The following is a 57,671-nucleotide window of genomic DNA, read 5'->3' on the forward strand; positions in this document are numbered from 1 at the left end:
TCATCGTCCAACCCGAGCGCATGCGCCTGCAGGGCGTGAGCCTGGACCAGATCCTGGAGGCCCTGGACGGCAGCCATCAGGACAGTGCCGCCGGTGTCATGGAGATCCAGGACAAGGGTTGGTTCATCACCGTGGGCAGCCTGGCCGCCGGACCCGAAACCGTGAAACAGCTGCGCCTGAAGACGCCCCAGGGCGCCATTCTTCTGGGCGATGTCGCCGATGTCCGCGAGGGTGCCGCCTTCCGGCGCGGCCTCGCACGGCATCAGGGCCACCAGGATGTGAGCCTGCGGGTGGTGCGCCAGCCCTCAGCGGAAACCCTGACCGTGGCCAAGGCCACGCGCCAAGCGCTGGACGAACTGCGCCAAAGCCTGCCCCAGGGCATGGAACTCACCCTGATGTACGACCAGGGCACCCTGGTGAATCACGCCCTGGATGGCGTCACCCTGGCCCTCCTGCTGGGAGGGGTCTTCGTGGCCCTCGTCCTGGTGCTGCTCCTCGGCAACCTGCGGGCGGCCCTCATCGTCATCGTGGTGCTGCCCCTGGCCACCCTCGGGGCGGCCATCCCCCTGAAAGCTGCGGGTCTGGGCCTCAACGCGATGACCCTGGGCGGCCTCGCCATCGCCGTGGGTCTGTTGGTGGATGCAGCCGTCATCATGGTGGAGAACCTGGCGCACCGCCTGAATGAGCAGCGAGATCCAGGAGCCTCCCGCCAGGCGGCCCTCACGCGAGCGGCCGCCGAAGTGGGCCTGCCCATCCTCACGGCGGTGCTGGTGATCCTCGCCGTCTTCATCCCGCTGCTGGCCCTGGGTGGCCTCGCGGGGCGCCTCTACGCGCCGCTGGCCCTGGCCATCGCCAGTGCCATGACCCTCAGCCTGCTGCTGAGCTTCACCCTGGTGCCCGCCCTGGTGGAGCGCTTCCTTCCTCCTGGCGCCAGCCTCGAGGAACCCCGATTGGTTCAGGCCCTCAAGCGGATCTACCGTCCCGCCCTGACTTGGGCCATGGCCCACGGCGCCCTCGTGCGGGTGTTCGCCCTGGGCCTGACGATTCCCAGCCTGTGGCTGGCCCTGAACCTGGGCAGCAACTTCCTGCCGACCCTCGATGAAGGGGCCCTGCTGCTCAACAGCATCCTGCCCGCGGAAACCAGCCTCGCCGCCGTGGACGAGGCCAATTTCCAGCTGGAGCAGAAGCTGGTGGACCTGCCCGGCGTGGCCTCTGTCTACCGCCGCACGGGCCGTTCCGAACTCACCGAAGACCCCATGCCCCACACCATCTCCGATGTGCTCGTGGTGCTGGACGGCACCCGGCGGACCGCGCTGGTGCAGAAGGATGTGGCTGAGCGCATCGAGGATCTGCCCTTTCCCGTGGAGCTGACCACCCCCATGCAGATGCGCATCGCCGAGGGCATCGGCGGCACGCCCGCCGACATCCAGGTGAAGCTCTTCCATCCCGACCTGGCGGCGCTCCAGGCGCGGCTGCCGACCCTCCAGGAAGCCCTGGCCAAGGTGCCGGGGGTGGCCTCCCTCACGCCGGAAGGGGCGGGCGCCCTGCCGAAATGGACCGTGGTGCCCGACGAGGACGCCCTGCGCCGCCTCGACGTGCCCCGCACCCTCATCGCGAAGACGCTGAAGGCGGCCCTGCAGGGCCAGGAAACGGCGCCCCGCTTCGTCGGCCCGCAGCGCATCGAGCGGGTGGTGCGCTTCCCCGACGATGGCCGCACCAGCCCCGAATCCCTCAAGCGCCTGCCCCTGGTGCTGGGAGATGGCCGCGTGGTGGACCTGGGCCAGGTGGCCCACTTCCAGGAGGCCAGCACCCCCAGCCTGATCCGCCGCGAGGCCGCTCAGCGGCGCCTGGCCCTGAACATCCGCACCGACGGAGATCTGGGCGGCACCGCGAAGCGCCTCGAGCAGGCTCTGAAAGGGTTCGATCTGCCCAAGGGCACGGTGGTGAAGCTGGGCGGCAAGATCGAAGAGGCCCGGGACACCCAGCAGCGGTTGCGGCTCGCCATCGGCGCAGCCCTGATCCTGGTGGTGGGGCTGCTCTACATGGCTCTGCGCCGCTGGCGCGAGGTCATGGTGGTGGTGCTCACCCTACCCGATGCGTTCGCGGGCGGCCTCTTCGCCCTCTGGCTGGCGGGGGAGACCTGGAACATCAGCTCCATCGTGGGAATGATCGGCCTCTTCGGCGTGGCCGTGCAGAACAGCCTCGTGCTCATTTCCCAGGCCAAGCAGCTCATGGTCGCGGGTCTGCCCTTTGAAGAGGCGCTGAAGGAGGCCAGCCTCGGCCGGGTGCGCCCCAAGCTCATGACCGCAGGCAGTGCCATCCTGGGCCTGATGCCCATGCTGCTGGGCCTGGGAGGCAGTGAGCTGGAGCGGCCCCTCGCCATCGTCATGGTGGGCGGCCTCATCACCAGCACCCTCTTCACCCTGCTGGCCCTGCCCAGTTTCTATGCGTGGGTGGGCCGCCCGCACACCGAGGAACCGGCTTCGTAAATGAGAGCTGGCTGGGGGGCGTCCCGCGGATGCCCCTCAGTCGGCGTAGCCCTCGGGATGCTGGCGCCGCCAGTCCCATGCGCTCTGCACAATGGCTTCCAGGCTGGGATGCCGTGGCACCCAGCCCAGCTCCCGGCGGATCTTGTCGCTGGAGGCCACCAGCACCGCCGGGTCGCCCGCCCGGCGGGGCTCGGCTTCCACGGGAATGGGGTGGCCCGTGACCTTCCGCGCCACTTCGACGACCTCGCGCACCGAGTAGCCCTGGCCATTGCCCAGGTTGTAGATGAGCGGGGATGCCTGGCCTTCGCCCTGCTCCAGGGCGCGAAGGGCCAGCAGGTGGGCGCTGGCCAGATCTTCCACGTGGATGTAGTCGCGGATGCAGGTGCCATCGGGCGTCGGGTAGTCTTCGCCGAAGAGCTTGATGGAGGCTCTGCGCCCTGCCGCCACATCGAGGATGAGGGGGATGAGGTGGGTCTCCGGGTGGTGATCCTCCCCCAGGCGCTCCGAGCACCCGGCGGCGTTGAAGTAGCGCAGGGCCGCGTAGCTCAGTCCCCGCAGCCGGTGCATCCAGTCGAGGGCGCCCTCCACCAGCAGCTTGGCGTAGCCGTAGGCGTTGGTCGGCTGCTGCGGATGAGCCTCGTCGATGGGCGTGTACTGGGGCTCACCGTAGGTCGCTGCGGTGGAGCTGAACACAAACCGCTTCACGCCCGCCCGGAGCATCGCATCCAGCAGCACCAGCGGGCGGGCCGTGTTGTTCACGAAGAAGCGCTCTGGCTGCTGCATGGATTCGCCCGCCTCGATGTAGGCGGCGAAGTGGAGTACCGCATCCACGGCCCGCTCGGCGAAGACCTCATCCAGCAGAGCTGCGTCGCCACAATCGCCTTGGACGAAGGTCGCCTGCGGGTGCACCACCGAGCGGTGCCCCTTTTCCAGGCTGTCCAGCACGGTCACGGCGTAGCCTTCGCGAATAAGCAGGTCCACCGTATGGCTGCCAATGAAACCGGCGCCGCCGGTGATGAGGACATGTCTGGTCATGGGTGCTCCCGATTCAATCTCGTCGTACTCGTCCTGCTTTCGGCATCAGGGCCGAAAGGTTCAGACTCCATCAATCCACCCGCACCAGCTCGAACACGGCGGAGTCGTACTCGTGGTCCAGCGTCAGGGGAAGCCCCAGCTGCATGAGGGTCTGGCCCGTGAAGGACTTCCCATCCCAGGAACTGTGTGATCGCTTAGGCAGGGAATTGAGTTCGCCGATCCGGTAGTGCGCCGCCGGATCCAGGCCCTGGAGCCGCAACTCCGTCAAGTCTTGGCCCTGGAGGTTGCGGAGGCAATAGCCAAACACCACGGCGCGGGATCGGTTCTCCGTCACGTGCATCAGTGCCGCGTAGGGTCCCTCGAAGGGAGAGAGCAGCCGGAAGAGATCCCCCTGTTGAACGACGGGTCGGATGCCCTTGTAGGCTGCCACCGCAGCTTTGCTGAAAGCCACATCTTCCGCGCTCATCTTGGCGGGATCCAGCTCAAAGCCCAGGCGGCCGCCCATGGCCACATCAAAGCGGAACTTCAGGGGCACCGTCCGGCCTGTCTGGTGATTCGGCACCACGGTCACATGGGAAGCCATGGCGTTGGCGGGATAAATGTGGCTGGCACTCCATTGGATGAACAGGCGTTCGAGCGCGTCGGTGTTGTCACTGGTCCAGAATTCATGCGCATAGGCCAGGTTCCCGTAGTCCATGCGGCCGCCTCCCGAGGCGCAGTCCTTGAACTGAACCCCCGGATGCTTGGCCTGGATGCGGCTCAGCACAGCGTACAAACCGCGGGTGTACTCCACCCAGAGATGACTCTGGTCCTTGGCCCCGAGGTAGGTCGATCCCAGGTTCAGGAAGTCGGCATTGGCATCCCACTTGATGTAGGCGATGCCAGGCGTGTCGCTCAGCAGCCTGTCCAGGAAGCCCACGATGAAATCCTGCACCTTGGGATTGCAGAGATCCAGCACCACCTGGGAGCCGCCCCGGCCCTTGTTGAGGGGCCGCCCATGGGTCTGTAGCACCCAATCCGGATGATCTTTCACCAACTGGCTTTCTGTGTTGGCCATCTCAGGCTCCACCCAAAGCCCGAACTTCAGGCCCCGCGCCTCGGCCTCCTTGGCCAGGAAGGCCAGCCCCCGTGGAAGCTTCTTGGCATTCACCTGCCAGTCACCCAGGCCCCGCTTGTCGTCATCGCGCGCAAAGGGCCCGTTGCCGAACCAGCCATCATCCAGCACGAACATCTCGCCGCCCATGGCCTTCACGCCATCCATCATCTTGAGCAGGCGTTCCTCGTTGAAGTTGAAGTAGGCTCCCTCCCAGCTGTTGAGAAGGATGGGCCGCAGGGCATGACCATCGCGCAGGCCAGAGGTCCGGGCCCACCGGTGCAGGTTGCGGCTGGCCTGACCCTTGCCGCAGGCGCTGTAGGTAAACAGGAAGTGTGGTGTCTCAAAGGGGATGCCCGGTTTCAGGTGGTATTGAAGGTTCGCGGCGTTGAGGCCCGCTTCCAGAGAGAGGCGGCCAGAGACCTCGCGGCGAAGGGTGATGTGCCAGGCACCGCTCCAGGCCAGGGCTCCCGCGATCACGCGGCCGCTGGTTTCCGAGGGGCGCCCGTCGAGCGACAGCATGAAGGAAGGGTTCGCCCCGAAGGCACCCCGCACGCCACCCCGATTCTCCAGGGTCACGCCGCGCTCAGTCCCTAGGGCCGTTTCAGAGCACTGGCCTTCGGAGGCCCAAGCCGAGGGGAAGGATGTGAGCCAGGCGGTGTCCGGCATGTGCTCGAAGAGCATCGCGGCCGAGTCGGCGCGATGCAGGGTGAGGGCGCCCTTCTCCTCATGGCGGATGCGAGTCCAGGTCTCAAAGGTGTCCGATTCCGCGTGTGTGCGAATGAACACGGTCAACTCAAAGGGATGAACCCGATCCTTGTAGGTCAGTGTTGTGAGGCTCTTGCCTGCGCCTTCTTGCGCCGAGGCCCTGCCCGTGCAGACGAGATCCAGCGTGGGGTCGCCGTCATCATGGGTGACCGCCAGTCCGCCGAAGGGATTCTTGTCCCCATAGGCCACATGGAAGGCGCCCTCACCCAGGGCCAGGGCGCTCAGATCCCCATCCGCGAGACGCGGGCCGAAGTAGCGGAGGCGGACTTGCTCATCCTGTTGCAGAAACAGCGTCGTGTGAGCGGTGTGGAGGGCCACGGGCTGCGGTTCACCGGCTCCGAGCAGGAGCGTGACCATCGCAATCGAGACGCAGCGCAGGGACATGGTGGATCCTTCCACAGGTGAGTTCAGCGGATCTGCTTGTAGTGGATCTCGGACATCTCGCGGAGCCGCGCTGCCGCCAGCTCCGGCGTGATGTCACGACCGGGCATGCCCAGCATTTCAAACCCGACCATGTACTTCCGCACCGTGGCGCTGCGCAGCAGGGGCGGGTAGAAGTGCATGTGCAGCAGCCACTCCTCGTGGGCCTCTCCATCGAAGGGCGCCTGGTGGAAGCCCATGCTGTAGGGGAAGCTGATCTCGAAGAGGTTGTCATAGCGGGTGGTGAGCCGCTTGATCAGGTCGGCCAGCAGGTGGCGATCCCGGGCGTCCAGATCGAGCAGGGTGCGCAGCGGCTTCCTCGGCAGCACCAGGGTCTCGAAGGGCCACTGGGCCCAGAAGGGCACCAGGGCCACAAAGCCCTCGTTCGCCACCACGATGCGCTCTCCCTGCCGCAGCTCCTCATCCAGAACATCCATCAGCAGCGGCCGTCCGTGCCTGGCGAAATGGGCGCGCTGCTGGAGCAGTTCCTTGGCCGATTCGTTGGGCAGGTGCTCCGTGGCCCAGATCTGGCTGTGCGGATGGGGGTTCGAGCAGCCCATGAGCTCGCCCTTGTTCTCGAAGACCTGCACGCACTGGATGTCGGGGCGAGCACCCAACTCGCGGCTTTCCGCCGTCCAGGCCTCCAGCACCGACTCCAACTCGGGCAGACTCATCTCGGGCAGGCTCAGGTCGTGACGCGGACTGAAGCAGAGCACCTTGCAGAGGCCGCTCACCGGTTCGGCCTGCAGCAGGCCCCCCGAGGACGAGGGCTGGGTGGCTTCCCCTTTGGGTGAAAGGGCCGCGAAATCATTATCAAAGACGAAGGTGCTTTCGTAGGGCGGGTTGCGATGGCCGCCAGCCCGGGCGTTGCCCGGACAGAGGTAGCAGCCCGGATCGTAAGGAGGGCGCAGGGCTTCTTCCACGCGCTCGACCTTGCCCTGCCAGGGCCGCTGGGTGCGATGCGGACTGACCAGGACATATTCCCCGGTCAGGAGGTTCAGACGCCGATGGGAACGATCAAACAAGGAGGGCTCCTGCTTCGACAATCTCAGTGCCACCCGTGAGGCGGCAGACATGAATGAGGGGTTCGCGCTTCAGGTCCTGCCGGTAGGCCTTGGCCATCTCGGCCTCGAAGCGCTCCAGCTCAGCCTCACGGACAAGGTTGATGGTGCAGCCGCCGAAACCGGCTCCCATCATGCGGCTGCCGAGCACGCCTGGAAGGGCCTGAGCCCGCTCAGCCAGCACATCCAGTTCCGGGCAGGACACTTCGTACCCATCGCGTAGGCCCGCATGGCTTTCGTTCATCCGCTGTCCGAAGGCTTCGTAATCCCCGCGGCTCAAGGAATCACAGGCGTCCAGCACCCGCTGGTTCTCTTTCACAATGTAGGCGCAGCGCTGGAAGACGCTGGGATCCATCTCATCCCGCTGAGTCTCCAGCAGATCGAGGCTGGCATCGCGCAGGCTCTGCACCTCGGGATGCCGGGCCTGAAGGTGGGCGACACCCGCCTCGCACTGGGCTCGCCGCGCGTTGTATTCGCCGCCTGCGGCCAGGGAACGGCGGACCCGCGTGTCGCAGAGAACCAGGACCAGTCCCGGATCCTCAAAGGGAATGAAGGCATGGCTGAGATCGCGGCAGTCCAGGCGGATCAGGCGCTGATCACGGCCCAAAACGGAAGCGAACTGATCCATGATGCCGCAGTTCACGCCCACGAAGCGGTTCTCCGCCCGCTGACCCAACTGCGCCAGTTCCAGACGGTCATAGCCCAGTTGGAAGAGCTCGTTGAGGCCGAAGGCGAAGCCGCATTCCAGGGCCGCCGAGGAGGACATGCCGCTGCCGATGGGCACATCCCCACCGAAGACGCAGTCCACGCCCCGGGGGAACCGTCCATCCGCCGCCATCTCCGAGTAAACCCCCAGCAGGTAGTTCGGCCAGCGCAGATCTGACGACGCCCGCTCGGAAGTGCGAACCTCGCACGAGGCGTTGAGATCCACCGCGTGGAAGCGGCAGAGGTCGTCAGTCCGGGGCCGCAGGGCCAGCCAGATGGCCTTGTCCACGGCGGCCGGCAGCACGAAGCCCAGGTTGAAGTCGGTGTGCTCCCCGATGAGGTTCACGCGACCCGGCCCCCGCACCACGAGCCCCGGCTCGCCGAAGGTGCCTTTGAACGCGCGACGGATGCGCTGGTACTGCTCTGCTCCGGTCACGGGCGACCTCCTGCGGAGGCGGCGCGCCGGGCCCGGAGCGCGAAGGTCAGCATGACGGCGCCGAAGGCCAGGATGACGAGGCCCCACCAGAGGTTCATGTTGAGGCCCAGGGAGGTGCGGTACAGCTCGGCGGGGGTCAGCAGCCCGAAGACGCTCAGCAGGAGGCCCAGCAGGCTGAAGAGCAGGCCGATGGGAAGACGCAGGTCGAAGGTCATGGCTGCCCCTCAGGCGAACAGGATGTTGAGAACGAGGGCCGCGGCGAGGATGAGGGCGCCCAGGTAGATGGGGCGCTGGTACCAGGGCAGGTGCCCCTCGTCATGACGCTCCGTGAGGCTGTAGACCAGGCCGCGCAGGTCGCCATCGCTCTTGGTGCGCGGGGTCAGCAGGCTGATCAGGATCGTCACCAGGAAGCAGGTACTCCAGGACCAGATGGCCGTCCAGAAGTTCTGGGCCATCTCGCTGGGGTAGACGTGCAGCACATGGCCCAGCCAGCCGCCCTTGAAGAGGCTCTCCGCCCCCACCGGGATACTGAGACCATGGTGCAGCGCCGCGGCTGCGGTGCCCGAGAGCAAACCGAAGAAGGCGCCATGGCCCGTGGTGCGCTTCCAGAACATGCCCAAGAGGAAGGTGGCGAACAACGGCGCGTTCACGAACGCGAAGATGAGCTGCAGCATGTCCATGATGTTGTTGAAGTGGACCGCCATGTAGGCCGTGAGGATCGAGAGCAGGATGCCGCCCACCGTGGCCATGCGGCCCATCCAGAGGTAGTGGCTGTCGCTCTTGTCCTTCGCAATGTGGCTCTGGTAGATGTCGTAGGTCCATACGGTGTTGAAGGCCGTGACATTGCCCGCCATGCCGCTCATGAAGGAGGCCATGAGCGCCGTGAGCCCCAGGCCCAGCAGGCCCGTGGGGAAGTAGTGCTTGAGCATGAGGGGGATGGTCATGTCGTAGTCGAAGGCGTTGCCCTTCACGGGCAGCGCGAAGCCGCTCTGGCCCGCCTTGTAGGTGAGGCCGATGGCGATCATGCCCGGCAGGATCACCAGGAAGGGGAAGAGCATCTTGGGCACGGCGGCGATGAGGGGCACCTTGCGGGCGGCCGTCTCGTTCTCGGCCACCATGGCGCGCTGCACCACGAGGAAGTCCGTGCACCAGTAGCCGAAGGAGAGCACGAAGCCCAGGCCCATGGCCATGCCGAACCACTCCACGCCCATGGGGTTGGCCCCCGGCGTGCCCATGTGCTTCCAGGCGCTCACCCAGGCACCGGGCGCGTAGGCCTGGCCCTGCAGGTTGTGGCTCTGACTGGCCACGAGGTGCAGGCGCTGCACCAGGCCCGACCAGCCGCCGCAGTCGCGCAGGCCCAGGAAGACCAGGGGCGCGAAGCCCAGCACGATGAGGAAGAACTGCATCACCTCGTTGTAGATGGCCGAGGTGAGCCCGCCCAGGAAGATGTAGGCCAGCACGATGGCGGCGCTGATCCAGAGGCTCATGTTGAAGTTCCAGCCCAGGAGCAGGTTCAGCAGCTTGGCCATGGCATACATCGAGATGCCGCTGGAGAAGACCGTCATGATGGCGAAGCTGAAGGCGTTGAAGGTGCGCGTCTTTTCATCGAAGCGCAGCTTCAGGTACTCCGGCACGCTGCGGGCCTTGGAGCCGTAGTAGAAGGGCATCATGAAGACGCCCACGAACACCATGGCCGGCACCGCCCCCACCCAGTAGAAGTGGGCGGTCATCATGCCGTATTTGGCGCCCGAGGCCGCCATGCCCATGACCTCCTGGGCACCCAGGTTGGCGCTGAGGAAGGCCAGGCCCGCGATCCAGGCCGGGATGGCGCGACCCGACAGGAAGAAATCCGTCGAGCTCTTCATGCCGCGCTTCAGCACCACGCCGATGCCCACCACGAAGGAAAAGTAGAGAACCAGGATCGTCCAGTCGACGGGGCCTAGATGGATGCTCGGGATGCTACTCATGGGGCCTCGCTAGGGTTAGGACCGTGAATGGAGGTGATGTGATCGGAGACGCAGGCTCCAGGCAGCTCGCCCTCCAGGCGGCAGCATGAGGCAGGTGCCCCCTTCCGCCGCCTCGTCCAGGCGGTCCGGCAGGCCCGTGCAGGGTTCCAAGGCCACCGTGAGGTGGCCGGGGCGGCCATCGTCGGGCCACCCCCCATAGCACAGCCAGAGGCCCAGATGGGGCAGCTCCGCCTGATTCCAGGTGAAGGTCAGCGCCTCTCCACTCTGAGGCTCGAGAATCCCGCAGGTGCCTTCCTGCACCCGCGGAAAGAAGACCTTCACGGCCCGGCCAAGGCTCCGGGGTTGAACCGTGGAGAAATCCACCCCGGGGAGCAACTCGGGCCATGGACGCGCCTCGCCGTGGCTTCCGAAGGCAGGGTCCGATGGCGCGTTCAGGAAGGCTGACCCTGGCGAGCCCGGCAGCCACAGCTTCATTCCCGGGCTCACCTTCAGCAGGGGATGAGCACTCCAGAGGTTCGGGAAGGGACGGTCCGCGCGGTTATCCAGGGTGTAGTCCAGGCAGAGGGTGTCGCCCTCCAGGGAAACCCGACGGCTGAAGGTGTAGGGCCAGGCTTGTCCGTCGATCCGCGCCAGCAGGCTTGCACCCTCTCGCGTCACCTCCCAGGGGCGGCTCCAGAGTTCCCCGTGATCGGGCCACTGGATGTCCATCCCCGGGGCCTTGCAGGCAGATACGGTGGGGAAGCAGTCATCAAAGCCCGAGGTGTCAAAGCGGCTGAAGTCATCGCCGCAGGTGGGCTGGAGGTAGACGCCACCTGGCAGCTGGCTGGGGATCAGCCAGTCCCGGCCCGTCCGGCGGTCGAGGAGGGAACACAGTTTCGCCCCCTGGCCCGGCCGCAACCGGACCGATAGCTGCTCGTTCTCGAGCGACAGGGTGTCAGTGAGCGCAGCAGGAGACATGTCCGGAACCTGGGGAAGGAACTGGACAGCAGCATAGGGTGCCTGGCGCCCCTGGCCCAGAAGGGCCCCGGTCAATTTTGTAAGAAATCAGGTCAATCACTTTGAAGCCGAAGGCCCCTGCAGATACTCATGCATGAGCAGCAGGTCAACAGCGGATGTCCACGCAAAGCCGCGACACCGAAGGCCCTGGCCCGAGAGCGAGTCGTAGTTTTCGTAGTGACCGCCCGCCCGGGCCACCATGTCGCAAAACCGCCTGGCAATGAGACGTGAGAGATCCGGTCGTCCACCCCGACGGAGGCCATCGGCCAGCAGGTAGGTGGTGGGCGCCCAGATCGGACCGCGCCAGTAGCCGTCGGAGCGGTAATGGGGACTCATGGGGTCTTCCGTGGCGAGGCCAAAGGGGGTGAGAAACCTGCCCTCCAGCTCCTTCGCCAGGGCATGGAACACGGCCTTGTCCAGGTGTTCCCCCAGCACCAGGGGCATGAGGTTGAGCAAAGAGGTCGGCTCGGGATCCACGGTCGCCTGTCCCACCCTTCGCACCACGAAATGCTGGCCATTCCAGAACTGGGTCATGAGCAGCTTCAGATGCCCCTCGGCCCGGCGATCCCAGTCCTCAGCCTCGGTGGGCCGTCCCAGCTCCCGGGCCACGCGGGCCAGAGCCTTCATCTGAAGCACGAGGTAGGCCTGAAGGTCCGGCGATTCATAGGCCGCCTTCTTGTCGCCGAGACCGCTGGCATTGTCCCAACCACTCTCCCAGCCGGAATGCTCCCCCGCGTACTCGGGGATGCCGTTGTGGTTGGCATCCCGGTGCTTGAACCAAAACTCCGTCCACTTCACCAACTTCGGGTACACCTGCTCCAGCTGCGCCCGGCTGAAGGGGTGCCAGTCCATGAGCTTCATGAGCGCCCAGCCGTGGATGGGCGGCTTGGTGACGCCCCGGTACATGACGTCCGGCGCGGTTTCATCGGGCAATTGCCCCCGCTCATCCGCGTTGAGGAAGGGCAGGAGGAACTGTTCCAACCCCGCGTCCAGATCCGTTCGCCCCAGCGCCAGGGCCGGGAAGCAGTGGTCCCAGGGCCATACCGCATTCATGTCGGCCTTGGCCACCAGCACCGCCCGGGTGGGGAAGTTCGTATCCGGCGGCGCATAGAGGCTCCACAGATTCCACCAGGCCCCTTCGGCCATGACCATCCGCTCTGCGGGAACGGCTGGCATCTTCGCCCGGAAGGCTTCCCAATCGCGCGTGATGGCGGCCATGTCCGCCGTGGGATCTGGTTCCAGTCGAGGCATGGAGGGGTTGGCCGCGCCCTGATGCATGCGCAGCGCCACCCGCAGCCGACCCTTCTCGGCCTTCAGCCGCCACGCCAGACCAGCCCGCTCGGCGTGGCCCTGAAGCACCTGGACATTCAGAGTCCAACCTTCGGCTGTGAGTGGAAACTGAGCCACTGATCCACTGGGCGGCCTCCCCAGATCCAGGCCGGCCTTCACACCGGTCAACGACACATCCATGCCCCAGGCCTCGATCACCGCATCGAAACGGCCCGTCAGGTAGACCTGGGCCCGAGGGGCGCCGCTCCCGCCGGCACTCACCTGCACATGGCTGGCGGTGGCTGTGATGGCCGCGGGGCGGAGGTTGCCCTCCACCAGGAAACCCAGATCCAGCCATGGCCCCTTTTCCTCCAGCATGCGGCTGAACACGTACCGCAAAGTGGCTGGTTGATCGGTGGGGTGCAGGGCGATCCAGGAATCGCGGCGACTGAAAAACGTGTGCCGCAGATCCACGGGAAATTCGGCCCCAACGCTGAGCGAACAAAGGCTGGCCAGGAGGACATTCCGCAAGGCTGTGACTGACCGCATGGTTCCCCCTGGCGATGCATGGGTGCTGACTTTTCGCGCGTTGCGGCCAGGCTGTTCAACGGGCATTCCGGGCCACTCCAGAACGATCATGCGCAGGGGCCCTTCAAAGCGGAATGGGTTGACCGAATCCCTTCCAAGATTGACCCGCAGCCTCCTGTCCCATGCGCACGGCGGACCTTATGCTCTCTCTGGAAATCCCCCAACCACCCAACCTGCTCATAGACCTGATCACCACCTCCCGTTTCTGACCGCTTCCTGAATCCGGACCGCTGCCGGTCCACACAACCCCTCCCATCCGCCCAGAGCAGCCCTCCGATGGGCTGGCCGCACGGCTGACACCCCGTGACGCCACGGGGTGGCCCCAGTTCTACCTCCTTGCCGATCGGAGCTCCGATGGCCTTCCCCCCCTCCCCCCAACCAACTTCTTGAAGGTGGCCCCCATGTTCCGACCCACCCTCCGGCTGGCCCTCGCCGCCAGCCTCTTCAGCCTTCCAGCCCTCGCGGCGGAATCGCCCATCCAGCTGGGCCTGGCCCTGCGCACCGGCTACAGCCTCACCAAGCAGGACAACCTCAACGCCAACCTCCTCGGCCTGGGCGTCTCCGGTGACTACGCCCTGGGGACCGATCTGGCCCTCCGGGGTGAGCTGGCCTATTTCTACACGCCAGGCCGCACCTATCGCGCCGACCTGCAGGCGCCCGCGACAGGCCAGACCGCGCCCGACCCCCTGCGCTCTGCGGATACGCGGAAGAACAAGCTGGAGGGTCTGGTGCTGCGGTTCAGCGCGATCCGTGCCATCCAATCCGGCTGGTCCCTGCAGGGGGGCCTGCAGGTCGGCAACAGCCGCTTCACCCAGGAATACGTGGGCAACACCATCAACAGCAGCCGCAGCTATCAGGACACCTACAACGGCGTGCCCACCAAATCGGCCCTGAGCCTGAGCCCCTTCGCCGGTCTCCAGTACGACGTGGACCGCGACGGGGCCCTGGAGCTGAACCTGATTGGCCAGTCTTACAAGGCCATTGATTTCCGCCACACCCCGGGAGCTCCCCTGGTGTCTGGCGATCCCGCCAAGTCGGGTTCTCACCTCGTCTACGCGGGCGACCACCTGGAGGAACAGTCCCGGATTCGCCTGGCCGTCGAGTTCAGCTACCGCTTCCGCTTCTGAGCCCAGGGAGAACCCATGTTGCGCAACCGTCTCTTCCCCATCTCCAGCAGCGTCCTCTTTCTGCTGGTGGGTTCCAGCCTCCAGGCCCAGGAAAGCGGCATCCTCCACGGCGTCGTCAAGGGCCCTGATGGCCAGGCCATCCCAGAGGCCAGGATCACCCTCGAATCCCCGGCCCTCTTCAGTCCTCGCGTACTCTTCACCAACCGGAATGGTGAGTGGCGGGCCCCGCTGCTGCCCATCGGCAGTTTCAAGGTAACGGTCACCAAGGAGGGTTTCGACTCCACCTACCGCAGCGACATCCGGGTGGGCATCGGCAGCAACGTCCGCATCGACCTGGCCCTGGCGCCCATCAAATCCGCCGTGGTCGAAGTGATCGGCACCCACAACGCCGTCATCGACAAGACCCAGGTCAACTCCGGGGCCAACTTCTCGGCCGAGGCCATGGGCGAGCTGCCCCTGGTGGACCGGAATTTCTACGGCGCCCTGGACATGACGGCCGGCACCTCATCCAGCATCGACGGCTCGTACATCATCCGCGGCGGCGCCGCCACCTACACCAACTTCCGCGTGAACGGCGCGGAGGTGAAGGACGACTACGCCAACGGCCTGGGCGCCACCTGGGCCATCGACGACAACATCGAGGATGCCCAGGTGGTTACCTCCCAGGTGAACGTGCGCTTCGGGCGCGCTTTGGGCGGCGCCGTGAACATTGTCACCAAGAGCGGCAGCAACACCTTCGAGGGCTCGCTGCGCGTCAAGCTCTCCCGCGACGACTGGAAAGCCCGCACCCCCGACACCACCGCCGATGCCAAGTGGTCCGACACCCTCAACCGCGAGTACGACGTCACCCTGCGCGGCCCCATCCTCAAGGACCGCCTCTGGTTCGCGGTGGGCACCATCCTCAAGCCCAACCAGGCCTGGAGCAACAGCCTCGGCCTCTTCCCAGCTGAAGCCAACGCCCCCATGCAGACCGGCGTTGCGGGCGTCGATGCCTTGTTGAATGCGGGCCCCGGCAATGGCTACCAGATCGCGGCCTTCGATAACGGAAAGTACTACACCGAAAAGTTCGATTCCCACTACTACGAGGGCAAACTCACGGGCGCCCTCACGAACGATCACATCGTGGAGTTGAGCTTCGTGGACCAGAAGCAGGTCTACTCCAACGATGACGCCTCGGGGCAGGCCCTGAGTCTGGCCTCCCTGGGCAGCCGCTACAACAAGTACCAAATGGCAGGCCTCAACTACAAGGGCATCCTCAGCTCCATGGCCTTCCTGGAAGCCCGGTACACCACCAGCAAGACCACCTGGGGCCAGGACACGGGCGATCCGGCCTATGGCGGCCAGGAAGGTGTTTACGTCCAAGTGGGCCAGGCGGGTTCCCCGGACAACGGCCTGCAGGGTTTCGGCCTGCCCTTCGGCTTCGCGCTCGGGGCCACCCCGGAAGTGCATGGCAATGTCAGCGCGGCCCTGAACCTCAACCTGGCCCCCCAGGCCGCCGGTTCCCACGACATCGACATGGGCTTCGAATATTTTGACAGCTACACCGACAACGGCGAGGACTGGGGCAAGCGCAGCCTTCGCTTCGATGTGGGCGGCGCCTACTACAACCCCCAAACCCGGGGCTACCTCTTCCCCACGGTCAACTACCCGAACAATCCCTCGGACTACTACGTCTACCATTCCCCCGATGACGGCCACAGCTACGGTGCCGCACCCTTCGTGCGTCAGGCGCTGGGTCCCAAGGGCCGGGCCCACTGCAGCCAGCTGGGCTGGTACCTCAACGAGACCTGGACCCTCAATCCCAACTTCATGATGGGGTCGGGCCTCCGCATCGACACCAACACCGCCAAGGATGTGGACGGCCGAACGATGGCGAAGTCCACGGATCCGACCTATTCCTTCATCTTCCGCTGGGATCCCAAGGGCGACAGCACCCACCTGGTGACCTTCACCGCCGCCAACAACGCGGGCAACTTCAACCAGGCCCTCTTCGGCCAGTTCACCGCCAAGAAGACCACCGTCGAGGTAGATCGCGGCTGGGGTTCCAATGCGGCGGATCTCGGAGCCGGAACGCCAGGCCAGGTGGTGCGGTTCGTGGACTACCAGACGCTGGTGGACCTGAAGAACTACAACCGGGTGGTGTCGTTCGTGGATCAGTCCACCCGCAACGTCCTGGCCTCGGATCTGCGTCCCCCTCGCACCCAGGAATTCACCCTGGGCTACAAGCGCGGCTACACCGACCAGTCCCGCGTCGGCATCACGTTCGTCTACCGCAAGTGGCTGGACATGTGGGCCCAGCGCTGGGATTTCGCCGATCCCTACGTCATCACCGTGCAGGACCCTTCGCATTCCGGCCTGCCCGCCATGCAGGACATCACGCGGCGCTACGACAACAGCAACGACCTCACCCGCGAATACAAGGCCGTCGAAGTGGAGTTCGTCAAGAATTTCGGGCCCCGCTGGAGCGTGCAGGGCAACTACACCTACAGCCGACTCACCGGCAACAACGATGATGGCGACATCGCCTGGGGCGGGTGGCGCAACAACGACCCCACCATGGGCACGATCATGTGGAATCCCATCGTGCTCAAGAACATGGGCCTGAGCCCCTCGGACTACGGCGCCTCCGGCCTGCTCGCCAACAACCAGAGCCAGAAGGCCCGCCTGGCCCTGCTCCACGTCCTGCCGCTCGGAAAGAACGGCCGCATGACCCTCGCCCTCATGGCCAGCTATGACAGCGGCAAGCCCTGGAGCGCCCGGAACTATGCCGCCATCGACCAGAGCAAGTGGGGCGTGGACCTGAACGCGAAGTACCCCAGCCTCGGCGTGTCCCCCGATGCGGTCTACCGCCAGTACTACTCGGCCCTGGGCGCCTACTCCTACAACGACACCTACAACGTGGATTTCAAGGCCACCTGGGATGTGCCCTTGAGCTTCACCAATGTCCACTTCATCGGCGACGCCAGCGTTTCCAATGTCTTCAACGTGACCATGCCCGCTTCCACCTACGGCAGCTTCACCAACGACTCGTCCAACGGGCGCACCCAGCTCTTCATGAAGAACCCGGCCTACTGGGGCACCTCCCACGTCACCGGCTCCTCCTACTACACCGCCGGCCGCTCGGCGAAGTTCAGCTGCGGCTTCCGCTTCTAGAGAGGACTTGACCATGTTCCGAACTTTCCGTCCCTCACTCCTCGCCCTCACGGCCGGATGCCTGCCCATCTTCGCCCAGGAAGCTGGCGCCTTTTCGGCCTCCCTGAACCTGGCCAATGGCACTGCTGCCCTGAAGGAGGTCACAGGTGCCAGCACCGGCTTCACCCTGGATGGGGCCTGGGATTCCCCGGCTCAGGCCCTGCCTTTCCGGGTGGGCCTCTCGGTATCGACGTTTTCGGACGGCACCCACACTCGCGGCCTGGGGTTGGATGCCAACGGAGATCCCCAGGCCGATCTCACGCTCAAGGGCCCGGCCCTCACCACATACCAAGCCTACGGGGCCATGCGGTTTGATCTGGCCAAGGACCTCCGCCTGTACTTCGGGCTTTCGGCCAACCGCCACCACCTCGCCTCGGACCTCCTGGACCAAGGGGGAGGTCAGTACGTGCGCGGCACCAAGATTGGCACCCGAGCCGATCTGGAATACCGAGCCACGCCCCACCTTTCCGTGGTGGGCGCCTTCCAGTGGGTGGAGCTGGGGCCCGGGCCCTCGGGCAGCCAGTTCCTGAACCCCAGCTGGTTCCAGGCCGGGATTCGGTACGCGTTCTAGATCACGCCAACCACGGACCGCGTGAAACTTTCGAGGAAGTCCAGCAGGGCGTCAGAGGCACGCCCTGCGGCTTCCTCGTCGCCGTCAGCCACGGCCTCCATGAGGCGGGCGTGCTTCTCCGCCGATTGGAGCAGGTCCGCCGGGCGGCTGTACGAGCACCAGATGCGCCGGCAATGGGAATAGAGTGGGGACAGGGCGTCCACGGCGAAGGGATTGTGGGCCGCGGCAGTGACGATCTGATCGCAGGCGTGATCGCACAGCAGGTAGGCGTGTTTGTCGCCCTTCTTCGCGGCGTCCAGCATGCCCTTGGCGGCCTTCCGTAAGGCGGTGCGCTGCGGCTCCGTGGCCCAGCGCGCCGCCTTGGTGGCCAGCAGGCGGTCGAGGGGCCGCATCACTTCCAACAGCGCGAAGTGTTCGGCCACATTCATCTCGCGCACCAATAATCCACGGCGGGGCACGCTGGTGACCAGCCGCTGGATCTCCAACCGCTTGAGGGCCTCGCGGATGGGCGTGCGCCCGATGCCCATGAGGGCGCTGAGGCTGGCCTCCGAGAGCACCGAGCCCGGCGCCAGCTCCAGGGTGACGATCATCTCTTCAAGTTGCTGGTAGGCCCGCTCCGCCAGACTCTGGGGGCCTTCAGCGGGCGGAGTGACGGCCAGGCGGGTGCGGCTGGGCGAGGGAGTCTTGGGCTTTGCAGGCATGGGGGCATCTCGGTGCAGGGCTCTTTGGCGAGCACTGGCATACAAGGGTATATCACGCAACTCCTCCATCATTTCCAATTGACGGAAGGCTTTTTAGTCAAGCCATAGACACCTCAAAAAATACTTTTGACCCGTTGAGAGATACTGGTATACCAGTGACACGACATTGATACTTCAGATATCCCCCGCCCCGTTTCCAACCTTTGAGGTTCCCATGGCGCTTTCTCCTGCCCTCTCCGACCTGCTCTCTCTGGAAGGCCAGGTGGCCCTGGTCACGGGCGCCGCCTCGGGCATCGGCCGCGGCACGGCCCTGCGCCTGGCCGAGGCCGGGGCGGCTGTGCTCGTGCTGGACATCAATGAAGCGGGCGGGCAGGAGACCGCGCGCCTCATCGAGGCCGCCGGGGGACGCGCCGCCTTCCAGCGCTGCGATGTGCGCCAGGAGGCCGACTGCAAGGCGGCGGCCGAGGCCGCCATGGCCCGCTTCGGCCGCATCGACATCCTGTTCAACAATGCGGGCATCGCCATCCGCAAGAACGCCCTCGACCTGCTTGAATCGGAATGGGATCTGGCCCTGGGCGTGATGCTCAAGGGCGTCTACCTGCTCACGCGCCAGGTGGTGCCCTTCATGATTCAGGGCGGGCGCGGCGGCAGCATCATCAACACCGGCTCGGGCTGGGCCCTCAAGGGTGGCCCCGATGCCCTCTCCTACTGCGCGGCCAAGGGCGGCGTGTGGAACATGACCCGCGCCATGGCCATCGACTTCGGCAGGCACCGCATCCGCGTGAACGCCGTCTGCCCCGGCGACATCGACACGCCCATGCTGCGCAGCGAGTGCGCCCAGCTGGGCGGGGATGAAGCGCGTTTCATGGAAGAGGCCGCCGCCCGTCCCCTGCACCGCGTGGGCACCCCGCAGGATGTGGCCAACACGGTGCTCTTCCTCGCCTCGGGCTTGTCCGCCTGGGTGACAGGCACGCATGTCGTCGTCGACGGCGGCGGCATCGCCTAGGCCCTCCCATCCGATCCTCTTCACGGAGTCATTCATGACCGTCCCGGCCCGGCGGGCCCATCCCTACATCCCCAATTCCGAACCCGGCGTGAAGGCCGCCATGCTCGCGGCCGTGGGCGCCGCAAGCATGGACGAGCTCTACGGCGACATCCCCGAGGCCCTGCGCTTCCGCGGCGCCCTGAACCTGCCCGAGGCCATCCCCGCCGAGGCCCAGCTCAAGCGCACCGTTGAGCGCCTCCTGGCGAAGAACACCTCCTGCGAGGAGGCCACCAGCTTCCTGGGGGCCGGCTGCTACAACCACTACGTGCCCGCCATCTGCGATGAGATCACCCGCCGCGCGGAATTCCTCACGGCCTACGCCGGCGAGCCCTACGAGGACTTCGGCCGCTTCCAGACCCTCTGGGAGTACGAAAGCCTCATGGCCGAACTGCTGGACATGGACATCTGCAACGTCCCCACCTTCGACTGGTTCCAGGCCGCGGCGACTTCTCTGCGCATGGCGGGCCGCTACACCAGCCGCCCGGTGGCCCTGGTGGCGGGCCACATCAGTCCCGATCGCCTCGCCGCCATCCGCAACTACTGCGAGCCCGTGATGCGGCTCGAACTGCTGGCCTGGGACCCGAAGACCGGCCAGCTGGATCTGGCGGACCTGAAGGCCAAGCTGGGCGATCAGGTCGCCGCCGTCTACTTCGAGAACCCGGGCTACCTGGGTTGTCTGGAGACTCAAGGCCAGGCCATCGCCGACCTGGCCCACGGGAACGGCAGCCTGCTGGTGGTGGGCACCGATCCCAACGCCCTGGGCCTCCTTGCCCCGCCCAGCCACTTCGGCGCCGACATCGTCTGCGGCGACATCCACACCCTGGGCAACCACATGCACTTCGGCGGCGGCATGGGCGGCTTCATCGCCACCCGCGACGAGGAGAAGCTGGTCATGGAATACCCCAGCCGCCTCTTCGGCATCAGCACCACCGATGTTCCCGGCGAGTACGGCTTCGGTGACGTGGCCTATGACCGCACCTCCTTCGCCCACCGCGAGCAGGGCAAGGAGTTCGTGGGCACGGCCTCAGCCCTGCACGGCATCGCCGCGGCGGTCTACCTCTCCCTCATGGGCCCCGTGGGCATGAAGGAGCTGGGTCTGCATATCCTGCAGAAGGCCCAGTACCTGGCCCAGGAACTGAGCAAGCTCCCCGGCGTGAAGGCGCCGGCCTTCGAGGCCCCCTTCTACAAAGAGCTAGTGGTCGATTTCACCGCCACGGGCCGCAGCGTCGCCGACATCAACGAGTCCTTGTTGAAGGCGAACATTTTTGGCGGCAAGGATCTCTCCGCCGAGTTCCCGGCCCTGGGCCAGAGCGCCCTCTGGGCCGTCACCGAGCTGGTGAGCCAGGAGGAGATCGACCTCACCATCGCCACGCTCCGCGCGTTCCTGGGAGGGAACTGACATGGCCAGCCAGCATCCCTTGAAGCGCCCTCTCAAAGTCCGCACGGCCTTCCACCAGGCCAAGTGGGATGAAGAACTGATCTTCGAGCTGCACAAGCCGGGCGAGGTCGGCGTGGCCGTGGCCCCCGTGGAGGGCGGCATCGCCAGCGCCGTCCCGGGCACCGCGGCCCTGCCCGCGCACCTGATCCGAACCAGCGCCCCGGCCCTGCCGGAGGTGGGCCAGATGCGCGTGCTCAAGCACTTCCTCCGCCTCTCCCAGCAGACCCTGGGCGCCGACTTCACCATCGACATCGGCCAGGGCACCTGCACCATGAAGTACAGCCCCAAGATCAACGACGTGCTGGCCGCCAGCCCCAAGATGGCGCGCCTGCATCCCCTGCAGGATGAGCGCACCGTGCAGGGCATCCTGCAGATCATGTACGAGCTGGATGTCTACCTGCGCGAGATCTCGGGCCTGGATGCGTTCAGCATGCAGCCCGCCTCGGGATCCGCCGCCATCCTGGGCATGGTCTCCGTCATCCAGGCCTACCACGCTTCCCGGGGTGAAACCCACCGCGACGAGATCATCACCACCATCTTCAGCCACCCCTCGGATGCCGCCGCCGCCGCCGTGAAAGGCTACAAGGTCATCACCCTCATGCAGGGCGAGGACGGCCTGCCCACGGTGGAGGACCTGCAGAAGGTGGTGGGCCCCCGCACCGCGGGCCTGCTCATCACCAATCCGGAGGACACCGGCATCTTCAACCCGCAGATCCGCGAGTTCACCCGACTCGTCCACGAGGCCGGGGGCCTCTGCGGCTACGATCAGGCCAACCTCAACGGCATCATGGGCATCACCCGGGCCAAGGAAGCCGGCTTCGACCTCTGCTTCTTCAACCTGCACAAGACCTTCAGCACGCCCCATGGCTGCGGTGGCCCCGCCGGTGGCGCCCTGGGCGTGGTGCAGAAGCTCCGCGCCTTCCTGCCCAAGCCTCTGGTTGTCAAGGACGGCGATCGCTACCGTCTGGACTTCGACCTCGCCCACTCCATCGGCAAGCTGCGCGCCTTCTGGGGCACGGCCCAGGTGCAGCTGCGCGCCTATGCCTGGATCCGCGCTCTGGGCGCCGAGGGCCTCAAAGAGGCCGCCGAGATCGCCGTGCTGAACAACAACTACCTGCTGAAGCAGATCACCCGCATCAGAGGCGCCTCGGCCCCCTACGCGGTGGGGCGCCGCCGCATCGAGCAGGTGCGCTACAGCTGGGAGCAGCTCCACCGGGAGACGGGCGTGAGCACCGAGGACATCGCCGTGCGCATGGCCGACTTCGGCATGCACCTCTGGAGCAGCCACCACCCCTTCATCGTGCCCCAGCCCTTCACCATCGAACCCACCGAGTCCTATTCCCGGGAGGAGCTGGACGAGTACGTGGGCGTACTGGAGCAGATCTCCAAAGAGGCCTACAGCGAACCGGCTACCGTGAAGACAGCGCCCCACCGGAGCGTCTGCCACCACATCCATCATGATGACTTCGACGACCCCAAGCGCTGGGCCATCACCTGGCGCCTCTACCAGCGGAAGCACCTCGCCAAGGCCTGACATGCGGAATCGAAATCGCGTTCTCACAGCCCTGCTTGCAGCCTTCCTGGGTTGGCCCAGCCCCGCCCAGGGGCCCGCGAGGCCGAAGGCCTTCTTCCCCAAGGCCGACCTCATGCCCGTGGGGGTCTACTACTACCCTGAGCAGTGGCCCCGTGAGCAGTGGGCGCGGGATCTGCGGAACATCCGCAAGCTGGGCTTTGATTTCACGCACTTCGCCGAATTTGCCTGGACCTACCTGGAACCCAGCGAGGGGCACTTCGACTTCACCTGGCTGGACACGGCCATCGCCGAAGCCCATGCCGCGGGCCTCAAGGTGATCCTCTGCACCCCGTCCCCGGCGCCCCCCGCCTGGCTGGGCGAGAAGCACCCGGACATCTACCTGGTGGGCCCGGATGGACGGCGCCGGGAGCACGGCACCCGGGCCAACTGTTCGCTTTCCAACCCCCGCTTCAATGCCTCGGTGGATCGCATCGTCACGGCCCTGGCCCGACGCTATGGACACGACCCGCGCATCTGGGGCTGGCAGGTGGACAACGAGCCCGGTGCCGAGCCGGACTTCAGCCCCTCGGCCCGGCTGGCCTTCCAGCGCTGGCTGAAGCAGCGGTACGGCACGGTGGCCAAGCTCAATGAGGCCTGGGGCGGCAGCTTCTGGAGCCTGCGGTACGCCTCCTTCGGCGAGGTGCGCCCGCCCTCCGGCGTGGCCGGAGAGGACAAGCCCAGCCCCCACGCCCTGCTGGATTTCCAGCGCTTCACCGCCGACACCCAGGCCGCCTTCCTGGACCGCCAGGCCGCCCTCCTGAAGCGCCACTGCCTGCCCACCCAGTGGGTGACCACCAACTACACCAATGTGACCCAGGGCAGCGATCCGCGCCGCACACGCACCATCGACTTCCCCACCTTTACCTTCTACCCCGTCTCCGGCAGCAACGCCCTGGGCGGTGAGACTTTCCGGCTCGGAAACCCCTACCGCATGGCCGAGGCCCTGGACTATTTCCGGCCCATCGCCGGCACCACGGGCGTCATGGAGCTGCAGCCCGGGCAGGTGAACTGGGCACCCACCAACCCCAAGCCCGCGCCCGGGGCCGTCCGCATGTGGATCTGGCACGCCTTCGGGGGCGGCGGTTCTTTCGTGTGCACCTACCGCTACCGCCAGCCCCGCTTCGGCAGCGAGATGTACCACGAGGGCATCGTGGGCCTGGATGGCCTCACTCCCAGTCAAGGTGGCGCGGAATTCATCCAGGCCATGCAGGAGCTGCAGGCACTGAAGCCTGAATTCGACACCTCGGCCGCACTGCCCCCGAAGCTCGCCGCTCGGCGCACGGCCCTGCTCTGGAGCCACGACAACTTCTGGGATCTCGAGCTGCAAAAGCAGAGCGAGGGCTGGTCCACCTGGCGGCACCGCAGCCTCTACGCCGTCGCCGTGAAATCCACCGGGGCGCCCATGGATTTCATCCGCGAGACCGACGACTTCAGCGCCTACCCCTTCCTCGTGGCCCCTGCTTACCAGCTGGCCAGCGCCTCGCTCATCGACAAGTGGCGGCACTACGTGGAAGGCGGCGGCCACCTCATCCTCAGCTGCCGCACTGCCCAGAAAAACGAGCTGGGCCAGTTCCCCGAAGCCCTCCTGGGCAGCCGCCTGGACAGCCTCATCGGGGCCCGCCTCCAGGGGTTCGACATGCTGCCCGGCAACGCCACCGGCAGCGTGCGCTCCGAGGGTCAGGCCCACACCTGGCGCGCCTGGGGCGACCTGCTCCGGCCCGCGGAGGGTACGACCTCCCTGGCCACCTATGCCGACGCGTTCTACGCCGGTGCTTCGGCTGCCACCACCCAACGCCTGGGCAAGGGCACAGTCACCTACATCGGCGTGGAATCCCTCGAAGGCGCCCTGGAGCGCAGCCTGGTGCGGGGTGTCTACCAACGTGCGGGCGTGGCCATCGACAACCTGCCCAAGGGAGTCTATGTGGAATGGCGGGATGGCTTCTTCGTCGGGGTGAACTATGCCGCCAGCGCGGCGGCGCTTCCCCTCCCTGCTGGCAGCCGTGTGCTTCTTGGCCAGAATCCCCTCGAACCCTCGCAGGTATTGGTGTGGAAAGAGGTCGCCCCTTCCCCGGCCGGGTCGCCATGACTGGCGGCCGACGACGACCCGCCATCCCGGACGCGGCGCCCCCCGCTCCGGAGCTGGTACCAGTGCGTACTCCCCGCATCGCCCTGCTGGTGGAGACCTCCCTGGCCTCGGGCCGGGACATCCTGTGCGGCATTGCCAAGTACGCCCGCCACCACGGCCCTTGGGCCCTCTACCACGAGCCCCGCAGCCTGGCCGAGGGGTTGCCCGCCTGGCTCCGCCATTGGCAGGGCGACGGCATCATCGTGCGCGTGCAGGACGCCACCATCGCCGAGGCCGTGCAGGCCACAGGCCTGCCCGTAGTGGACGTGCTGGGCCTGGTGCCTGACACCGGCCTGCCTCTGGTGCACGTGGATGACCGGCGCATCGCCGGACTGGCGGCCTCCCATCTCATCGAGCGGGGCTTCCATCATTTCGCCTTCCTGGGCATCCAGGCAGAGAACTGGTCTGAGCAGCGGCGGGAGGGCTTCCGCCTGTCCCTGCCCGGCGCCCCGGACCAGCTCCCCTGCTTTGAAGTGCCGCGCCAGCTCATGGATCGCACCCCCTGGGAAACCCAGCTCGAGGCCCTGGCGCGCTGGCTGACTCAGTTGCCCAAGCCCATCGGCATCATGGTGGCCAGCGATCAGCTGGGTCACCACCTGCTGGAGGCCTGCCGCAGGGCCCGCATCCTGGTGCCGGATGATGTGGCCGTGGTCAGCGTCGACAACGACGAGACCCTCTGCGAAGTCTGCAACCCGGCGCTGTCTTCGGTGGAGGCCGGTCACCGCCTGGTGGGCTACAAGGCCGCCGAGCTGCTGGACCGCCTGCTGCGGGGCGAGGCCGTCCCTTCCCAACCCGAGCGGGTGGAACCCCACGGCGTCATCGTCCGCGCCTCCTCGGATGTGCTGGCCACCCCGGACCGCCAGGTGGCCACCGCCCTGCGCATCATTCGGGACCAGGCCTGCACCGGCCTGTCGGCCGCCGCCCTCGTCGCGCGCATCCCCACCTCGCGCAGCGTGCTGCAGCGGCGCTTCCGCACCGAGACCGGGCGATCCATCCAGCAGGAGATCATCCAGGTGCGCCTGAACCACGCCCGGCGCCTGCTGGCGGAAACGGACCTGCCCCTGGTGGAGGTGGCCGAGCGCTCCGGCTTCAAGCACCGCGAGTACCTGGGCGCCATCTTCAAGGCCCACCTCGGGAAATCCCCCGCCGAGTACCGCCGCGAGGTGGCCCTCAAGGGGGCCGAGGGCCTGCGCCTCGCCGAAGGCGATTGAGCTTGGCCGAAAGCGATTCAACTCAGCCCCGCTGCCCCTGGAGCCAGGCCCGGGGGGACTGGCCTGTGAGCTCGCGGAAGGCGCGTGACAGCGCCGTGGAGCTGCCATAGCCCACATCGAAAGCCACCACCTTCAACGGAATGCCACGCGCCAGGCGCTCCTGGGCGGTGGCGATGCGGAAGCGGGCGAGGTGCTCGCCGGGCGTGAGGCCCAGGGTCTGTTTGAACAGGGCCGCGAAGGCGCTGCGCGACATGCCCGCCGTGGCCGCCAGATCCTCCAGGCTCCAATCCCGCGCGGGCTCGGCGTGCACCGCCATCAGGGCATTCCGCAACTGAGGGTGAACGAGGCCCGCCAGCAGGCCCGCGTGGGTGTGCCCGGCCAGGAGCGCCTGGCGGACAAAGTGCACCATCACCACCTCGCAGAGGCGGTCCACCACCGCCTGTCGGCCCTCCGCGCCCGCGAAGGCTTCCTGGAAGATCAGCTCGGCCAGCGGCCCCACGCGATCCACCCCCAGGTGCATCACCTCGGGCAGCGCCAGGGCCAGGGGGCAGCCCACGCCAGTGCCAAAGGTGATGGTGGCGCAGACGAGGTCGAGCCCCTCCGGGCCCTCTGGAACGAGGTGGTGCGGGAGGTTGCGAGGGTAGAAGAGCAGCCCCGGGCCCTCGATGCGCAGGGCCTTGCGGCCGCCCTGGTAGCGGATCTCGCCCCGGCCCGCCTTCACCAGATGCAGGTGCCCGTGGTCCTTGGGCTGGTCGAAGCTGGCCACGGCGCAGAGGTTGCCCGTGAAGAAGGTCTGGGCGTGGAGGCGGAAGCGCTCGAAGAGGGGCTGGAGGGCGTCGGACGACATGCCTGGACTCCGGGTCTGCTTTCTCGGACCCTCAGTCACCTTCGGGTGGAACCAGGGTGCCACTTTTGGAGGGTGCACGGTGCACCCCATTCCCCAGGAGCCGCCATGGCCACCATCTCCCCCCTCGATTCCACCCAGGCCACCCCCGAGGTCGCCGCCATCCTCCAGGCCGTGAAGGCCAAGCTGGGCCGCGTGCCCAACCTCTTCCTCACCCTCGCCAAGGCCCCCGCCGCGCTCAAAGCGTATCTCGGCGCTTCCGAAGCCATCGGCACCGGTCGCCTGGACGCCCCCCAGCGCGAGGTCATCGCCCTGGCCGTGGCCGAGGCCAACGGCTGCGACTACTGCCTGGCGGCCCACAGCGCCATCGGCAAGATGGTGGGCCTGGATGCCGACACCCTGCTGCAGGCGCGGTCCGGCGTGCCCGCCAACCCGCGCCACGCGGCCCTGGCAGCCTTCTCCCGCGCCGTGGTCCGCGAGCGCGGCCAGGTCTCCGCCCTGGATGTGCAGGCCGCCCGTGAAGCTGGCCTGGACGACCAGGACCTGCTGGAAGTCGTGGCCAACGTGGCGGTGAACATCCTCACCAACTACACCAACCATGTGGCGGGCACCGAGGTGGACTTCCCCAAGCCCGCCGCGCTGACCCACGCCTGAGGCTTGCCCCACCGGGCCCCTCCACCCCTGGAGGGGCCCGCTTTCCCAGGAGGACGGACCATGGCATCCCGCTTCATGGACCTCATGCTCACCCCGGACGTGAAGGCCGCCCAGGCTCGCTACTACGGGCGCAGCCAGTCCCGACCCACCACCACCGGGCCCGATCCCCTGGGCCCGGACGAGGCCGCCTTCATCGCCGAGCTCGACAGCTTCTACCTGGCTTCGGTCAACCCGGAGGGCTGGCCCTATGTGCAGCACCGGGGCGGCGCCAAGGGGTTCCTGAAGGTGCTGGGCCCACATGAACTGGGCTTCGCCGACCTGAAGGGCAACCGACAGCTGCTCACCACCGGCCACGTCTCGCGCGATGCGCGGGTCTGTCTCTTCCTCATGAGCTACCCCCTGCAGGCCCGACTGAAGATCCTAGGCCGGGCCGAGGTGCTCAGCGCCCAGGAGCACCCCGAGCTGGCCAAGACCCTCATCCCCGCGGGCCTGGAACGGGCCACCGAGCGACTGTTCCGGATCCGGGTGGAAGCCTTCGACTGGAACTGCCCCCAGCACATCACCCGCCGCTTCACCGAGGCCGAGATCCAGCAGGCCATCCGCCCCTTGCAGGCGCGCATCACGGAACTGGAGGCCCAACTGGCCCAACGGATGTGATGCCCGCCCACGGGCCCCTGTGGAAGAATCCTGAGATCCATCCTGACGGCGCCTCACCCAGCCCTTCCGTCTGGATGCCTGGATCCTTCCCTGCGAGGTCCCCATGTTGCGCCGCACCATCGACGTCGACGAGCGCCTGCCCCTGGCGCAGACCCTTCCCCTGAGCCTCCAGCACCTGTTCGCCATGTTCGGCGCCACGGTGCTGGTGCCCTTTCTGTTCAAGGTGAACCCCGCCACCTGCCTGCTCATGAACGGCATCGGTACGCTGATCTACCTCATCGTGGCCAAGGGCCGCATCCCGGCCTACCTGGGTTCGAGCTTCGCGTTCCTCTCCCCCGTATTCGCCGTGCTGGCGGCGGGGCTGAGCTATTCCGCCGCCCAAGGCGGCTTCATCGTCTTTGGCCTCATCTTCATCCTGCTGTCACAGGTCGTGCGCTTCGTGGGCACCCGCTGGATCGACATCATCTTCCCGCCCGCGGCCATGGGCGCCATCGTGGCCATCATCGGCCTGGAACTGGCCCCCGTAGCCACCAACATGGCCGGTCTCACGGCGGGTCCCGCCGTGCTGGGCATGCCGCTGCGTCTGGCCCTGGTGGTGTCGCTCTCCACCCTGGCGGTGACCATCCTGGCCTCCGTGCTGCTGCGGGGCTTCCTCGCCGTGATTCCGGTGCTGCTGGGCGTCATCGCGGGCTATGTCCTGTCTCTGGGCCTGGGTGTGGTGGACCTGCAGACGGTCCGAACGGCGCCCTGGTTCCAGGTGCCCACCCTGTATGCGCCCACCTACAACCTGCAGGCCATTCTGCTCATCCTGCCTGCAGCCCTGGTGGTGCTGGCCGAACACGTGGGCCACCTCGTGGTCACCGGCAACATCGTGGGCAAGGATCTGATGAAGGACCCAGGCCTGCACCGTTCCCTGCTCGGGGACGGCCTCTCCAACGTGTTGTCGGGGCTGGTGGGCGCCACACCCAACACCACCTACGGTGAGAACATCGGCGTCATGGCCATCACCAAGGTCTACAGCGTGTGGGTGATCGGCGGCACGGCCTGCATCGCCATCCTGGTGTCCTTCTCCGGCAAACTGGCGGCCCTCATCCGCAGCATCCCCGTGCCGGTCATGGGCGGCGTCTGCATCCTGCTCTTCGGCGTCATCGCGGCGGCGGGCATCCGCATGCTCATTGAGAAGAAGGTGGACTACACCCAGTCCCGCAACCTCATCCTCACCTCCGTGGTGCTCATCAGCGGCATCAGCGGGGCCGCCGTGAAGCTGGGGGCGGTCGAGCTCAAGGGCATGGCCCTGGGCACGGTGGTGGCCATCGCTTTGAGCCTGCTGTTCTGGGCCTTCGACCGCCTGGGCCTCAGCCAGGACCAGGTGGAACCCTCTGACACGCAGCACTGATTCCCTTTCCCATTTCCGGAGGACGACATGGAACGGTTGTTCGGACTGAAAGCCAAGGGCACCACGGTGGCCACGGAGGTGCTGGCCGGCACCACCACGTTCATCTCCATGGCCTACGTGATCTCGCTCATCCCCAACGCCTTCCTCAAGGTGGCGGGCATCGCACCGGCGCAGGGCTTCACGGCCTTCCTGGTCTGCGCCATCCTCTCGACCCTCATCGGCGCCTTCTACGCGAACCTGCCCATCGCCTTCGCCTCGGGCATCGGCCTCTCCGCCTTCTTCGCGTTCACGGTGTGCGCCCCGGCCAACCAGGGCGGCATGGGCTACACCATCCAGGTGGCGCTCACGGCCCTGCTGCTGGAGGGCATCGTCTTCATCTTCCTCAGCGCCATGAAAGTGCGCGAGGCCTTCATGGACGCCATCCCCTTCTCGCTGAAGAAGGGAATATCGGTGGGCATCGGGCTCTTCATCGCCATCATCGGTTTCGTGGATTCCGGCGTCACCCAGGTGGGTCTGAAGTTCGACGCGGACACCATCTTTCCCGTGCTGAAGAACGATCCGGCGGCCCTCTTCGGCTTGCACGACGTGAACAACCTGTTCATCGCGAAATTCTGGGATCACGGTCACCTGACCCCGGCCTTCTGGAGCGTGGTGGGCCTCTTCCTCATCGCCGTACTGGTGGCCCGGCGCGTGAAGGGCGCCATCCTGCTGGGCATCCTGGCCATCACCCTGGTGGGCCTGCTGCCCGTCTCCTTTGGCGGCGGCTTCACCCACCTCCCCACGGGCACCCTCTTCCAGCTGCCCGCCTGGCCCAAAATGTTCCAGTACGACTGGAGCTGGACGAAGTCCCTGGGCGGCATGGTGAACATCTTCATCATCCTGTTCACCCTGCTCTTCGTGGACATGTTCGACACCATCGGCACGCTCATGGGGATCGGGGCCCAGGGCAAGCTGCTCGACAAGGAGGGCCGCTTCCCCGGTGCTTCCAAGGCCTTCATGGCCGATGCCGTGGGCACCACCTTCGCCTCCATGTTCGGCACCACCGCCATCACCGCTTACATCGAGAGCGCCTCGGGCGTGGCCGAGGGCGGCAAGACCGGCCTCACGGCCCTGGTGGTCGCGGGCTGGCTGGCCCTGGCCCTCTTCCTATCCCCCCTCTTCCTCATGGTGCCCCTGCAGGCCACGGCCCCGGCCCTGATGATGATCGGGTTCTTCATGCTGTCGGAGATCAAGGAGATCGCCTTCGACGACATCACGGATGCCATCCCCGCCTACCTCGCCGTCATCGTGATGCCCTTCACCTTCTCCATCGTCAACGGCATCGCCCTGGGCATGATCGCCCACACCGTGCTGAAGGCTGCCACCGGGCGCTTCAAGGAGGTCAACGGCATCGTCCTCGCGCTGTCCCTGGTGTTCCTGCTCAAGCTCCTCTTCCTGTCGGCCTAGTCCCCTTCCGGAGTTCCCATGACCAAGCTCGCCCTCACCCTGCTCGTCCTTGCGGCACTGCCCCTGTCGGCCTCCGACTGGAGCGACACCCTCATCGGCTACCGCACCAGCAGCCAGTTCCGGGAACCCGGCATCGACGGCACCCTGAACAAGGACATCCTCCAGCTCAGCCACGCCAGCGGCTGGGCCTATGGATCGAACTTCTTCAATGTGGACATGCTCATGTCCGACAAGAACGATCCCGCCGCCAACGGCAAGACCGGCGCCAACGAAGTCTACGTGGCCTACCGCGGCGCCCTGAGCTTCGGCAAACTCAGCGGCAAGGACCTCTCCTTCGGTCCCGTGCGCGACATCTCCGTCACGGCGGGCTTCGACTTCAACTCGAAGGACAACGCCTTCGCCTCGAAGAAGCGCTTCCTGGTCTTCGGGCCCACCTTCAACCTGAAGGCCCCGAGCGGCTTCCTCGATCTGGGCCTCTGGGCCTGCCACGAGCAGAACCAGAACGGCATCGTGGGCAAGGCCGTGGACTACAAGACCACCTACTACATCTCGGCGGCCTGGGGCATGCCTTTCGAGCTGGGCGGCGTGGGTGCCGAGTTCAAGGGCTTCGCCAACTATGAAGGCGCCAAGGGCAAGGATGGCTTCGGCGTGGACACCAAACCGGAAACCCTGGCCAACCTCTTCCTCATGTTCGACGTGAGCCCCGTCTTCGGCGCCAAGAAGAAGGTCTACATCGGAGGCGGCCTCGAATACTGGAACAACAAGTTCGGCGTCCCCAACAGCGACGCCCCCGCCCCCGGCACCAACAAGCGCGTCACCGCCCCCATGCTGCAGGTGCAGGTCCACTTCTGACCGAACCCGCTAAACTATCCCCTGCGCGCCCATAGCTCAGGTGGATAGAGCAGCAGCCTTCTAAGCTGCAGGTCGCTGGTTCGAGTCCAGCTGGGCGCACCAAGTGCGCCCAGCTGGACTCGGGCCAGCGAGTGGGCTTGTGGAGACAGCGCAGGGCGCTGTCGGAGCAAGACCGGTGGCTGGCGCAGCCAGACACAGTTCGAGGCCAGCGCGACATGGGTCGGCGCCCATCACGCGCTCAGCGGAGCCTGGACCAACTGCTGGAATCGCGGAGACAGCGGGGGAGCGGCGTCATGCTGCACCCATCCGTGCATCAGGCCCTCCCCTTCTCCCCGAAGGCCTGCTCCAGCAGCTTGCGTGCGTCCACACAGATGGGGCAAAGGCAAATCGACCGCGAGGCCGACTTCGCATGCTCCATCATGAATCGCCGCAGCAGGGCCAGCAGCTTGGCATTCGGAATGGATTCCGGGGACACAGCAACTCCGTGGGCGGGCGCAACAAACCAGGACCCAGCCTTCATCCTGGCAGCAGGCAGGCCGTGCCTGACACATGTGTTCTGTTGCAGAAGGGATGCCAAGCCTCTGGCAGCGCCCTTTTCGGGCGGACTTCACCCAGCAACACGTAGACGATCCGGGCCTCTTTCATCAACCGGATGTGTTCGTTCCACCACCACCTCATGCATTCGTTTCCACACCGACATGCCTCCGCATATTCCAGGCAGGCTGTTGCCGCAGAATGGCCAGAAGCACAGTCAAGGCGCGATTCCCTGAACGCAGAGAAGCCCGGCATCCGCCGGGCCTCTCTGGTCATCCATCGATCCTGCTATTTGGCCTTCTGAATCTGCTCGGTGAGTTCGGGAAGCAGTTCCAGGAGGTCGGCCACGACACCCACCTGGGCCGCCTGGAAAATGGGGGCTTTGGGGTTCTTGTTCACGGCCACGATGAAGGGGCTGCCCTTGAGGCCGCCGAGATGCTGGAAGGCGCCGCTGATGCCCAGGGCCAGGTAGATCTTGGGCTTGACGGTCTGGCCCGAGGTGCCGACCTGGCGGCCCTTGTCCAGCCACTTGGCATCCACGATGGGACGGGAGCAGCAGACGGTGGCGCCCATGGCTTCGGCCAGTTCCTCCACCAGCGACAGGTTGTCCTGCTCGCCGATGCCGCGGCCCACGGACACGAGCACGTCCTCACGGGTGATGTCCACGTCGCCCGCTTCGGCCTGAACCACTTCCAGGAAGCGGCGGCGGGCGGTGAGCCCCGCGGCCTCGGCGGATTTGTCCACCACGGTGCCGGAGGCCGAAGCCGGGGCCGGCGCGAAAGAGCCGGGACGGAAGCTGATGACCAGGCCCTTGGAGGCGTCGGCCTGCACGTGGGCCGAAACCTGGCCAGCGAATTCCTGGCGCACGACCTTGACCAGAGAACCCTCGACGCCATCCGCGCCCACCACGTCAGGCAGGTAGGCGGCGCCCAGCTTCACGGAGAGGCCAGGGCCCAGGTCGATGCCCAGCGTGCTGTGGGACAGCATCACCACGGCACCTGCGGGCAAGACCTTCGTCAATAGAGGGCGGATCAGCTCGGCATTGGGGTAAGCCAGGGATTCCTGGTTGAAGCTCCAGACCTCAGGGAAAGCCGCGGCCACTTCGGTGGCAACGGCGCTGAGGGTGGGGCCCGAACCCAGGACGAGCGCCGTGGGAGTGCAGCCGGGGAAAAGGGTCTGGGCAGCGCTGAGCAGTTCCAGGGCAGCGTCATCGGCCTTGCCACCGGCGTGGGGAATGAGTGCGAAAACTTGGGTAGCCATCAGTTGATCCCTCCCTTGGCCTTGAGGAGCTCCACCAGCTGGGCGGCCACTTCCTTGGTGCTGCCCGTCAGCATCTCAGCGCCGGCACCGGCCACGGGGACGAAGTAGTCCACGCGCCGCACCTTGGCGGCAGCCTGACCCACGGCGGCGGCATCCACGCCCAAAGCGGCGGCGTCGAGCACCGGGATTTCCACAGAAGCCACCTTGCGGATGCCGCGGAGGCCCACGTAGCGGGGCTCGTTGATGCCGGTCTGGATGGAAAGGACGCAGGGGGTGTCGATCTCGTTCAGCTCCTGGCTGCCGCCTTCGATCTCGCGGCCGATGCGCAGGGTCTTGCCCGCCACTTCCACCTTGTTGACCAGGGAGGCGTAGGGGTAGTCCAGCAGGGCCGCCAGCATGCCGCCCACCTGGGCCGCACCGTCATCGGCCTGAGCGCCGGTGAGGACGAGGTCGTAGCTGCCCTTCTGCACGGCGGCCTTCAGGATGGTGGCCACGCCGAGACCATCGGAACCGGCGAAGGCGTCATCGACCAGCATGAGGCCCTGCTCGGCACCCATGGCCATTTCGCGGCGCACGGATTCCTCGATCTCCGAGTCGCCCAAGGCGACCACGGTCACGGAGCCGCCTTCGCGCTCCACGATCTGGATGGCCTCTTCCACCGCGTAGTTGTCCCACTCGTTGACGGCGTAGACCAGGTCCTCGCGGCTGATGTCAGCCCCGCCAGCGGCCACGCTGATCTCGTTCTCCGCCGAATCGGGAACGCGTTTCACACACACCAGAATGTCCATGCGGTGTCCTCCTTACGTTTGAGTCTGACGCAGCGGCTGGGCTTCGCCCAGTCGCTGCGTGGGGGGTTCCGGGGGGGACATCGCGAGCGACTGCGAGCAGGCGGTCCCGCCCCGGATCATGTCAATGCTGCAACTGCCCGTCGACCAACTCACACAGGTCGATGGCTTCCATCTGGCCTTCGAGACCCGCCACCTTGATGGCGTCCTCCATGTTAGTAAGGCAGAAGGGGCAGGCGGTGATGATCACATTGGCCCCGGCTTCCTTGGCCATGTTGACGCGAAGCACACCCATGCGCTGCTCTTCCTCGGGCTCATAGAAGAGGCCCAGGCCGCCACCGCCGCAGCAGAAGGAGCGGTCTTTGCACGCGCCGGTCATCTCCACCCGCTTGAGGCCAGGGATGGCGTCGATGGCCACGCGGGGCGCGTCATACATGTTGTTGTGGCGGCCCAGGTAGCAGGGGTCGTGGTAGGTGTAAGTCTTGGAGGGATCGGCCAGGGGGCTGAACTTGAGCTTGCCCTTCTCGACGCCCGCGGCGATGACTTCACTGACGTGCTCGACCGGCGGCAGGCCCGCGTAGTCGTTCTTCAGGGCGTTGTAGGCGTGGGGATCGCTGGTCACGATGCGCTTGGCGCCGGTCTCCAGGATGGCCTCGGTGTTCTGCTCCTTCAGGCTCTGGAAGAGCATCTCCTCTCCGTAGCGCCGTACTTCGTGGCCGCTGTCCTTCTCCTCCTTGCCCAGGGCCAGGAAGTCCACATCGGCCTTGGTGAGGATGCGGGCGGTGGCCTGCGCGATCTTCTGCATGCGGTCGTCATAGGACGTCATGCTGTCCACGAAGTAGAGGGTCTCGGCCTCGTCGCCCTTCTCGGCCAGCTTCACCTCGAAGCCTTCGCCCACACCGGCGGCCCAGTCGGCCCGCTTCTTCTCCAGCTTGCCCCAGGGGTTGCCCCGCTTTTCCAGGGCGCTGAGGGGCTTCTGCAGGGACTGGGGCACCATGCCCTCATCCACCATGCCGCGTCGCAGATCCACGATCTTGTCGATGTACTCGATGCCGATGGGGCATTCCTCTTCGCAGGCGCCGCAGGTGGTGCAGGACCAGATCTCGTCTTCGCTGTAGATGCCGCCGATCAGAGGCTCCGCTTCCGTCTTGTCCGCGCCGAAGATGGGGTAGCGCTGGTAGAGGTGGTCGCGGCCCTTGATGCTGATGAAGCGGGGCGACAGGGGGCGCTTCACCCGGTTGGCGGGGCAGTTGTCTGAGCAGCGACCGCAATCGGCGCAGCTGTAGAAGTCCAGCTGGTGCTTCCAGGTGAAGTCTTCGATGGTCTTCACGCCGAAGGACTTCAGCTCATCGAGGCCCTTGTCATCCACGCCGTACTTCACGGGCTTCACGTTCCCCGGCTTCAGGCGCATGAAGTAGACGTTGAAGAGCGAGGTGATCACATGGAAGTGCTTGCCCATGGGCAGCAGGCACAGGAAGTAGAAAAATGTCAGGTCATGGATGGCATAGCTGGCCACATTGATTCGCGCCAGCACCGGCGTGGACAGCCCGGTGAAGAGATGCTGGAAGCCCCAGGCCAAGGTGTAGGGTGTGGCGTTTCCGTGGGTGCCCACGGCCAGAAGGCTGCCCTCGAAGGCACTTTCGGACAGGAGCAGGGTGCCGATGAGGCCCAGCACCAGGATGGCTTCGCCGGTGTGATCCTTGCCGAGTTCCTTGGGCACCGCGTAGCGGGCCGGACGGACGATGCCGCGCCGGTAGGCCAGCACCACCACGGAGAGGAAGACGGCCGTGGCGGCGTAGTCCTTGGCCACGTTGTAGGCCGCCCCCAGGGACCCGCCGAAGCCCGGCAGGGTGAAGTGCTCCATGAAGCCCAGGAAGATCAGCTGGAAAGAGCGCAGGCCCAGCACCAGGAAACCGAGGAACAGCACGATGTGCAGCACGCCCGCCAGCATGTAGCGCGGGTGGCGCCACTGGGCCAGCCAGACCTTGAGCACGAGGATCGTACGCTCGCCGATGTTGTCGAAGCGGGAATCCGGCGCAGCCTTCAGAAGGGGCGCCATGCGGCGGACCATCATCCAGGCGAAACAGGCCACACCGACCAGGGGGATCAGCAGGAACAGCAGGCGGGCAGGAACCCCCGCCAGCGAGGCTGTGGCGGGGGAAAAGGGCAGGGCGTGCATGGCGAACTCCGTGGAACCGGGAACTTACTTGCCGCCGAAGGCGTCTTCGGAGATGTCATTGGCAACGCTGCTGGCTCCCAGCACTGTCTCCATGTGGCCCAGGGTCACGGGCAGCATGTTCCGGCTGAAGAAGTCGGCGCTCATGATCTGGCCTTCGTAGAAGGCGGCGTCCTTCTCCTTGGCACCGGCCTTGAGGGCGGCGGCGGCCACATTGGCGCGCCAGAGGAGCATCCAGCCCATGACCATGTCGCCCACCGCTTCCAGGAAGCTGAAGGCATGGGCCGAGCCCGTCATGGGATCGGACTGCATGGTGGCGGTCATGTGGGCGGCGGTGGCTTCCAGGCGGGCGATGGCCGGAGCCACCCGTGCCGCGATGGGGGCCACGCGCTCGAGGCCCTGGGCGGTGTTGAGGACATCCTTCATCTGGGCGAAGAGATCCTGGATGGCCTGGCCGTTGTTCTGGCTGAGCTTCCGGCCGATGAGATCCAGAGCCTGAATGCCGTTGGTGCCTTCGTAGATGGCGGTGATGCGCACGTCCCGGAGCAGCTGCTCGACAGGGAACTCGCGGCAGTAGCCGTAGCCTCCGTAGACCTGCACACCCAGGCTGCAGACCTGGAAGGCACGATCCGTCACGTAGCCCTTGGCGACGGGGATCAGCAGATCGACCATGGCCTGGGTGCGAGCCTTCTCATCGGCGTTGGTCGCGATGTGGATGCGGTCCATGCAGTGGGAGATGAAGTAGCCCAGGCTGCGCATGCCTTCCACGTAGCTCTTCATGACCATGAGCATGCGGCGCACATCGGGGTGCTGGATGATGGCCACCGAGGGGGCACTCTTGTCGGCACCCTTCAGCAGGTGGCGGCTCTGCACGCGGGTGCGGGCATAGTTCACGGCGTAGAGGTAGGAGGCGCTGGCGCAGGCCAGGCCCTCGGCGCCGACCATGAGGCGGGCCTCATTCATCATCATGAACATGCCGCGCATGCCCTTGTTGGGCTCGCCCAGCAGGGTGCCGATGCACTGGCCCTTGCTGCCCAGGGACAGGGAGCAGGTGGCGTTGCCGTGGATGCCCATCTTCTCTTCAATGCCGGTGCAGACGACATCGTTGAATTCGCCGAGGCTGCCGTCATCGTTCACCCGGTACTTGGGCACCAGGAACATGGAGATGCCAGCGGTGCCCGCGGGCGCGCCTTCGATGCGGGCCAGCACCGGGTGGATGATGTTCTCCACCAGGTCGTGCTCGCCTGCGGAAATGAAGATCTTGTTCCCCGTGATGGAATAGGTGCCATCGGGGTTCAGCGTGGCCGTGGCGGTGAGCGCGCCCACGTCGGAACCGGCGTCGGCCTCGGTGAGCAGCATGGTGCCGCCCCATTCGCCGCTGTAGATCTTCTTGAGGTAGAGGTCCTTCTGCTTCTGGGTGCCCAGCTTCTCCACCAGCTTGCCAGCGCCGTGGGTAAGGCCAGCGGTCAGCATGAAGGCGAAGTTGGCGGCCATGAGGTAATCCGTGGCGGCGCTGGCGACGGTGTGGGGCATGCCCTGGCCACCCCATTCCGGATCGTCGCTCATGGCCAGCCACTCGCCCTCGGTCAGCGCCTTCCAGGCCTTGTGGAAGGACTGGGGCATGGTGACGGCGCCATTGGCGAAGTGGGCCCCGATGCGATCCCCATCCACCTGGGTGGGCAGAATTTCCTTCACGGCCAGATTCCTGGCTTCATTGACGATGAGATCGACGGCCTTGCGGTTGAAATCGGCGAAGTGCTTGTTCTTCGCGAGTTCATCCACCTTGAACTGCTCGTAGAGGACAAAGTCGATGTCGCGGCGGTCAGCAAGAATCTGGGCCATGGGGGCCTCCAAGGGTTCAAAGGCGCAGGATGAGGCAGGCTCTGGCGTCCTGCGCCGGATGGGGATCGTGGGTTGGTCGCCTGCCGTCTAGGCGAAAGCGGGCTCTGCCATGGCCGCCGCCGCCTTCTTCTTGGTGGTGGAGGCGATGCGGGTGACGTTGAGCAGGTGCTTGTAGGTGAAGTTCTCGGAGATGGAGTTGCCGCCCCAGCTGCCGCAGCCCAGGGTGTTGGTGAAGGCCAGGCCGCCCTCGACGGAACCGCCGGCGGTGGTGGCGCATGGGGCGTTCACGATCACGCGCGAGACCGGGATCATGCTGCCGGCCATGGCGATGTGCTCCTGGTTGTTGGAGTGAATGCCAGCGGTGTGGCCGCTGCCTTCCAGCAGGAGGTTCGTGGTGGCGATGTGGATGGCCTCCTCGAAGGTCTTGTAGGAGAAGGCAGCCAGCACGGGGCACATCTTTTCTTTGCAGATGATGTCGGCGGTGCCGATGCCCTTGGCTTCCAGCACCAGCACCTTCGTGCCCTGGGGCACGGTGATGCCGGCCTTGGCGGCGATGAAGTTGACGGACTGGCCGACCGTCTCGCGGGCCAGGGCGCCGTTCTCGAAGATGGCGTCGACCACCTGCTGCCGCTCGGAATCAGGCACGAGGTAGGCGCCCTGCTCCACGAAGGCCTTCATCACTTCGGCGCGGTCGTCTTCGTGGTAGATGAAGGACTGCTCGCCCGAGCAGATGATGCCGTTGTCGAACTTCCGGCCCGTGATGACCTTGCCCGCGGCTTCCATGAAGTTGATGTTGCGGTCGAGGATCACCTGCACGTTGCCGGCGCCGACGCCGAAGGAGGGCTTGCCGGAGGAGTAGGCCGCCTTCACCATGGCCATGCCACCCGTGGCGACCACCACGTCGCAGGACTTCATGAGTTCCTGGGTCTTCTCGACGGAGGGATCCTTCACGACCTGGATGAGGCCCTCGGGAATCTTGAAGGGCTCCAGGGCCTTGCAGATCATCTCGACGGTGAGGCCGGAGCACTTCTCGGCCTTCGGGTGGGGCGCGATGATGATGGCGTTCTTGGTCTTGAGGGCGAACATGATCTTGGACATGGGGGTGACCACGGGGTTGGTCATGGGCGTGATGCCCGCCACCACGCCGATGGCCTTGCCGATCTCGATGAGGTCGGTCTTCTCGTCCACCCGCAGAATGCCCATGGACTTCTTGCCCTTCAGGTCGTGCCAGACGCCCTTGGACTTCCCGTGGCACTTGGCGATCTTGTCTTCCAGCACGCCCATGCCCGTCTCTTCCACGGCCAGCTTGGACAGCTCGTAGGCGTTGTCGTGCACCGTCTTGGCAACGGTCTTCACGATCTCATCCACCTCATCCTGGTTGAAGTTCTTCTCGAAGTAGCTCTGTGCCTTGCGAGCCTTGGCGACCATGCTCTTGATGTCCATGAACTCATCCTCTCTTTGGAATTGGGGGTGGGTTAGAAAAGGGATTGGTAGATGTCGCGGATCTCGTCCCGAGACAGTGCGACGTAGTTGTTGGCCAGCAACCGCGTCTGCTTCTGCATGACGGTGTCGGCGAAGGATTCGATCTCCGCAGGCTTCATGCCGTAGGAGCTGAGCTTGTTCTTGGAGAGCAGCTTGCCGAAGACCTCGTCCAGCTGCTCATACACGCGGGAGGCATCCACCTTGAGGATGGCAGCCAGCAGGGTGTTCAGTTCCTGGATGCGGCCCACGGGCTGCTTCTCCTGGTAGCGCTTGAACACGGCCGTAAAGAACTGGTAGTTGGCCTCGCCATGGGGCACATGGTAGGTGCCACCCAGCGGATAGGACAGCGCGTGGACCGCGCCCACACCCGTGTTGCCGAAGGCGATGCCCGCAAAGTTGCTGGCGATGAGCATGTCCTCCAGCCGCTCGTACCGATACTCGGGGCCCTGCTCGATGATCCGGCCAAACACATCCAGAATCAGTTCGATGGCCGCCTTGCAGTAGAGCTTCGTGTAGGGATTCGACTTCGGGGAGACGTAGGATTCCACCGCGTGGATGAAGGCATCGATGGCGCTGTAGACGTAGAACTTGAAGGGCAGGCCCTTGAGCAGCTCAGGGATGATCACGGCTTCGTCAGCCAGGATCGCGTCATCGGCCAGGCCCATCTTGGTGTGCTTGGAGGTGATCTCGGCGATGGAGAGGTTGGTGACTTCACTGCCCGTACCGCAGGTGGTGGGCACGATGACCAGCTGCTTGGCCTTCACGATGGGGATGCTGCGCTCAAACGCCTGCACCACATCCTCCAGGCCATCCAGCACGAAGAGCTTGGCGATGTCGATGACCGTGCCACCGCCAATGGCGATCACGCGGTCGTACACCTGGCCTTTCACGTCGCCCAGGATGCTGTTCATCATCACATCGGAGGGCTCGCCCGCGCCGTAGTGCTCCTGCATGACGAAGTGGCAGCGGAGGTCCAGCGCCTTCATGAAGGGGGCATGGAGGAACTCATGGGTGATGACGAGATCCCGCTCCGAGAGCTTGAATTCCTGGGCGAAGGCCGCGAAGGTATCGAAGCGGCTCAGGCGGGTTTTGAGAGAGAAAAGCTGCATGTCAAACTCCGGCGGGCGCGGCAGCGGGGGCGAAGCGGCGGTGGAACTCCTCCATCAGGCTTTCCCGGAAGTCGGGATGCGCGATGGCGATGAGGTTCAGCGCCCGCTGGCGCAGGGTGAGGCCCTTGAGGGGGGCGATGCCGTACTCAGTGACGATGTAATCCACATCGTTGCGGGAGGTCGATACCGCCGCGCCATGGGCCAGGAAGGGCACGATGCGCGAGACCTTGCCGCCCGCCGCGGTGGCGGGGGTGGCGATGATGGACTTGCCGCCTTCCGCCATGCTGACGCCGCGCACGAAATCCACCTGGCCGCCGACGCCGCTGAACTGCTTGAGGCCGATGGATTCCGAGGCCACCTGGCCCATGAGATCCACCTCGATGCAGGAGTTGATGGAGACCATCTTGTGGTTCTGCATCACCACGCAGGGGTGGTTCACGTGGTTGACGGGGTACATCTTCACGAGGGGGTTGTTGTTCACGAAATCGTAGAGGCGCTGGCTGCCCATGAGGAAGGTGGCGACCAGCTCGCCCTGGTGCAGGCTCTTCTGGCGGCCATTCACCACACCCAGTTCCACCAGGTCGATGAGGCCATCGGAGAACATCTCGGAATGGATGCCCAGATCCTTCTTGTCCTTGAGGAACATGAGCACGGCGTCGGGGATGGCGCCGATGCCCAGCTGCAGGGTGGAGCCATCCTCCACCAGGGACGCGACGTACTCGCCCAGCTTCTTTTCCGTCTCGCCGATCTTCGGCAGAGGCAGCTCGAGGATGGGAACGGAGGTTTCCACGATGTGGGTGAGCTTGGAGACGTGGATGAGGTTGTCGCCACCGATGTAGGGCATGCGGTCGTTGGCTTCGGCGATGACGACCTTGGCCAGCTCGGCGGCGGGTTTGGTGTAGTCGCAGGACACGCCGAAGCTGCAGAAGCCGTTCTCATCGGGGCGGCTCACCTGGATGAGGGCCACGTCCACGGGCAGCTGCTTCTGGAAGAGCTTGGGGAACTCGTGGAAGAAGCAGGGGGTGTAGTCGCCCCGGCCCTCTTCCACGGCCTTGCGGTTGTTGGCGCCCACGAAGATGCCGTTGAAGCGGAAGTGCTCCTCCATCCCTTCACCGAGGTAGCCGCCGTCCCCCAGGCAGAGCATGTGGACCATCTCCACGCCCTGGTAGCGCTCCTTCTGGGCCACCATGGCCTTGAGGAGTTGCTGGGGGGCGCCGGCGGCGTGGCCCACCACCACCCGCTGGCCGCTCTGGATGGCCCGCACGGCCTCTTCGGCGCTGGTGAGCTTGCTCTGGTAGATGCTCTGCCAATCCATGACTTCTCCTCCCGCCCCCGGATGGGGCAGCCTGCTTGCCGTGCTGTGGGGGTGCCCCCGCTTGTCTGGTGAACCGGGCGCCCCGGCCTACTTCTGCTCCTTCAACTTCGCAATCTTCTTGGCCAGCGCCTTCTTGAGCTCAAGGTTCGACTGGCGGGCGATCATGATGCGCTGGGCCTGCGGGGAACCCGCGCCGTGCATGGATTCGGTGCGGTAGCCCACGGCCGCGGTGCCCAACGTGATGTTCTCGATGAGCCGCAGCACGCGCAGGCGGTTCTCAGTGCTCACGCTGGCGACGCCCTTCAGATACTTCTTCACGTAGGGGCCCAGCTTGGCGTCGCGGCAATCGGCCTCGGAAGGCATGGTCACCATGAGGCCGCCGGCGATGTCTTCGGCCAGGCGGGCGATCTCATAGGGGAAGCGGGTGACGTTCTGCTTGCAGACGTTGGCCAGCAGGTTGTCGATCTGGTAGTTGCCGGCGGCGGTCTTGCAGCCCTCGGCGGAGCAGGCGATGCCGCAGGCGTAGAGGGTCTCATTGAGATGGGTCATCTCGATGAGCTTGTCCTTGATGTGGGTGGCCTTCGCCGCGCCGTTGTAGTCCGCGGCCAGGGCAGCGGCCCCGATGAGCACATCGCCCACGCCGGTCTTGCAGCCGCCGTAGGACTGGCGGTGGTAGCCCGCGAAGCGCTCCACCATCATCCCGGCGAACTCCCACTCCTTGCACATGAACACGCGCTCCCAGGGCACGAACACGTCCTCGAAGATCACGAGGGCTTCGTGGCCGCCGAATTCGGAATTGCCCAGGTCGATGTCGGCGCCTTCTTCCAGCTTGCGGGTATCGCAGGACTGGCGGCCATAGATCATGAACACGCCTTCAGCATCCGAGGGCACGGCGAAGGACACGGCGTAGTCCTTGTCCTCCTCCTTCATGGCCTGGGTGGGCATGATGAGGTGCTCATGGGAGTTCACGGCGCCGGTCTGGTGGGCCTTGGCGCCGCGCACCACGATGCCGTCCTTGCGCTCCTCCACGATGTGGAGATACATGTCCGGGTCTTCCTGCTTGCTGGGGGAAAGGGAACGGTCGCCCTTGGGGTCGGTCATGGCACCGTCCACCACCAGGTCATTCTCCTGCACGAACTTCATGTACTCCGTGAAGCGCTTGTGGTACTCGGTGCCGCACTTCGCGTCCATCTCGAAGGTGGTCGAGTAGATGGCGTTGAAGGCATCCATGCCCACGCAGCGCTGGAAGCAGGAGGCAGTCTTCTGGCCCAGCAGGCGCTGCATCTTCACCTTCTTCACCAGGTCTTCGGTGTTCTGGTGCAGGTGGCAGAAGCGGTTCACCTTCTTGCCCGTCAGGTTCGACGTGGCCGTCATCAGGTCCTTGTACTCCTCCTGCTCGGCCAGCTCATAGGTCATGGCGACGGAGTTCAGGGAGGGGCGGATCATCGGGTGGTCGACCGGATTCTCGACCAGCTTACCGAACAGGTAGACCTTCAGGTTCAGCTTGCGGAGGCTAGCGATGTATTGGTCTTTGTTCATGTCAGCACCGTTGAAAAGGGCCGGATTTTTCAATGAAGGGCAATGCAGACCTCTCCTCACCGGGGGTCTATCCCTCCCGGCTTGCTCTTCATGCTTCTTCAACCCGGCGTTGATGGATCGAGAAGGCAAATCGGTAAATCGTTACCGATCGGTCAAGTAAAGATCCATCCACCGGTGCCCGTCAATGGCCTTCCGCGCCCGGGATTGAACACCACGTCTTCCGAATAGCCGTATTTTTACCATTAAAACAAAGCACCACAGCCACTTTTAAGCATTCGTATCAATTCCGCAAGTTGATTTTGAGGCGAATGGGGTTGTGTCGTAGATCACCATAGATTACCGTTACATCATCATTTTTTGACCCCAGTGTTTCCGCGTCTCGAGCTGAGGAATCTCCGTTCCCGGTACAGACGCCGGGGTCGTCTGCGCTTTCCCTTTGGATGCGCCCCTCCCCCGCATACAGGCGTGGTGGCTGAATCTGCGAAGACCACCCTGGTTTCCATTTCAATGGGGAGGATCTGAAACCCTCCCCCTTGAACGTCTCCTCCGCGCGTGAACGGGCGGGGTTCTTCAAGGCCAGGAGCTGGTGGTGCCCAGCCCTGCGCCGATGCAGCCGAGACGCGACGCTCCGCCGAAGCCCAGCCAATGCCACCTCGCGCCTCCACACGGGAAGCGGGCCGAGCCTCTGCTCGGCCCGCTCGGACCCACCGGGAGGGCGATGCCGTTCAAGGCGTTGAACAGGAAGGAGGGATGAACCCGTGAAGCCCACCGCCTCAGGAAGGATCGCGGGGTACATGCGGAAGGCGCGGCCCGTTCAGGAGGCCCCAGGCCAGGATGGCCATCACCTGGGTGGCCTGTTCGAGATCCTCTCCGCTCACGCGGTCCACTTCATCGATCCGGGTGTGCTGCACATGGGTGTCGTATTCGCGGGATTCCTGCCGCGGCGCGAAGGCTGGAATGCCCGCCCGCCGGAAGGTGTCATGGTCGCTGCCCCTCGGGCGGGCATAGACCACATCCTGGGCCCCAAGCGCTTCCGCCGGCTTCAGCGCCGCCTGCAGTGCCTCGGCCCAGGCATCCACTTCGCCATCGGCCATCGCCGAGATGCGACCGCTCCCGGAATCCATCACAAGCACGGCCTGGATCTTCTCCGTCTCCTCTGCGTGGGCCGCGAGGTAGGCTCGACTGCCCAGCAGACCCTGTTCCTCACCTGAGAACAGCACCACCCGCAGCGTGCGGCGCAGGGGCAGACCGGAAGCCTTCATGGCCCGCAGCACCTCGAGAAAGGCCACCACACCGGCGCCGTTGTCGGCGGCACCCGTGGCCAGATCCCAACTGTCCAGGTGCGCACCCAGGATCACCACCTCTTCGGGATGTTCCGTGCCGCGCAGTTCTCCGACGACATTGTGGGCCTGCACCGGTTCCATCCCGAAGCCGCCGCCCAGAAAGGCCTCTATCTCCGGCTTGGCGCCGCGGGCCAGCAGGCGCTTGAGGAGCCGCGCCTGGCCTTCGGCGATGAAGGCCGCGGCAGACGAGTACGGCAGATCGGGGCCTCCCGCCATGTCCAGCAGGCCTGACTCCTTTTCCGAGGGCACCAGCACCAGGGCTGTCCGCGCGGCACGCCAGGCGCGGCGAAGCCTGGCCCGGTAGGCCTTCATATCCTTCCGCTCCGTCTCCGTGGCTCTGGGGCGGACATCGACCAGTACCACCTTGCCCGCCAATGCCGGCGCCTGCGCCTCCAGCGTCGCCACCGTGGGGGCTTCCATCCGCACCACTGTGCCCCGCACCACACCCCTGGTGCCCTCGGTCCATCCCCACTGGGCGATGTCCAGGGGCCGGTCCAACTTCTGTGCGCCCAAGCGGCTCAGCCGCGCCCAGGCCTTCCCCCGGTGCCACGGCCTGCCCAGCACGTAGGCTTCCGCGTGGACGTTCTCGGCGCCGGACGCACGCAGGGTGTCCATGGCCCAGGCCTCGGCCCTCTCCAGGTTGGCCGAACCGGTCAAACGGGGGCCGATCCCATCACAGAGGGCCTCGAGGTTTGGCATGAGGCGGGAATTCGTTTTGATTTCCCGCACCAGCAGATCCGGCGGGGCTCCCTGCGCTCCAAGTCCCAAGGCCAGGAGGCCCGCCAGCAAGAAACCCGCGGGGCGCCTCATCGGGACTTCGGATAGAGGCCCGCCACAAACGCGGGGAAGGTTCCGGCTTTCAGCTGCGCCAGGGCCTCGTCGAAAGCCGCCGAGCGGTTCTCGGGTTTCTTGTCCCGCAGGGCCTCGTAGGCGCGCACCACGCCCTCTAGGGCGGCCTGGTGCACGGCCACACCGCGGTCCGGCGCCTTGCGGGCATCCTGCAGCCCGTGGGCCAGCATGTGGGCCACGCCGCTCAGCATGTACTTCGGGATTGCGACTCGGCGCAGATCCCCCTTGGCCTCCTTCTCCATCCAGCGCGCGGGCGCCTCGGGGCCGAAGGTCACATCCGGCACGTCGTCCAGCCACTTGGTGAACCAGCGCCCCTCGGGTGTGAGCAGCTTGAGGGGATCCTGGTCGGTCTCGGCAGCGAGGCGCTGGACCCGCGCCCGCTCCTCGGGCGTGGAGGGGCCACGCTCGGCGCGGAGGGGAACGATGGCGAGGCAGACAAGTGCCGCGGGAACGATGCAGGTGGGCGAGGTCATGGTGACTCCTTGAGGCAGGGCAGAGCCGACCGCGTCGACAGCGGCGGGCAGTGAATGGGAAGAGGGCATCCCCGGATGGTGCGGGGTCCTTGGGGCCGCGTCCTGCACGTCAGGAACTCGGATCACCCATGGAAGAAAGGACGCAGGCGTCCTATGAAGGTTCGCTGATTCTTTGCCGAAACGGGCGGGGGGCTTCGAACAAGTCCGGCCTCGCCGTCCCCGGTTTCACTCCCGGCCGTGCCCCGCACGGCCTCCGCGATCCCACTCGGAGGTTCGAACACACCTTCGATGAGCGTCACAAAAAAACCCTCCGGAGAGGGTTCTTTCATCGTATTGGTCGGGGCGAGAGGATTCGAACAAGTCCGGCTTCGCCGTCCCCGGTTTCGCTCCCAGCCGTGCCCCGCACGGCCTCCGCGATCCCACTCGGAGGTTCGAACACACCTTCGATGAGCGCCACAAAAAAACCCTCAGGAGAGGGTTCTTTCATCGTATTGGTCGGGGCGAGAGGATTCGAACAAGTCCGGCTTCGCCGTCCCCGGTTTCGCTCCCGGCCGTGCCCCGCACGGCCTCCGCGATCCCACTCGGAGGTTCGAACACACCTTCGATGAGCGCCACAAAAAAACCCTCCGGAGAGGGTTCTTTCATCGTATTGGTCGGGGCGAGAGGATTCGAACCTCCGACCCTCTGCTCCCAAAGCAGATGCGCTACCAGGCTGCGCCACGCCCCGAAGGGGACAGTGTATCGCTACTTGGCGCCGATGGCGACGCTGCGGAGGTTGAGGCCGGCGCGCTGGAGGTCGAAGATCTTGGCGGCCAGGCCCACGAGGAGCTGGGTTTCCATCTCTTCACGGCCGCGCTTGGTGGCGCCCGCGGGGGGGATGGCGGTGATGTCGGCGGCGGTGCGGGTCTTGGACCAGTTCAGGTCCATGGCAAAGGAGACCTTCTTGTCCTGGCTGGCCAGTTCGCCGGCCACGTTCGACATGCGCCCCTCGCTGCCGTAGCCCACCCGCAGCCAGCCCGGGCCCTCGAAGCCGCGGCTGCTGTTGTTGATGTTCACGGACTGCAGGCGGTTGTTGGCGGCATAGCTGAAATCCATGCGGGTGTGGACACCCTGCTCGTCGTTGCGGAAATCCAGGCGGATGGGCTGCTTGCTGGTCTTGTCCACGGAGACCTCCAGCCTGCCACGCTTCCAGAAGCCCAGGCTCTGGGCCAGGCTCTGCTCGCGCTTCTTGGCGTCCCAGCCCTGGGTGGGTGCGGTGAACACGAGGCGCTGCACGGTGCGTCCATCGACATTCTCCTCCCCGGCCAGGGTGGCCTGGAAGGTGGGCCCATCCACATAGACGGCCTTGATGTCATTCAGCGTCTGGCGGAACCAGGTCATGTAGGTGAGGGGCGCATCCGAAGCGGCAGGGTCCACCCGCGTGGTGTAGGCGTTCTGCTCCTTGCTGTAGATGAAGCCTCGGTTGCCGCGCCGGGTGTAGAGGATGGTGCCGAAATCGCCGGCCAGATCGGTCTTGAAGTCGCCATTGGCAAAGTAGGTGCCCTTCACGCGCAGGTTGGCCGAACCACCCTGGCTGTTGCCCTTCACCTGGCCCTGGCTCAGGCTGTCCACCTTCTGGTTGATGGCGGCGCCGCTGAGGGCGATTCCAAGCGTGCCCTGCATGTCCACGGAGGAGATGCCCTGGTAGGGCTGGCCGAACCAGGCGGCGTCAATGGCATCCAGGGTTTCCCGCAGCCCCTTGCGGGCCGCTTCGGCCTCGGGGGCGGGCTTCGCGGTGGCTTTGGTCGCGGATTTGGAGGCAGCGGGCTTGGCCGGGTTTGCCTTGGCCGACTTGGCGGGCGTCTGGGCGGGAAGCAGGGCGGCGATGAGCAGAAAGGGCAGGGCGGTGGAGCGCATGGAAAACCTCGTCGGGTTATCGATGAGAGTGTTTGGGGGCTGGTTTTGGTTCCGGCCGCTCTTTGGCGAAGCAGGCTCGGCACAGAGCCTTGCTGGGGTCATCCGGGATGAAGGGCAGGTATTCCTGGGCACCGCAGGAGGCGCAGGTGATGTGGGTCAGGATACGGGCGGCTTCCTTCCCTCCTTTGCGCTTGTAGACGAAGGAACGGCGGTAGCAATCCGGGCAGAGGTAGAACTTCTGGCCGGTCTCGACCTTGAAGTGCATGCCGCAGTCGGAGCAGATCTTTTCCCGGGGGGCCTTGGGATCCGGCGGCGCCACAGGCGCCCGCTTGGTCAGCAGCACAGGCGTGGGCTTCGCGGCCTGCTCGGGAACGGCGTCCCCGGTGAGAGGACCGCTCGCTGAGGTGGATCCTTTTTTCATTGTCATGATTCCCTTGGGGCCAGAGCCGAAAGACCAGGGTACCCCATCCCGCCAGAGGCCGTGAAGTCTGGCATCCTGGGCCCATGCCTTTGACTGTCGACCTTCTGGAGCCTCTGCGTCGCGGCGAGCACCGCGCCCTGGGCCGCGCCATCTCCTGGATGGAGAATGGCCATGCCGGGGCCAGGAATCTCATGGCCCAGGTCTGGCCCCATCTGGGCCGGGCCATGGTGATCGGCATCACCGGTTCCCCGGGGGCGGGCAAAAGCACGCTCACCGACCAGCTGGCCCGGGCCCTGCGCGCCGAAGGCCAGAAGGTCGGCATCCTGGCCGTAGATCCCACGTCACCCTTCAGCGGTGGCGCCATTCTGGGCGACCGCATCCGCATGCAGCGCATCGCGGCGGACCCTGGCATCTTCATCCGCAGCATGGCCACCCGCGGTGCCCTGGGCGGCCTGGCCCGGGCCACGCAGGATGCCATCGATCTGTTGGACGCGGCGGGCTTCGATACGGTGATCGTGGAAACCGTGGGCGTGGGCCAGGATGAAGTCGACGTGGTCAGCTGCGTCCAGACCTGCTGCGTGGTGCTGGTGCCGGGCATGGGCGACGAAATCCAGGCCATCAAGGCCGGCATCATGGAAGTGGCCGACCTCTTCATCATCAACAAGGCGGACCGGGAAGGCGCGGATCAGGTGGAGCGCGAACTGGAGGCCATGAAATCCCTGGCCATGCCCGAGGGCTGGGACCCACCTGTGTTGCGCACCGTGGCCCAGGTAGGCACGGGCGTCGCCGAGCTGCTGGCTCAGATCCGTGAGCATGGCCGCTGGCTGCGAGCCCATGGCGGCCTGGCGCGTAAGGCCCGGGAGCGGGCGCGGTTGCGGTTTGAATCCCTGCTGGCCGAGGCGGCGGTGCGCCGAGCCAAGGCCCATGTGAGCCCCGAACGCCTGGACAGCCTCATCCAGGGCATTGCCGACCATGCCCTGGATCCCTATACCGCCGTGGGAGGCCTGCTGGGCGAAGTTTGAGTCTGCCAACACCCATCCGATAGGGCATTCATGGCCAATCGAAGTCTCAACAAGGAAGAGCCCGAAGCAGTCCGCATGGTCTTCCAGCGGCTTTGTGAAGGCGAGGAAAGCGTTCAGCTGACCTTTGGAACCCTGAAGGGTGAGTTCAAGGTGCTGGCCGAAGCCCCCGACCGCATCATCCTGGGCATTTCGGATGTGGAGCGAGGCCAGTGGCGCCTGAAGCCCGGTGCACGGCTGGCCCTGCGCCTGGTGGATCGCGGCCTGCCCTTCGAAGCCGTGGTGGATTTCGAGGGCCACGGGAAACTTCATGGCATGGAAGCAGGCCACATCAGCATGCCCCGGATGCTCCGGGCCCTGGATGCCCATCGGCTGGCGGAGTACATCCCCGACCGGGCCATACCCTGCCCCTTCGCCGATCAGCGAAATGACGTAAAGGATGGCCTGGCCACGGCCTTTGGCGAGGATGGCCTGGAACTGATGCCCCCGGAAGGCACCCATGCCCTGAGCGACCTGCTGCGCCTGAATGCCTCCACCACCGTGGAGGTGCGCATCGCCCCAGGGGAGAGCCTGGTCCTCACAGGGAAGGTCGCCTACTTCGGGGATAAAGTTTGGGGCCTGCGACTGAGCGATTCTGCGGACCGCGAAACCGTTGGCCGCTACCGCCAGTGGCTGCTGGAAGCCCGCCATCAGCAGGCCAACCGCGACCGGGCCCGGTTCAATCCCGGTGGCCTCGAGTCTCCCAAGCTGCCCGGTCGCAAGGAAGCGGTGCTCGTGCCCACAGCCCGGCCTCGGCTATTGGTGGACCGGGATCCCCTGATCCTGGTGGTGGCCGAGGGGGAGGCCTTTTCTGCCCGGTTCGCGGAGGCCGTCGGGCGCAAGTTCGGGGTGGCCGCCCTGGATCTGGGCCCGGGCCCCCTGAAACCAGCCTTGGGAGATCTGGGCGCCGGAGCCGACAGTTGGGGTCGCACTCGTCTCATCCTCATCCACCACCGGCTCCGCTCGGGCACGGCCCTGGAGCGCTGTCGAAGGGTGGTTCAGGAGGAGGCCTGCCCTTTGCCAATTCTCATTGGCGGTACCGAAGAAGAAAGCGATCTAAAAAGAAACCGCTCCGCGGCCGCAGGCGCCGTGGATTACCTGGTGATCGAGCCATTCAAGGTGCTTTCCGTGATTCGGGCCCTCGACGAGACCCTTAAACTGTTTGGCTGAATTTAATCAGCCTGTCCAGCGGTCCGATGCAGCCATGGGGCCTATTTTGCCCCTCTGCCGGAGCCCCGCATGTCCTTGTCCCATCGTTTGAGCGTGCGCGGGAAGCTTCTCCTGATGCTGGCGCCCCCCATGGCCGGCTACGCCTTTTTCAACATCCACGACACCCTGCTCGACTATCGGGCCCTGGCGGCCCAAGGCCTTCTGGATAAGGGCGTCGACCTCGGCCACCCCCTGTGGCGCACCTTCTTCTTTGACTTCTTTGCCTCCTTCGTGGTCTGGATGGTCGCGGCCCTGGTGGTCTATCGGGTGAGCCTGTGGATCACCCGGCCTTTGAATGCCCTGGCCCAGGGCCTGAAGCAGAGCGACCTCACCTTGCAGCTGCCTGTGGAGAGCGAGGATGAGACCGGCCAGGCCGCCGCTGCCTTCAACACCTACAACGCCCGCATGCGGGAGGTCTGCAGGCACCTGACGGAATCCTCCGATTCCGTGGCCAGCGGCGCCAACCAGCTTTCTTCCTCCAGCGAACAGATGGCCACCACCAGCTCCAGCCTGGCCGGGAACTCCCTGGCCCAGCGGGAGGCCTTCGAGCGGGTGGCGGCTGCTGTCACCGAGCTGTCCGCCTCCATCGACCAAGTATCCGCCAACATCAAGCGCTCCCAGAAAGAATCCGAAGCCGCCGTGGCCGCAGTGAACCAGGGCACCCACGCAGGTGGGGAAAGCGCCCAGGCCATGGATGACATCCGCGCGGCCACCACCCGCATGGTGGCAGCGGTGCGCCTCATTCAGGACATCGCCCGGCAGACCAACCTCCTCTCCCTCAATGCCGCCATCGAAGCCGCCAAGGCCGGGGCCATGGGCAAGGGCTTCGCCGTAGTGGCGGAAGAGGTGCGCAAACTGGCGGAACGCAGCGGTGCCGCCGCCCGCGAAATCGGCGAACTCATCGAACAAAGCAACGCCTCCGTGGATCGCGGCGCCGAAATGGTGGATGCCACCGTCGCCGCCCTGGGCGCCATCGACACCAACATTCAGGGCCTTGCCGCCATGATCCTGGAAGTGGGCTCCGCCGCGGAAGAACGGGCCCGCACCAGCGCCGAGGTGGCCCAGCAGGTCGACGAAAACCTGCAGCGTGTGGCCCACAACGCCACGGCCACCGAGCAGATGGCCCGCACCGTGAGCGAAGTGGCCCAAACCGCAGGCGAACTGGCCCGCGTGGCGGCCGACCAGAATCAGCTGGTGGGGCAGTTCAAGGTCTGAGTTTTGTTACCGTTTCGCCTTCAGTCGTAAAGGATTCACCACGAGGCACGGAGGCCTCCGTACCTACTCAGTGACTCGGTGCCTCGTGGTAAATCTCTATCGCTGATGCCCACTTGTTAAACCAACCCCAAGCCGAATGCCCCATCAGAACTATCGACTTGGGGGATTATTTATAAAGCCATACAGACGAAGTCATGTAAAAAAGACGGCAACACCATAAAATCAATAGATAACGGTTACTTCACCCCAGCAATTTCCAGTCTCCGTAAAGCTTGTGTTTACACAATTAATATTGGTATCACTACCATCATAAGTAGCACCTTTATGTTTAATACCACCACCGCCACCAACAACATGATTAAGGTCCTCGTTTCCGAGATGACAAAGGGTCTCTCGTGTTAAATTTAATTTCTTGGTAAATTCCATGACTGATCTCCTTTAATTGTGATAATAGAAGGTTTGTTCAAGATTACTGAGATTCCCATGACGGTAATCTGTCAATAGTCTGCCTCAGCCCCTACGGAGTTGGTGAATGGACCACCTTATCGACCGGGGAAGCAAGTATTTTAGATTGCTATATAACCGTTCATGACTATTTTTTGCATGCACGCATCCGATAAATAACAAGGTTGGCCACCTTGCCTGAAAGTCTGACCATCTACCGTAGATAAGAAAAGGTCCACTTTGTGAATTTCCCACTGGTCCACTTACTCTCGATTCAAGGCTGCGCTTGAGTTCAGGGCGATTTCTGGATTCGATTCCTCGAACATCGTCCAGGCCTTGTTCGCCAACTGCATGACGTGGAAGCCGTCGAAGGTGAGATGGGCGTTCGGGAATTGGGCCCTCAGCCCCAGGATGAAGGCCTGGGACATGTCACAGCAAGCCTCGCTGATCCGTTCGGCGGAACCTCCTTGGGTCTCCAGGCCCTTCCTGAATGCCTCGACCGTGCTCCGGTCATTGCCCTGGGTGCCGAACAGCAGGCGCCTCCGGTCCAGGTCCATGAACAGCGACACGTGGTCCTGTCCGCGCCGGGCGGCGGTCTCGTCCGCGGCAATCGCCTTCACCCGGCTCATATCCAACCGCTGTCGGGCCTCCTCCGCGTGGTGATCGACCAACCGCAAGAGCCTCATGTCGTGCTCGCCCGCGGTGAGAGCCACCGAATTCAATGGCATCTCCCGCATCAGCGCCATGAGCAGGGCCTCGAGTAACAGTGTGAACCCCTATCCTGGCCGGGCCCACCGCACCTCCACCTGCTTCACCCCGTGCTGACCGCAGCGGCAGCGAGTCACCCGCGCTGTCGGGTAAGCCGAATGCTGGAAGAAGTCCAGGTGCCGCCAGGATTTCTCCTCGGTGTCGTGGACCTACGAAGACTCCCCGCACTCCGGGCACGGGAAAGACGCCCCTCGCGGGAAGTCGATCTGGATGTCCAACCACCGTGTCTCAGTGGTGAACACCAACTCCTTCACCTCCCAAGAAGAGGAGAAACCCAGCGCCATGGTGAAAAGAGCGTTCGCGCCCATCCCACCATGATCCCAAACCTGCCGGTCCGGTGAGTCCCTGCCCACACGATTCAGCGAGGAACCCTTGTTATTTAGCCCGCACCGCCGCCACCTGGCCCGCGCGGCGGTGCCGCCCTGCGGCGATTTCGCGCACGCCCTCGATGGCCGCCTGGATGTGCTCTTCGTGGTTGAAGACGCCGATGCCGAAGCGCACCGCGCCGTGGAGGGCGGTGGTGCCCAGGTGGTCGTGCACCATGGGGGTGCAGTGGAGGCCCGTGCGGCAGGCGATGTTGTGGTCCACGTCCAGCATGGTGCCCACGTCCGCCGCCTCCAAACCTTCCATGTTGAAGGACAGCACGCTGATGCGCTGCTTGCCGGGAACATCCTCGGCACAGTAGAGCACCACGCCGTCGATCTCACGGAGGCCGTCGCGCAGCCGGGTCCAGAGGGCCATTTCGTGGTGGTGGATGGCGTCCAGGCCCATGGCATTGACCCAGGTTACGCCCGCGTTCAGGCCCGCGATGCCCGGCAGGTTCGGCGTGCCGTACTCCATGCGGTAGGGGTATTCATCCAGGTGCTGGCGCTGGGCGCTCTTCACGCCGGTACCGCCTGCGCGGGTGCGGCGGATCTCGACGCCTTCCCGCACGTACATGCCACCGATGCCCATGGGCCCCATGAGGCTCTTGTGGCCCGTGAAGCAGATGATGTCGGCGTTCAGTTCATCCATCTTCACGGGCACCATGCCCGCGCTCTGGCTCACATCGAGGATGAAGCGGATGCCCCGTTCGCGGCAGGCGGCGCCGATGGTGGCGGCGTCCTGCACGGTGCCGATGACATTGGAGGCGTGGTTCATGACACAGGCCTTCGTGTCCGGGCGGAAGCGGCGGATCACTTCCTGGGGGTCCACGTAGCCCGTGGCGTCGAAATCCACCCAATCCACGGAGCTGCCCTCCTGCTCCAGCTTCCACAGGGGACGCAGGGTGGCGTTGTGCTCCACATGCGTGGTCACCACGTGGTCGCCGGGCTGGAGGCTGCCCCAGATGGCCAGGTTGAGCGCATCGGTGGAGTTGTAGCCAAAGACCAGGCGATTGGGATCGGTGCCGCCGAAGAAGTCGCAGAGCAGCTTGCGGGTGTCATCCACCAGGGCGCCCGCCTCCAGGCAGAGGTCGAAGCCGCTGCGGCCCGGATTGACGCCCGCCGAACGGTAGAAGCGATCCATGCCCTCGTAGACTTCCTGGGGCTTGGGGAACGACGTGGCTCCATTGTCGAGGTAGATCATCTTCACTTCGGAAGGAATGGGCAGGTGGAACAGGCTCATGAGTGCACCTCTGCAGGAGTCGGGAGGACGATGGCTGCGGCCACCAGTTCCGCCACGGTCTTGATCTGGACCTTCAGCTGGTATTCCTTGTTCAGCTCGCCGAGCTGATCGATGCAGTTGTGGCAGGGCGCGGCCACCACCTTGGCTCCGGTGGCGCGAATCTGATCCGCCTTCTTCCTGCCCGCGGCCAAACGCCGGTTCCGATAACGGCTCATGGCCAGCTGACCTCCGCCGCCACCGCAGCAGTAGTTCTCCACGCCGTGGGGCGCCATCTCCACCAGGTTGGCCACGGCGCGCCGCAACACCCGGCGCTGGGGCTCCGAGATGCCGCCGTGCCGCACCAGGTTGCAGGGATCGTGCAGCGTGACGGGTTCCTGGTTCTTCGTGGGATCCACCTGGAAGCGCCCTTCGCTCAGGTAGCCATCCATGAGTTCCAGGATGCTCACCACGGGGAAGGGGAAGTGCTGCTTCAGCCACTCGGGCCCCATCCATCGGGCGCTCTGATAGCCGTGACCGCATTCGCCGATGACCAGCACCTCGCAGTTCAGGCGCGTCATGGCATCGGTCAGGTTCTTCACGATGGCGGCGGCCTGATCATCTTCGCAGGTGAAGAGGGCGTAGTTGGTGAGATCCCAGCCCCCATCGCTGGCCAGGGTCCAGTCCTCGCCCGCGGCCCAGAAGACCTTGGCGCTGGCCTGAAGCGAGAGCGGGAAGAACTTGGCTTCGCGGGGATTCACCGTGAAGAGGCAGCGGGCCCCCTGCTTGTCGAGGGGAATGCGGGCCTCGGGATCGCCCGTGTCGGCCTGGAGCTCCTCCTCCATCCACGCCACAGTCTCGACCCATTCCTCGCGCTCGATGGCCATGTTGTTGCCATGCTGCAGGCTGTTCTCCACGTTGGCCTGCAGGTCCTCGGGCACCAGGCCCATGGCGCCCAGGGCGCGGCGCGCCGCGCGGAAGAGGGCGGGCAGGGGAATGCCGATGGTGCAGTTCATGGAGCAGCGGCCGCAGAGGGTGCAGCGGCCGAACACCGCATCCACCCAGGCCCGGGCCATGTCACGATCGAAGCGCTTCGCTCCCACCAGCCCCGGCGCCAGGCGACCCATGGTGGTGAAGTGCGCTTTGAACACCGAAGCGATGTGATCGAGCTTGCGGCCCGGCACGTTCTCGAGCTCGGGCTCTGCGCGGTGATAGTGGCAGCCTCCTGCACAAAGCCCACAGCGCACGCAGGCATTCAGGTAGCTGGCCTCGGCCTCCTTCAGGCCGGCGCGGAACACCTCCAGGCCGCGCGCATAGTCCGCGTCCGTCAGGGCCTCCAGCTTCTGTTCCAGGTCAGTGGACATGGGAATCTCCCGGTGGAAACACGCCGCGCCGCCCGAAGAAGGCCCCGAAGTGCGATCGGGCCACGAAGAAGAAGAGACAGTGCCGGATCTTGCCGAGGGGCGTGTAGACCAGCAGCAGGATGGCGCTCACCAACCAGGCCGGGCCGGGTATCAGCGCCAGGGCCACGAAGCCCGTGGCCAGCAGGTTGGACACGACGTCGTCGGGCCGGGACAATCCCCGCAGTTCCGCCTTCAGAAGGCGCTTCAACAACAGGCCCAGACCGCCCACCACACCCAGCACCAACAAGGCCCGGGCGCCCAGCCAGAGCGACCGTGGCACCCCGAACTCCGCCAGGCGGAGCGCCAGCAGCGCGAAGGCCGTGAAGATCCCCCCATGAAAGGCCAAGCCCAATCCGTATGAAGGCAGGTGCTCCCGCACGCTCTCCTTGGCGCCGGGGCTCATGGCGCCCGTGAAGGCGTAGCGGATGCCCGCGGCCGGATCGCCCGCCGCGGCGGCGAAGGGCTGGCGCGACCCGAAGGCCCGCACGCGAGCCCGCAGCAGGAGCAGGCCCGCCGCGGCCCAGACTCCCGCCGCAATGACAGCAATGCAAAGCGGGGCGGAAAGCACGCTCGGCATGGTGCCTCCTACACGCAGCCGTCAGGCTTGGGCAGGCCCGCCAGCTTGCAGGCACCCTTGGCCGGCCCACTGGGGAAGAGTTCGTAGATGCGCTGGAGGCGCAGGCCCGTGGCCTTGCAGACGGCACGCACCATGGGCGCCCCCTGTTTCTCCTCGAAGTGGCCGCGGATGAAGCGGATGACGGACCAATGCTCCTCAGTCAGGGCCTCGAGCCCCTCCTCGGCCTGAGCCAGCGCCAGGGCCAGCTCCTCGTTCCAGATCCCCGGATCCACCAGGAAACCTTCTTCGTTCAGCGCCACCGCTTGTCCATGGAACATCAGGCCGCTCATGCATCCCTCCGGGGCCGCACACCGCGCGGCCAGCAACGGGTTTGGATTTTGTGTGAATGGAAACTAGAATTGTGTGCATGACAATCTGGGTGCCCGATCTCTCGCAAGCCTCCGGCCCCACCTACCTGGCCGTGGCCGATGCCATCGGAACCGCAGTACGACTGGGTCAGCTGCGGCCCGGTGACCAGCTCCCCACCCATCGATCCTTAGCCGATCTATTGGGTGTGAATGTGAGCACCATCACACGCTCGTACCGGGAGGCGGCCCGCCGCCTGCTGGTGGGCGGCGAGGTGGGGCGCGGCACCTACGTGTTGGGCCTGGCCTCCGAAGCGGCCCTGTTCGCATTGCAAAAGCGCCCGGAGGGAGGCGTCATCGACCTCTCCACCAACCGTCCGCCCGTGGGT

47 protein-coding genes and 2 tRNA genes (2 of these 49 only partly in view) are annotated in these 57,671 nt (G+C 65.6%); 19 read left to right on the plus strand and 30 right to left on the minus strand.

All coding sequences use genetic code 11. The features are described 5' to 3' along the window. Positions 1-2,489, plus strand: partial view of an efflux RND transporter permease subunit gene (locus Q9293_RS18015; protein ID WP_306248910.1) — the 3' portion only. 607 nt of this gene lie to the left of the window's left edge; the window shows 2,489 of its 3,096 coding nt (coding positions 608-3,096); the start codon falls outside the window, past its left edge; its stop codon occupies positions 2,487-2,489. A 36-nt stretch (positions 2,490-2,525) separates the two neighbouring features. Here the strand turns inward: Q9293_RS18015 and galE are convergent, their stop codons facing one another. The 8 genes from galE to Q9293_RS18055 all read right to left on the minus strand — a co-directional run bounded on the left by galE (position 2,526) and on the right by Q9293_RS18055 (position 12,788). Then, positions 2,526-3,524, minus strand: a complete 999-nt coding sequence (gene galE / locus Q9293_RS18020) for a UDP-glucose 4-epimerase GalE (RefSeq protein WP_306248912.1) — start codon at positions 3,522-3,524, stop codon at positions 2,526-2,528. Between the two features lie 70 nt (positions 3,525-3,594). Then, positions 3,595-5,769 (minus strand): alpha-galactosidase, encoded by a 2,175-nt coding sequence (locus Q9293_RS18025; protein WP_306248914.1) that lies wholly within the window; start codon positions 5,767-5,769, stop codon positions 3,595-3,597. A gap of 23 nt (positions 5,770-5,792) precedes the next feature. Next, positions 5,793-6,881: a UDP-glucose--hexose-1-phosphate uridylyltransferase gene (locus Q9293_RS18030; RefSeq protein ID WP_372342169.1), complete on the minus strand. Its 1,089-nt coding sequence runs from the start codon at positions 6,879-6,881 to the stop codon at positions 5,793-5,795. After that, positions 6,823-8,007, minus strand: a complete 1,185-nt coding sequence (gene galK, locus Q9293_RS18035; protein ID WP_306248917.1) for a galactokinase — start codon at positions 8,005-8,007, stop codon at positions 6,823-6,825. Before galK ends, Q9293_RS18030 begins: the two co-directional genes overlap by 59 nt. Beyond that, complete coding sequence (locus Q9293_RS18040) at positions 8,004-8,222, minus strand: hypothetical protein (protein WP_306248919.1); 219 nt, start codon at positions 8,220-8,222, stop codon at positions 8,004-8,006. Before Q9293_RS18040 ends, galK begins: the two co-directional genes overlap by 4 nt. Positions 8,223-8,231: 9 nt before the next feature. Continuing rightward, positions 8,232-9,974, minus strand: a complete 1,743-nt coding sequence (locus tag Q9293_RS18045) for a sodium:solute symporter family protein (RefSeq protein WP_306248920.1) — start codon at positions 9,972-9,974, stop codon at positions 8,232-8,234. A 15-nt stretch (positions 9,975-9,989) separates the two neighbouring features. Next, positions 9,990-10,931: a hypothetical protein gene (locus Q9293_RS18050; RefSeq protein ID WP_306248922.1), complete on the minus strand. Its 942-nt coding sequence runs from the start codon at positions 10,929-10,931 to the stop codon at positions 9,990-9,992. Positions 10,932-11,027: 96 nt separating this feature from the next. Beyond that, a complete protein-coding gene (locus Q9293_RS18055) occupies positions 11,028-12,788 on the minus strand; it encodes an amylo-alpha-1,6-glucosidase (RefSeq protein WP_306248924.1) in 1,761 nt (586 codons plus the stop codon). 440 nt (positions 12,789-13,228) lie between these two features. Here Q9293_RS18055 and Q9293_RS18060 point away from each other — a divergent pair, with 440 nt between their 5' ends. The 3 genes from Q9293_RS18060 to Q9293_RS18070 are packed head-to-tail and all read left to right on the plus strand — an operon-like array spanning position 13,229 to position 17,717. After that, positions 13,229-13,954 carry a hypothetical protein gene (locus tag Q9293_RS18060; RefSeq protein WP_306248926.1) on the plus strand — a complete coding sequence of 242 codons (726 nt, stop codon included), beginning with the start codon at positions 13,229-13,231 and terminating at the stop codon, positions 13,952-13,954. 15 nt (positions 13,955-13,969) lie between these two features. Further along, a complete protein-coding gene (locus Q9293_RS18065; RefSeq protein WP_306248927.1) occupies positions 13,970-17,107 on the plus strand; it encodes a carboxypeptidase regulatory-like domain-containing protein in 3,138 nt (1,045 codons plus the stop codon). Between the two features lie 13 nt (positions 17,108-17,120). Further along, the gene (locus Q9293_RS18070) at positions 17,121-17,717 is read left to right on the plus strand and encodes a hypothetical protein (RefSeq protein WP_306248929.1); all 597 of its coding nucleotides are present in this window, start codon (positions 17,121-17,123) and stop codon (positions 17,715-17,717) included. Here Q9293_RS18070 and Q9293_RS18075 read toward each other — a convergent pair. Then, complete coding sequence (locus Q9293_RS18075; protein WP_306248931.1) at positions 17,714-18,418, minus strand: GntR family transcriptional regulator; 705 nt, start codon at positions 18,416-18,418, stop codon at positions 17,714-17,716. The two genes, Q9293_RS18070 and Q9293_RS18075, sit on opposite strands and share 4 nt — an antisense overlap. A 214-nt stretch (positions 18,419-18,632) precedes the next feature. On the opposite strand from Q9293_RS18075, the gene Q9293_RS18080 reads away from it, so the two are divergent. From Q9293_RS18080 to Q9293_RS18100, 5 genes are all read left to right on the plus strand, one after another. Further along, the gene (locus tag Q9293_RS18080) at positions 18,633-19,424 is read left to right on the plus strand and encodes an SDR family NAD(P)-dependent oxidoreductase (protein ID WP_306248933.1); all 792 of its coding nucleotides are present in this window, start codon (positions 18,633-18,635) and stop codon (positions 19,422-19,424) included. 34 nt (positions 19,425-19,458) lie between these two features. Next, positions 19,459-20,862 carry an aminomethyl-transferring glycine dehydrogenase subunit GcvPA gene (gene gcvPA / locus Q9293_RS18085; RefSeq protein ID WP_306248935.1) on the plus strand — a complete coding sequence of 468 codons (1,404 nt, stop codon included), beginning with the start codon at positions 19,459-19,461 and terminating at the stop codon, positions 20,860-20,862. A 1-nt stretch (position 20,863) separates the two neighbouring features. After that, a complete protein-coding gene (gene gcvPB, locus Q9293_RS18090; RefSeq protein WP_306248936.1) occupies positions 20,864-22,435 on the plus strand; it encodes an aminomethyl-transferring glycine dehydrogenase subunit GcvPB in 1,572 nt (523 codons plus the stop codon). Position 22,436: 1 nt separating this feature from the next. Next, entirely contained in the window at positions 22,437-24,560 is a 2,124-nt protein-coding gene (locus Q9293_RS18095) for a beta-galactosidase (protein WP_306248937.1), read from the plus strand. Between the two features lie 62 nt (positions 24,561-24,622). Next, the gene (locus tag Q9293_RS18100; protein WP_306248938.1) at positions 24,623-25,810 is read left to right on the plus strand and encodes a DNA-binding transcriptional regulator; all 1,188 of its coding nucleotides are present in this window, start codon (positions 24,623-24,625) and stop codon (positions 25,808-25,810) included. 22 nt (positions 25,811-25,832) lie between these two features. On the opposite strand, the gene Q9293_RS18105 is transcribed toward Q9293_RS18100, so the two are convergent. Continuing rightward, positions 25,833-26,657: an AraC family transcriptional regulator gene (locus Q9293_RS18105; RefSeq protein WP_306248939.1), complete on the minus strand. Its 825-nt coding sequence runs from the start codon at positions 26,655-26,657 to the stop codon at positions 25,833-25,835. 105 nt (positions 26,658-26,762) lie between these two features. Between Q9293_RS18105 and Q9293_RS18110 the strand changes: the two genes are divergently transcribed. From Q9293_RS18110 to Q9293_RS18135, 6 genes are all read left to right on the plus strand, one after another. Continuing rightward, positions 26,763-27,308, plus strand: coding sequence for a carboxymuconolactone decarboxylase family protein (locus tag Q9293_RS18110; RefSeq protein WP_306248940.1), 546 nt, complete (start codon positions 26,763-26,765; stop codon positions 27,306-27,308). Positions 27,309-27,368: 60 nt separating this feature from the next. Then, complete coding sequence (locus Q9293_RS18115) at positions 27,369-27,965, plus strand: pyridoxamine 5'-phosphate oxidase family protein (protein WP_306248941.1); 597 nt, start codon at positions 27,369-27,371, stop codon at positions 27,963-27,965. Between the two features lie 103 nt (positions 27,966-28,068). Beyond that, on the plus strand, positions 28,069-29,361 hold the full coding sequence (gene uraA / locus Q9293_RS18120; protein WP_306248942.1) for a uracil permease: 1,293 nt from the start codon (positions 28,069-28,071) through the stop codon (positions 29,359-29,361). Between the two features lie 27 nt (positions 29,362-29,388). Beyond that, the gene (locus tag Q9293_RS18125; RefSeq protein WP_306248943.1) at positions 29,389-30,807 is read left to right on the plus strand and encodes an NCS2 family permease; all 1,419 of its coding nucleotides are present in this window, start codon (positions 29,389-29,391) and stop codon (positions 30,805-30,807) included. An 18-nt stretch (positions 30,808-30,825) separates the two neighbouring features. After that, positions 30,826-31,659, plus strand: a complete 834-nt coding sequence (locus Q9293_RS18130) for an outer membrane protein OmpK (RefSeq protein ID WP_306248944.1) — start codon at positions 30,826-30,828, stop codon at positions 31,657-31,659. Between the two features lie 25 nt (positions 31,660-31,684). Then, positions 31,685-31,761 (plus strand) — tRNA-Arg (locus Q9293_RS18135). A 211-nt stretch (positions 31,762-31,972) separates the two neighbouring features. Here Q9293_RS18135 and Q9293_RS18140 read toward each other — a convergent pair. The 14 genes from Q9293_RS18140 to Q9293_RS18205 form a co-directional block, all read right to left on the minus strand. Next, positions 31,973-32,134: a hypothetical protein gene (locus Q9293_RS18140; RefSeq protein ID WP_306248945.1), complete on the minus strand. Its 162-nt coding sequence runs from the start codon at positions 32,132-32,134 to the stop codon at positions 31,973-31,975. A gap of 347 nt (positions 32,135-32,481) precedes the next feature. Further along, on the minus strand, positions 32,482-33,453 hold the full coding sequence (locus Q9293_RS18145; RefSeq protein ID WP_306248947.1) for an electron transfer flavoprotein subunit alpha/FixB family protein: 972 nt from the start codon (positions 33,451-33,453) through the stop codon (positions 32,482-32,484). Next, positions 33,453-34,241 carry an electron transfer flavoprotein subunit beta/FixA family protein gene (locus Q9293_RS18150; protein WP_306248949.1) on the minus strand — a complete coding sequence of 263 codons (789 nt, stop codon included), beginning with the start codon at positions 34,239-34,241 and terminating at the stop codon, positions 33,453-33,455. The genes Q9293_RS18145 and Q9293_RS18150 overlap by 1 nt, the downstream gene beginning before the upstream one ends. Positions 34,242-34,362: 121 nt before the next feature. Then, entirely contained in the window at positions 34,363-36,417 is a 2,055-nt protein-coding gene (locus Q9293_RS18155) for a (Fe-S)-binding protein (protein WP_306248952.1), read from the minus strand. A 24-nt stretch (positions 36,418-36,441) separates the two neighbouring features. Continuing rightward, entirely contained in the window at positions 36,442-38,256 is a 1,815-nt protein-coding gene (locus Q9293_RS18160) for an acyl-CoA dehydrogenase (RefSeq protein WP_306248954.1), read from the minus strand. 87 nt (positions 38,257-38,343) lie between these two features. Further along, on the minus strand, positions 38,344-39,699 hold the full coding sequence (locus tag Q9293_RS18165; protein WP_306248955.1) for an aldehyde dehydrogenase family protein: 1,356 nt from the start codon (positions 39,697-39,699) through the stop codon (positions 38,344-38,346). A gap of 32 nt (positions 39,700-39,731) precedes the next feature. Then, positions 39,732-40,847, minus strand: a complete 1,116-nt coding sequence (locus Q9293_RS18170; protein ID WP_306248957.1) for a 4-hydroxybutyrate dehydrogenase — start codon at positions 40,845-40,847, stop codon at positions 39,732-39,734. Position 40,848: 1 nt separating this feature from the next. Further along, positions 40,849-42,162, minus strand: coding sequence for an acetyl-CoA hydrolase/transferase family protein (locus tag Q9293_RS18175; RefSeq protein WP_306248959.1), 1,314 nt, complete (start codon positions 42,160-42,162; stop codon positions 40,849-40,851). An 87-nt stretch (positions 42,163-42,249) separates the two neighbouring features. Continuing rightward, positions 42,250-43,701: a 4-hydroxyphenylacetate 3-hydroxylase family protein gene (locus Q9293_RS18180; RefSeq protein WP_306248961.1), complete on the minus strand. Its 1,452-nt coding sequence runs from the start codon at positions 43,699-43,701 to the stop codon at positions 42,250-42,252. A gap of 773 nt (positions 43,702-44,474) precedes the next feature. Further along, positions 44,475-45,854 (minus strand): M20/M25/M40 family metallo-hydrolase, encoded by a 1,380-nt coding sequence (locus tag Q9293_RS18185; protein ID WP_306248963.1) that lies wholly within the window; start codon positions 45,852-45,854, stop codon positions 44,475-44,477. Beyond that, on the minus strand, positions 45,851-46,366 hold the full coding sequence (locus Q9293_RS18190) for a hypothetical protein (protein WP_306248964.1): 516 nt from the start codon (positions 46,364-46,366) through the stop codon (positions 45,851-45,853). Before Q9293_RS18190 ends, Q9293_RS18185 begins: the two co-directional genes overlap by 4 nt. A 650-nt stretch (positions 46,367-47,016) precedes the next feature. Continuing rightward, positions 47,017-47,093, minus strand: a tRNA-Pro gene (locus tag Q9293_RS18195). A 17-nt stretch (positions 47,094-47,110) separates the two neighbouring features. Further along, positions 47,111-48,262 (minus strand): hypothetical protein, encoded by a 1,152-nt coding sequence (locus Q9293_RS18200; protein ID WP_306248966.1) that lies wholly within the window; start codon positions 48,260-48,262, stop codon positions 47,111-47,113. Between the two features lie 16 nt (positions 48,263-48,278). Further along, entirely contained in the window at positions 48,279-48,689 is a 411-nt protein-coding gene (locus Q9293_RS18205) for a hypothetical protein (RefSeq protein WP_306248968.1), read from the minus strand. 77 nt (positions 48,690-48,766) lie between these two features. On the opposite strand from Q9293_RS18205, the gene meaB reads away from it, so the two are divergent. From meaB to Q9293_RS18220, 3 genes are all read left to right on the plus strand, one after another. Beyond that, a complete protein-coding gene (gene meaB, locus Q9293_RS18210) occupies positions 48,767-49,705 on the plus strand; it encodes a methylmalonyl Co-A mutase-associated GTPase MeaB (protein WP_306248970.1) in 939 nt (312 codons plus the stop codon). A gap of 30 nt (positions 49,706-49,735) precedes the next feature. Continuing rightward, positions 49,736-50,911, plus strand: a complete 1,176-nt coding sequence (locus Q9293_RS18215; RefSeq protein ID WP_306248972.1) for a hypothetical protein — start codon at positions 49,736-49,738, stop codon at positions 50,909-50,911. Between the two features lie 69 nt (positions 50,912-50,980). After that, a complete protein-coding gene (locus Q9293_RS18220) occupies positions 50,981-52,165 on the plus strand; it encodes a methyl-accepting chemotaxis protein (protein ID WP_306248974.1) in 1,185 nt (394 codons plus the stop codon). Between the two features lie 222 nt (positions 52,166-52,387). Here Q9293_RS18220 and Q9293_RS18225 read toward each other — a convergent pair whose 3' ends face one another. From Q9293_RS18225 to Q9293_RS18250, 6 genes are all read right to left on the minus strand, one after another. Beyond that, complete coding sequence (locus tag Q9293_RS18225) at positions 52,388-52,591, minus strand: hypothetical protein (RefSeq protein ID WP_306248976.1); 204 nt, start codon at positions 52,589-52,591, stop codon at positions 52,388-52,390. Between the two features lie 281 nt (positions 52,592-52,872). Further along, complete coding sequence (locus Q9293_RS18230) at positions 52,873-53,337, minus strand: transposase (RefSeq protein ID WP_306248978.1); 465 nt, start codon at positions 53,335-53,337, stop codon at positions 52,873-52,875. Between the two features lie 415 nt (positions 53,338-53,752). Beyond that, on the minus strand, positions 53,753-54,982 hold the full coding sequence (locus Q9293_RS18235) for an aminotransferase class V-fold PLP-dependent enzyme (RefSeq protein ID WP_306248980.1): 1,230 nt from the start codon (positions 54,980-54,982) through the stop codon (positions 53,753-53,755). After that, positions 54,979-56,322 (minus strand): (Fe-S)-binding protein, encoded by a 1,344-nt coding sequence (locus Q9293_RS18240; protein ID WP_306248981.1) that lies wholly within the window; start codon positions 56,320-56,322, stop codon positions 54,979-54,981. The genes Q9293_RS18235 and Q9293_RS18240 overlap by 4 nt, the downstream gene beginning before the upstream one ends. Then, positions 56,312-56,938: a hypothetical protein gene (locus tag Q9293_RS18245; protein WP_306248982.1), complete on the minus strand. Its 627-nt coding sequence runs from the start codon at positions 56,936-56,938 to the stop codon at positions 56,312-56,314. Before Q9293_RS18245 ends, Q9293_RS18240 begins: the two co-directional genes overlap by 11 nt. 8 nt (positions 56,939-56,946) lie before the next feature. Beyond that, a complete protein-coding gene (locus Q9293_RS18250) occupies positions 56,947-57,267 on the minus strand; it encodes a TusE/DsrC/DsvC family sulfur relay protein (protein WP_306248983.1) in 321 nt (106 codons plus the stop codon). Positions 57,268-57,344: 77 nt separating this feature from the next. On the opposite strand from Q9293_RS18250, the gene Q9293_RS18255 reads away from it, so the two are divergent. Next, a protein-coding gene (locus Q9293_RS18255; protein WP_306248985.1) for a PLP-dependent aminotransferase family protein crosses the window boundary here: on the plus strand, positions 57,345-57,671 show its 5' portion. The gene runs 1,044 nt beyond the window's last position; only the first 327 of its 1,371 coding nucleotides appear in the window; its start codon is at positions 57,345-57,347; its stop codon lies beyond the right edge, outside the window.

Origin of the sequence: Geothrix sp. PMB-07, from assembly GCF_030758935.1 — a bacterium.
Classification (GTDB): domain Bacteria; phylum Acidobacteriota; class Holophagae; order Holophagales; family Holophagaceae; genus Geothrix.

Excerpts from the sequence above, each read along its gene's own strand:
- galE (WP_306248912.1), bottom strand. The coding sequence starts at position 3,524 with ATGACCAGACATGTCCTCATCACCGGCGGCGCCGGTTTCATTGGCAGC.
- Q9293_RS18025 (WP_306248914.1), bottom strand. The coding sequence starts at position 5,769 with ATGTCCCTGCGCTGCGTCTCGATTGCGATGGTCACGCTCCTGCTCGGA.
- Q9293_RS18030 (WP_372342169.1), bottom strand. The coding sequence starts at position 6,881 with ATGTCTGCCGCCTCACGGGTGGCACTGAGATTGTCGAAGCAGGAGCCC.
- Q9293_RS18040 (WP_306248919.1), bottom strand. The coding sequence starts at position 8,222 with ATGACCTTCGACCTGCGTCTTCCCATCGGCCTGCTCTTCAGCCTGCTG.
- Q9293_RS18045 (WP_306248920.1), bottom strand. The coding sequence starts at position 9,974 with ATGAGTAGCATCCCGAGCATCCATCTAGGCCCCGTCGACTGGACGATC.
- Q9293_RS18050 (WP_306248922.1), bottom strand. The coding sequence starts at position 10,931 with ATGTCTCCTGCTGCGCTCACTGACACCCTGTCGCTCGAGAACGAGCAG.
- Q9293_RS18055 (WP_306248924.1), bottom strand. The coding sequence starts at position 12,788 with ATGCGGTCAGTCACAGCCTTGCGGAATGTCCTCCTGGCCAGCCTTTGT.
- Q9293_RS18060 (WP_306248926.1), top strand. The coding sequence starts at position 13,229 with ATGTTCCGACCCACCCTCCGGCTGGCCCTCGCCGCCAGCCTCTTCAGC.
- Q9293_RS18065 (WP_306248927.1), top strand. The coding sequence starts at position 13,970 with ATGTTGCGCAACCGTCTCTTCCCCATCTCCAGCAGCGTCCTCTTTCTG.
- Q9293_RS18070 (WP_306248929.1), top strand. The coding sequence starts at position 17,121 with ATGTTCCGAACTTTCCGTCCCTCACTCCTCGCCCTCACGGCCGGATGC.
- Q9293_RS18075 (WP_306248931.1), bottom strand. The coding sequence starts at position 18,418 with ATGCCTGCAAAGCCCAAGACTCCCTCGCCCAGCCGCACCCGCCTGGCC.
- Q9293_RS18080 (WP_306248933.1), top strand. The coding sequence starts at position 18,633 with ATGGCGCTTTCTCCTGCCCTCTCCGACCTGCTCTCTCTGGAAGGCCAG.
- gcvPA (WP_306248935.1), top strand. The coding sequence starts at position 19,459 with ATGACCGTCCCGGCCCGGCGGGCCCATCCCTACATCCCCAATTCCGAA.
- gcvPB (WP_306248936.1), top strand. The coding sequence starts at position 20,864 with ATGGCCAGCCAGCATCCCTTGAAGCGCCCTCTCAAAGTCCGCACGGCC.
- Q9293_RS18095 (WP_306248937.1), top strand. The coding sequence starts at position 22,437 with ATGCGGAATCGAAATCGCGTTCTCACAGCCCTGCTTGCAGCCTTCCTG.
- Q9293_RS18105 (WP_306248939.1), bottom strand. The coding sequence starts at position 26,657 with ATGTCGTCCGACGCCCTCCAGCCCCTCTTCGAGCGCTTCCGCCTCCAC.
- Q9293_RS18110 (WP_306248940.1), top strand. The coding sequence starts at position 26,763 with ATGGCCACCATCTCCCCCCTCGATTCCACCCAGGCCACCCCCGAGGTC.
- Q9293_RS18115 (WP_306248941.1), top strand. The coding sequence starts at position 27,369 with ATGGCATCCCGCTTCATGGACCTCATGCTCACCCCGGACGTGAAGGCC.
- uraA (WP_306248942.1), top strand. The coding sequence starts at position 28,069 with ATGTTGCGCCGCACCATCGACGTCGACGAGCGCCTGCCCCTGGCGCAG.
- Q9293_RS18125 (WP_306248943.1), top strand. The coding sequence starts at position 29,389 with ATGGAACGGTTGTTCGGACTGAAAGCCAAGGGCACCACGGTGGCCACG.
- Q9293_RS18130 (WP_306248944.1), top strand. The coding sequence starts at position 30,826 with ATGACCAAGCTCGCCCTCACCCTGCTCGTCCTTGCGGCACTGCCCCTG.
- Q9293_RS18145 (WP_306248947.1), bottom strand. The coding sequence starts at position 33,453 with ATGGCTACCCAAGTTTTCGCACTCATTCCCCACGCCGGTGGCAAGGCC.
- Q9293_RS18150 (WP_306248949.1), bottom strand. The coding sequence starts at position 34,241 with ATGGACATTCTGGTGTGTGTGAAACGCGTTCCCGATTCGGCGGAGAAC.
- Q9293_RS18155 (WP_306248952.1), bottom strand. The coding sequence starts at position 36,417 with ATGCACGCCCTGCCCTTTTCCCCCGCCACAGCCTCGCTGGCGGGGGTT.
- Q9293_RS18160 (WP_306248954.1), bottom strand. The coding sequence starts at position 38,256 with ATGGCCCAGATTCTTGCTGACCGCCGCGACATCGACTTTGTCCTCTAC.
- Q9293_RS18165 (WP_306248955.1), bottom strand. The coding sequence starts at position 39,699 with ATGGACATCAAGAGCATGGTCGCCAAGGCTCGCAAGGCACAGAGCTAC.
- Q9293_RS18170 (WP_306248957.1), bottom strand. The coding sequence starts at position 40,847 with ATGCAGCTTTTCTCTCTCAAAACCCGCCTGAGCCGCTTCGATACCTTC.
- Q9293_RS18175 (WP_306248959.1), bottom strand. The coding sequence starts at position 42,162 with ATGGATTGGCAGAGCATCTACCAGAGCAAGCTCACCAGCGCCGAAGAG.
- Q9293_RS18180 (WP_306248961.1), bottom strand. The coding sequence starts at position 43,701 with ATGAACAAAGACCAATACATCGCTAGCCTCCGCAAGCTGAACCTGAAG.
- Q9293_RS18185 (WP_306248963.1), bottom strand. The coding sequence starts at position 45,854 with ATGAGGCGCCCCGCGGGTTTCTTGCTGGCGGGCCTCCTGGCCTTGGGA.
- Q9293_RS18190 (WP_306248964.1), bottom strand. The coding sequence starts at position 46,366 with ATGACCTCGCCCACCTGCATCGTTCCCGCGGCACTTGTCTGCCTCGCC.
- Q9293_RS18200 (WP_306248966.1), bottom strand. The coding sequence starts at position 48,262 with ATGCGCTCCACCGCCCTGCCCTTTCTGCTCATCGCCGCCCTGCTTCCC.
- Q9293_RS18205 (WP_306248968.1), bottom strand. The coding sequence starts at position 48,689 with ATGACAATGAAAAAAGGATCCACCTCAGCGAGCGGTCCTCTCACCGGG.
- meaB (WP_306248970.1), top strand. The coding sequence starts at position 48,767 with ATGCCTTTGACTGTCGACCTTCTGGAGCCTCTGCGTCGCGGCGAGCAC.
- Q9293_RS18215 (WP_306248972.1), top strand. The coding sequence starts at position 49,736 with ATGGCCAATCGAAGTCTCAACAAGGAAGAGCCCGAAGCAGTCCGCATG.
- Q9293_RS18220 (WP_306248974.1), top strand. The coding sequence starts at position 50,981 with ATGTCCTTGTCCCATCGTTTGAGCGTGCGCGGGAAGCTTCTCCTGATG.
- Q9293_RS18225 (WP_306248976.1), bottom strand. The coding sequence starts at position 52,591 with ATGGAATTTACCAAGAAATTAAATTTAACACGAGAGACCCTTTGTCAT.
- Q9293_RS18230 (WP_306248978.1), bottom strand. The coding sequence starts at position 53,337 with ATGCCATTGAATTCGGTGGCTCTCACCGCGGGCGAGCACGACATGAGG.
- Q9293_RS18235 (WP_306248980.1), bottom strand. The coding sequence starts at position 54,982 with ATGAGCCTGTTCCACCTGCCCATTCCTTCCGAAGTGAAGATGATCTAC.
- Q9293_RS18240 (WP_306248981.1), bottom strand. The coding sequence starts at position 56,322 with ATGTCCACTGACCTGGAACAGAAGCTGGAGGCCCTGACGGACGCGGAC.
- Q9293_RS18245 (WP_306248982.1), bottom strand. The coding sequence starts at position 56,938 with ATGCCGAGCGTGCTTTCCGCCCCGCTTTGCATTGCTGTCATTGCGGCG.
- Q9293_RS18250 (WP_306248983.1), bottom strand. The coding sequence starts at position 57,267 with ATGAGCGGCCTGATGTTCCATGGACAAGCGGTGGCGCTGAACGAAGAA.